The sequence below is a fragment of the uncultured Microbulbifer sp. genome (genome assembly GCF_947498635.1).
In the GTDB taxonomy this organism is placed as follows: domain Bacteria; phylum Pseudomonadota; class Gammaproteobacteria; order Pseudomonadales; family Cellvibrionaceae; genus Microbulbifer; species Microbulbifer echini.
Map to the genome: position 1 here is coordinate 1 of NZ_CANMKV010000032.1, position 48,470 is coordinate 48,470.

42 protein-coding genes and 1 pseudogene are annotated in these 48,470 nt (G+C 51.0%); 20 read left to right on the forward strand and 23 right to left on the reverse strand.

Features of this window, described 5'->3' with window-relative positions; all coding sequences use genetic code 11:
- Positions 1 to 110: 110 nt before the first annotated feature.
- The 3 genes from Q1A69_RS15135 to Q1A69_RS15145 all read right to left on the reverse strand — a co-directional run bounded on the left by Q1A69_RS15135 (position 111) and on the right by Q1A69_RS15145 (position 1,373).
- Positions 111 to 524, reverse strand: coding sequence for a DUF2007 domain-containing protein (locus tag Q1A69_RS15135; protein WP_299587071.1), 414 nt, complete (start codon positions 522 to 524; stop codon positions 111 to 113).
- Positions 525 to 567: 43 nt separating this feature from the next.
- On the reverse strand, positions 568 to 954 hold the full coding sequence (locus Q1A69_RS15140; protein WP_299587074.1) for a hypothetical protein: 387 nt from the start codon (positions 952 to 954) through the stop codon (positions 568 to 570).
- Positions 955 to 1,022: 68 nt separating this feature from the next.
- Complete coding sequence (locus Q1A69_RS15145) at positions 1,023 to 1,373, reverse strand: hypothetical protein (protein ID WP_299587076.1); 351 nt, start codon at positions 1,371 to 1,373, stop codon at positions 1,023 to 1,025.
- A gap of 618 nt (positions 1,374 to 1,991) precedes the next feature.
- Between Q1A69_RS15145 and Q1A69_RS15150 the strand changes: the two genes are divergently transcribed.
- Positions 1,992 to 2,543 (forward strand): hypothetical protein, encoded by a 552-nt coding sequence (locus Q1A69_RS15150; protein WP_299587079.1) that lies wholly within the window; start codon positions 1,992 to 1,994, stop codon positions 2,541 to 2,543.
- Positions 2,544 to 2,582: 39 nt separating this feature from the next.
- Here the strand turns inward: Q1A69_RS15150 and Q1A69_RS15155 are convergent, their stop codons facing one another.
- The 4 genes from Q1A69_RS15155 to Q1A69_RS15170 form a co-directional block, all read right to left on the reverse strand.
- The gene (locus Q1A69_RS15155) at positions 2,583 to 3,557 is read right to left on the reverse strand and encodes an SDR family oxidoreductase (RefSeq protein ID WP_299587081.1); all 975 of its coding nucleotides are present in this window, start codon (positions 3,555 to 3,557) and stop codon (positions 2,583 to 2,585) included.
- 1,381 nt (positions 3,558 to 4,938) lie between these two features.
- On the reverse strand, positions 4,939 to 8,622 hold the full coding sequence (locus tag Q1A69_RS15160) for an efflux RND transporter permease subunit (RefSeq protein WP_299587084.1): 3,684 nt from the start codon (positions 8,620 to 8,622) through the stop codon (positions 4,939 to 4,941).
- Positions 8,623 to 8,640: 18 nt separating this feature from the next.
- Positions 8,641 to 9,669, reverse strand: a complete 1,029-nt coding sequence (locus Q1A69_RS15165; RefSeq protein ID WP_299587086.1) for an efflux RND transporter periplasmic adaptor subunit — start codon at positions 9,667 to 9,669, stop codon at positions 8,641 to 8,643.
- Positions 9,670 to 9,749: 80 nt separating this feature from the next.
- A complete protein-coding gene (locus Q1A69_RS15170; RefSeq protein ID WP_299587089.1) occupies positions 9,750 to 11,072 on the reverse strand; it encodes a TolC family protein in 1,323 nt (440 codons plus the stop codon).
- 313 nt (positions 11,073 to 11,385) lie between these two features.
- On the opposite strand from Q1A69_RS15170, the gene Q1A69_RS15175 reads away from it, so the two are divergent.
- The 9 genes from Q1A69_RS15175 (at position 11,386) to Q1A69_RS15215 (ending at position 20,375) form a co-directional block, all read left to right on the forward strand.
- Positions 11,386 to 12,093, forward strand: a complete 708-nt coding sequence (locus tag Q1A69_RS15175) for a TVP38/TMEM64 family protein (RefSeq protein WP_299587092.1) — start codon at positions 11,386 to 11,388, stop codon at positions 12,091 to 12,093.
- On the forward strand, positions 12,093 to 14,336 hold the full coding sequence (locus tag Q1A69_RS15180) for a hypothetical protein (protein WP_299587094.1): 2,244 nt from the start codon (positions 12,093 to 12,095) through the stop codon (positions 14,334 to 14,336). The genes Q1A69_RS15175 and Q1A69_RS15180 overlap by 1 nt, the downstream gene beginning before the upstream one ends.
- Positions 14,333 to 15,607 (forward strand): glycosyltransferase, encoded by a 1,275-nt coding sequence (locus Q1A69_RS15185; protein WP_299587097.1) that lies wholly within the window; start codon positions 14,333 to 14,335, stop codon positions 15,605 to 15,607. The genes Q1A69_RS15180 and Q1A69_RS15185 overlap by 4 nt, the downstream gene beginning before the upstream one ends.
- 9 nt (positions 15,608 to 15,616) lie before the next feature.
- The gene (locus Q1A69_RS15190) at positions 15,617 to 18,055 is read left to right on the forward strand and encodes an endonuclease/exonuclease/phosphatase family protein (RefSeq protein ID WP_299587100.1); all 2,439 of its coding nucleotides are present in this window, start codon (positions 15,617 to 15,619) and stop codon (positions 18,053 to 18,055) included.
- A gap of 178 nt (positions 18,056 to 18,233) precedes the next feature.
- On the forward strand, positions 18,234 to 18,917 hold the full coding sequence (locus Q1A69_RS15195) for a Bax inhibitor-1/YccA family protein (RefSeq protein WP_299587102.1): 684 nt from the start codon (positions 18,234 to 18,236) through the stop codon (positions 18,915 to 18,917).
- A gap of 64 nt (positions 18,918 to 18,981) precedes the next feature.
- Positions 18,982 to 19,380 carry a sulfurtransferase complex subunit TusD gene (tusD, locus tag Q1A69_RS15200; protein ID WP_299587105.1) on the forward strand — a complete coding sequence of 133 codons (399 nt, stop codon included), beginning with the start codon at positions 18,982 to 18,984 and terminating at the stop codon, positions 19,378 to 19,380.
- Positions 19,377 to 19,739 (forward strand): sulfurtransferase complex subunit TusC, encoded by a 363-nt coding sequence (gene tusC, locus Q1A69_RS15205; RefSeq protein ID WP_299587107.1) that lies wholly within the window; start codon positions 19,377 to 19,379, stop codon positions 19,737 to 19,739. The genes tusD and tusC overlap by 4 nt, the downstream gene beginning before the upstream one ends.
- Position 19,740: 1 nt before the next feature.
- Complete coding sequence (gene tusB / locus Q1A69_RS15210) at positions 19,741 to 20,031, forward strand: sulfurtransferase complex subunit TusB (protein WP_299587109.1); 291 nt, start codon at positions 19,741 to 19,743, stop codon at positions 20,029 to 20,031.
- Between the two features lie 8 nt (positions 20,032 to 20,039).
- Positions 20,040 to 20,375 (forward strand): TusE/DsrC/DsvC family sulfur relay protein, encoded by a 336-nt coding sequence (locus Q1A69_RS15215; RefSeq protein ID WP_299587111.1) that lies wholly within the window; start codon positions 20,040 to 20,042, stop codon positions 20,373 to 20,375.
- A 15-nt stretch (positions 20,376 to 20,390) separates the two neighbouring features.
- Here the strand turns inward: Q1A69_RS15215 and Q1A69_RS15220 are convergent, their stop codons facing one another.
- On the reverse strand, positions 20,391 to 20,795 hold the full coding sequence (locus Q1A69_RS15220) for a secondary thiamine-phosphate synthase enzyme YjbQ (RefSeq protein WP_299587113.1): 405 nt from the start codon (positions 20,793 to 20,795) through the stop codon (positions 20,391 to 20,393).
- Between the two features lie 55 nt (positions 20,796 to 20,850).
- Here Q1A69_RS15220 and trmA point away from each other — a divergent pair, with 55 nt between their 5' ends.
- The 4 genes from trmA to Q1A69_RS15240 all read left to right on the forward strand — a co-directional run bounded on the left by trmA (position 20,851) and on the right by Q1A69_RS15240 (position 24,088).
- Positions 20,851 to 21,939, forward strand: a complete 1,089-nt coding sequence (trmA, locus tag Q1A69_RS15225; protein WP_299587115.1) for a tRNA (uridine(54)-C5)-methyltransferase TrmA — start codon at positions 20,851 to 20,853, stop codon at positions 21,937 to 21,939.
- A 373-nt stretch (positions 21,940 to 22,312) separates the two neighbouring features.
- Entirely contained in the window at positions 22,313 to 22,510 is a 198-nt protein-coding gene (locus tag Q1A69_RS15230) for a hypothetical protein (protein ID WP_299587117.1), read from the forward strand.
- 479 nt (positions 22,511 to 22,989) lie between these two features.
- The gene (locus Q1A69_RS15235; RefSeq protein WP_299587119.1) at positions 22,990 to 23,463 is read left to right on the forward strand and encodes a hypothetical protein; all 474 of its coding nucleotides are present in this window, start codon (positions 22,990 to 22,992) and stop codon (positions 23,461 to 23,463) included.
- Positions 23,464 to 23,533: 70 nt separating this feature from the next.
- Positions 23,534 to 24,088 (forward strand): BON domain-containing protein, encoded by a 555-nt coding sequence (locus tag Q1A69_RS15240; protein WP_299587121.1) that lies wholly within the window; start codon positions 23,534 to 23,536, stop codon positions 24,086 to 24,088.
- Positions 24,089 to 24,275: 187 nt separating this feature from the next.
- Here Q1A69_RS15240 and Q1A69_RS15245 read toward each other — a convergent pair whose 3' ends face one another.
- Positions 24,276 to 24,704 carry a hypothetical protein gene (locus Q1A69_RS15245; RefSeq protein ID WP_299587123.1) on the reverse strand — a complete coding sequence of 143 codons (429 nt, stop codon included), beginning with the start codon at positions 24,702 to 24,704 and terminating at the stop codon, positions 24,276 to 24,278.
- A 234-nt stretch (positions 24,705 to 24,938) separates the two neighbouring features.
- Positions 24,939 to 26,042, reverse strand: a complete 1,104-nt coding sequence (locus tag Q1A69_RS15250) for an endonuclease/exonuclease/phosphatase family protein (RefSeq protein WP_299587125.1) — start codon at positions 26,040 to 26,042, stop codon at positions 24,939 to 24,941.
- Between the two features lie 1,143 nt (positions 26,043 to 27,185).
- Between Q1A69_RS15250 and Q1A69_RS15255 the strand changes: the two genes are divergently transcribed.
- Positions 27,186 to 27,371: a hypothetical protein gene (locus tag Q1A69_RS15255; protein ID WP_299587127.1), complete on the forward strand. Its 186-nt coding sequence runs from the start codon at positions 27,186 to 27,188 to the stop codon at positions 27,369 to 27,371.
- 60 nt (positions 27,372 to 27,431) lie between these two features.
- On the opposite strand, the gene Q1A69_RS15260 is transcribed toward Q1A69_RS15255, so the two are convergent.
- The 4 genes and pseudogenes from Q1A69_RS15260 to rmuC all read right to left on the reverse strand — a co-directional run bounded on the left by Q1A69_RS15260 (position 27,432) and on the right by rmuC (position 31,240).
- Positions 27,432 to 27,896, reverse strand: a complete 465-nt coding sequence (locus Q1A69_RS15260; RefSeq protein ID WP_299587129.1) for a DUF2489 domain-containing protein — start codon at positions 27,894 to 27,896, stop codon at positions 27,432 to 27,434.
- A pseudogene (locus Q1A69_RS20425) lies at positions 27,893 to 28,762 on the reverse strand (AEC family transporter). Before Q1A69_RS20425 ends, Q1A69_RS15260 begins: the two are co-directional and overlap by 4 nt.
- A gap of 144 nt (positions 28,763 to 28,906) precedes the next feature.
- Positions 28,907 to 29,836 carry an AEC family transporter gene (locus Q1A69_RS15275; RefSeq protein ID WP_299587136.1) on the reverse strand — a complete coding sequence of 310 codons (930 nt, stop codon included), beginning with the start codon at positions 29,834 to 29,836 and terminating at the stop codon, positions 28,907 to 28,909.
- 6 nt (positions 29,837 to 29,842) lie between these two features.
- Positions 29,843 to 31,240 carry a DNA recombination protein RmuC gene (rmuC, locus tag Q1A69_RS15280; protein WP_299587139.1) on the reverse strand — a complete coding sequence of 466 codons (1,398 nt, stop codon included), beginning with the start codon at positions 31,238 to 31,240 and terminating at the stop codon, positions 29,843 to 29,845.
- Between the two features lie 32 nt (positions 31,241 to 31,272).
- Between rmuC and murI the strand changes: the two genes are divergently transcribed.
- The 3 genes from murI to Q1A69_RS15295 all read left to right on the forward strand — a co-directional run bounded on the left by murI (position 31,273) and on the right by Q1A69_RS15295 (position 38,532).
- Positions 31,273 to 32,316, forward strand: a complete 1,044-nt coding sequence (gene murI / locus Q1A69_RS15285; RefSeq protein ID WP_299587142.1) for a glutamate racemase — start codon at positions 31,273 to 31,275, stop codon at positions 32,314 to 32,316.
- 61 nt (positions 32,317 to 32,377) lie between these two features.
- A complete protein-coding gene (locus tag Q1A69_RS15290) occupies positions 32,378 to 35,077 on the forward strand; it encodes a PD-(D/E)XK nuclease family protein (RefSeq protein WP_299587144.1) in 2,700 nt (899 codons plus the stop codon).
- The gene (locus tag Q1A69_RS15295) at positions 35,074 to 38,532 is read left to right on the forward strand and encodes a UvrD-helicase domain-containing protein (protein WP_299587146.1); all 3,459 of its coding nucleotides are present in this window, start codon (positions 35,074 to 35,076) and stop codon (positions 38,530 to 38,532) included. The genes Q1A69_RS15290 and Q1A69_RS15295 overlap by 4 nt, the downstream gene beginning before the upstream one ends.
- Before the next feature lie 391 nt (positions 38,533 to 38,923).
- On the opposite strand, the gene Q1A69_RS15300 is transcribed toward Q1A69_RS15295, so the two are convergent.
- Positions 38,924 to 39,157, reverse strand: a complete 234-nt coding sequence (locus Q1A69_RS15300; RefSeq protein ID WP_299587148.1) for a hypothetical protein — start codon at positions 39,155 to 39,157, stop codon at positions 38,924 to 38,926.
- A gap of 2 nt (positions 39,158 to 39,159) precedes the next feature.
- Entirely contained in the window at positions 39,160 to 39,621 is a 462-nt protein-coding gene (locus tag Q1A69_RS15305; RefSeq protein WP_299587150.1) for a hypothetical protein, read from the reverse strand.
- A 718-nt stretch (positions 39,622 to 40,339) separates the two neighbouring features.
- Here Q1A69_RS15305 and csrA point away from each other — a divergent pair.
- On the forward strand, positions 40,340 to 40,519 hold the full coding sequence (gene csrA / locus Q1A69_RS15310; RefSeq protein ID WP_299587153.1) for a carbon storage regulator CsrA: 180 nt from the start codon (positions 40,340 to 40,342) through the stop codon (positions 40,517 to 40,519).
- A 175-nt stretch (positions 40,520 to 40,694) separates the two neighbouring features.
- Here the strand turns inward: csrA and Q1A69_RS15315 are convergent, their stop codons facing one another.
- The 6 genes from Q1A69_RS15315 to Q1A69_RS15340 all read right to left on the reverse strand — a co-directional run bounded on the left by Q1A69_RS15315 (position 40,695) and on the right by Q1A69_RS15340 (position 45,549).
- Positions 40,695 to 40,937, reverse strand: a complete 243-nt coding sequence (locus tag Q1A69_RS15315; RefSeq protein WP_299587156.1) for a hypothetical protein — start codon at positions 40,935 to 40,937, stop codon at positions 40,695 to 40,697.
- A 379-nt stretch (positions 40,938 to 41,316) separates the two neighbouring features.
- Positions 41,317 to 41,607 carry a hypothetical protein gene (locus tag Q1A69_RS15320; RefSeq protein ID WP_299587158.1) on the reverse strand — a complete coding sequence of 97 codons (291 nt, stop codon included), beginning with the start codon at positions 41,605 to 41,607 and terminating at the stop codon, positions 41,317 to 41,319.
- Positions 41,604 to 42,092 carry a hypothetical protein gene (locus tag Q1A69_RS15325; protein ID WP_299587160.1) on the reverse strand — a complete coding sequence of 163 codons (489 nt, stop codon included), beginning with the start codon at positions 42,090 to 42,092 and terminating at the stop codon, positions 41,604 to 41,606. The genes Q1A69_RS15320 and Q1A69_RS15325 overlap by 4 nt, the downstream gene beginning before the upstream one ends.
- Positions 42,093 to 43,164: 1,072 nt before the next feature.
- Positions 43,165 to 43,617: a hypothetical protein gene (locus tag Q1A69_RS15330; protein ID WP_299587162.1), complete on the reverse strand. Its 453-nt coding sequence runs from the start codon at positions 43,615 to 43,617 to the stop codon at positions 43,165 to 43,167.
- Positions 43,604 to 44,278, reverse strand: a complete 675-nt coding sequence (locus Q1A69_RS15335) for a response regulator transcription factor (RefSeq protein WP_299587165.1) — start codon at positions 44,276 to 44,278, stop codon at positions 43,604 to 43,606. Before Q1A69_RS15335 ends, Q1A69_RS15330 begins: the two co-directional genes overlap by 14 nt.
- The gene (locus Q1A69_RS15340) at positions 44,278 to 45,549 is read right to left on the reverse strand and encodes a sensor histidine kinase (protein WP_299587167.1); all 1,272 of its coding nucleotides are present in this window, start codon (positions 45,547 to 45,549) and stop codon (positions 44,278 to 44,280) included. The genes Q1A69_RS15335 and Q1A69_RS15340 overlap by 1 nt, the downstream gene beginning before the upstream one ends.
- A 189-nt stretch (positions 45,550 to 45,738) precedes the next feature.
- Here Q1A69_RS15340 and Q1A69_RS15345 point away from each other — a divergent pair, with 189 nt between their 5' ends.
- Positions 45,739 to 46,566 carry a DUF2306 domain-containing protein gene (locus Q1A69_RS15345; protein WP_299587169.1) on the forward strand — a complete coding sequence of 276 codons (828 nt, stop codon included), beginning with the start codon at positions 45,739 to 45,741 and terminating at the stop codon, positions 46,564 to 46,566.
- A gap of 986 nt (positions 46,567 to 47,552) precedes the next feature.
- Here the strand turns inward: Q1A69_RS15345 and Q1A69_RS15350 are convergent.
- Positions 47,553 to 48,404, reverse strand: a complete 852-nt coding sequence (locus tag Q1A69_RS15350; RefSeq protein WP_299587171.1) for a reverse transcriptase domain-containing protein — start codon at positions 48,402 to 48,404, stop codon at positions 47,553 to 47,555.
- Between the last annotated feature and the right edge of the window lie 66 nt (positions 48,405 to 48,470).

Consider the following 48,470-nt stretch of genomic DNA (forward strand, 5'->3'; position numbering starts at 1 on the left):
AGGAAGGTGTTAAATTACTTGAGCCCACTGGAATTTTTGGTGGGTAAACGTGTGTCACTTATGTTGGCAATCTAGGACCTACAGTTAACGTCCCGCGGAGGGCCGGAGCTTTACTGCCTGCGATTGTTAATTTTTTTGAAGTGGCCACAGTCCTTACACTTTACTCCGTGCTGATAAAAAAACAGCGGCATCCCCAAAAGCAGAAAGACCAGAAACGCGGGCTTTTTCCCCTTGGTAAAGGGCTCTAGATTTGTTGAGGAGCAGCGCTCGCATTTTCTTTTTTCCCTGCCGCCTAATGCTTGATCCACAAGTGCGGAACGATCCTGATTCAAGATATCTCTGGCTTCATCAACATCGGTTTCCGTAACCTGAAGCCTTACGCCACCCATAGCATCAGAATATAGCCATTGCATATTTATTGTATGTTCATCTGCAATGAAAGCCTCTATTCCCTCAGACTCAAGTCTCACCTTCGCAATCTGCGCTTCATATGGAAATGAGAATCTAGCGATGGTTACTAGCATGCTGACTCCTTGGAACTTAACGCCCGCCGAACAGGCGAGCAACTTATTGCGAGTCCAGCGCACTACTGGCACTGACATGAAACGGTTCCCCCATAACCTCAACCACCTCTGGAACAGGAAAGTTGTTGCCACAACAGTCTATTTCTATGTATTCAATCATCCCTGATTCTCCAGAGAAAATTAGGATTTCTAACGTTTTACCTTTTTCTACAAGATTAAAGTTTGCTTCAAAAAAAACACCATACTTACCTGGAGCGGCAATCCCTTTAGTAGAAGCCGGGACGAGAACCTTGAAGCTATTACATCCGCACTGACAGAACTCAGTAAACACAGCTTTATCGAGGTGATTCTTTAGCGCTTGTACATCAGGGAACTGACACCTCTCTAATATGAAGTTAATCCAATCCCGTGCCCTATGCTCGTTATTCATTGGCTCTCTAACCTTCGTAATTGCGACTGGTTTGGAGTGCAGCGGAAAACCTGCCCGCCAACCAGCGCTTATATGGTGTTTGGCACTGATCCAATTTTTTTACACTCAACGATTAGGCTCTTTACGAGTTTCTTTCCATCTTGATTTAGCAATTTGTTATGTTTTTCCGGTTGGAGCAAATAAGGGGACCCTATAACATCTATCGCCAAACACTTTAATCGTACCGCTTCCAAATCTGGATTCTCGATCTTACAGGATTCAAAATAGCCCCACGCCTCCCAATCAATTTTGTCGCCATGCCAACTCTCTAAAAATTCAATTACCTCATTGGCAGATCGACTGACAGGCTTATTGTTTTGACGTCTGAAAAGCACAATCAGAACCACAACTAAAACGCTGAGCAATAAGATGTACTTCATAGTATTTGACACCTAACATTGATATATAGTGGTCATAATGACTACTACTTACTTCGCCACTATTTCTGATCGAAATTTACGCCAACACACCATCTTCTTCCACTAAATCAAAACCTTACAGTCACTTGGCACTAGAGAACCAACTGGGAAAGCGATTATCATGGCCACTATCCACAACTTTCGCTATCCTCGCAGCCAGCTTATTTTAAAACATTTTTTGGTAAGTTTTGGCAAATCAGGGAAATAACAATCACCGTGAGCGAAAACCACTTGGTAAGCTGCCTACTTTAAGAATGGCGATACTACTAGATGGCTTGGCTATCCCAATACATCCCACTAATGCCCCCAACACCTGCCTCACCTCACCGGCCAAATTCGCACTGACATTCTCAGTAATCTCGAGCGGTGTTACCTCCGATTGATGCTGGTGACCCACTTTGCAATTGCCAAGTATGTCAAATATTGTTGTATTCCAGGAATTATATGTTCAATTTTCAGACTGCATTATTTTCTGAGCGCCCCGCCCAGATGCTTAAAAAAGCGGCTCAATTCCTGCACGAGCAGCCAAATATGAGATACTCCCCCTTTATAAAATCTCTATCGCAGCAGGAAAGGTATATGACCAAGCTCGCAATCGCCCTGATAGCTATCCTTGTAGCCGGATGTAGTGCGACGACAAGCCTTACGCAGAAAAGCGTCGCAGAAGTGCGGCAGGCCGTGACGATACAAAATGATGCAAAGAGCCCGGTTATTGAATATAGCGGACCTCCGATGCAGGCCACCACCGACGGTTCAGACCACAACCTGTACTACTACAATCTTCGAGCTGTTGAGAGCAGGGATGGTGGGAGTATTCAATACCGGTTGCATATCGATATCACTTACCGGGAAGACTGGCGTAACTATGAGTTGGCGTCATTTCGCGGCGGGCACCAGGTTGATGTAACTCAGGTCGATAAAAAAGTCCTCAACTGTGCTAGCTCAATCAACTGTATGCTTGAAGAAACAGTTGAGGTCTCCCTGCAAGAAGATCAGATAACCAGCGCGCTCGAGCGCCGCGAAAACCTCCGAGTAAAACTTAAGGCAAAATCCGGGCACCGCTCAGTGGTCGAAGTTTCCAGCTCTTATCTGATGGGCTTTTACGCTGCGATTGTAAACCGTCAAGGCTAAGGTACAGAGGGCCGGAGCGGCAGTCCCGTTTCGCGGCCTTTAACCATCCAGGCGGTTATTTTCGACCGCCACCGTTTGGTATTCTAACTGGGCTTCTGCGGTCTTTGCCAAGCCTTCTTCAACAGTTACCGCTGGCTTCCAGCCCAGCAATTCCTTGGTTTTCACGATATCCACCTGTAAAGAACCACATAACCGATCGGCCACCGCCTTCTTCCCAAACAAGGAAAGCATAAAAACCAAAACAGATTTTGGCACGGGCAATAGCCGAGCGCGGCATTGTAGGGCTGTGGACAGACAAGTTAACAGCTCAGTGATCGACATATCCCTATCATCAGAAACAAGGAAGATCTGGTTTTTGGCCTTGGGATGGTCAATACAAACCGTGATCAAGTCGATCAAATTATAAACAGAAACCAAGCTGCGTCGATTTTCAATAGAGCCTAGTGGCAATGGGATACCTTTCTGCAACCAAACCATCATGGATTGAAAGTTGGCTTTTACCCCAGGGCCATAAACCAAGGGTGGGCGGATTATCACCACTTCCAACCCCGTCTCTTCGGCAAGTGCCAGCAGCGCATCTTCAGCTTCCTTCTTGGAAACAGCATAGGGGTCTTCTGGGTGGCAATCGTCTAAAGCGGAAAACGAGCTTTGGCCCGCTGTGGACTCTCCATTCACCTTGATAGAGCTTAAGAAAATAAATCTTTTCACTCCAGACACGGCGGCCTGCTGAGCAAGCTGGAGTGTGCCATCCACGTTGACTTTGCGGAACTCAGCCAGGGGATCGGTTGCGCTTTCCTGCATGACATGGACACGCGCTGCCGTATGGATCACCACGCTAACCCCCTCCAGGGCAGCACTCCAGTCTGTCTGTGCATCTAATCCCTGTATCTGGAAGCCTCCCTCCACCGGCTGGCGATACACTGGTAGTACCCTATAGCCTTTATCTCTTAAGGCTGGTAATAGTGTACACCCCACAAACCCGCTGGCGCCGGTCAGTAACACACGCTCTTCCACAAAGATCACTCATTTCAAAAAATAGTAATTGGCCGATAGTCTACAGATGGACAGGTATCGAGTCACTGGTACTGACTGTTGCCAAACAGCGTAGGGGGTGAAGATCCACTTACTGAGCGACCAGGCTACGATTTAGACTGAGCAAGATATAGCGCAGTTTGTAGGCTTTTACTCTTCTCTCTTATTCTGCAGATCACAGTGCCGTCTTTGATTCCTCTCCGCATTTTTTAATCTAGCCCTGACATTTTCAAATGCCCGCTTATGAGGTGCAGCCGTTTCTGCATTGCCCCACTTAACCTCCCATTTCTCACGGGCTTCGAGGCAGTCCTTCGCTTGACGGTATTGCCACTGAGCCACGGCGCAAGGTGTTAACCTCTGCGGGGCTCGGCGATCGCAAATACGGTGGTATCTTTTGCGGGCCATAGTTGCCTTAAAATCATGCTCAGTCACGGCATCAAAGTGGCGAATAGGCAGCGGCTGCGCCCTTGGTGAGGTTGAGATATCCCAGGCAATTGTCCTAAATAATACGATCCCCAGAAGTTCGCCGGAAGCATACTGGTAAGGGGTTTTACCTACTGACCATATAAAGGTTTGAGAGACCAGCTCTCTGTTTATAGCCGGAAGCCCTCCGCTAGAGGCACTGCTACCACGAGAAGTGCTATTGCTATAAGTGCCACTAGAGGAACTATAGAAAAGGAGCCCCAAAATCGAGCCGTCGCTTCGGCGCCGATCCGGGCCCATAGCCGCATCAAGGCCTCCAACAGCCCTGGAGTGAACTTCAGCAGCCGTATGAAGAGAAGTCAAAACTACAAGCAGCATCAGGCTGAACAAGCCAAATAGCATCTCAAATCTACCGCTTCTCTGAGTAGCTCGCATAGATCGGCCCTGGTGCGTTGCAATGTCGACCTTCTCAGTCAAATGCTGATAAACCGGCACACTAGTGTAGTATGCCGTACTGTAGTCTCCCACAGAGTCTCAGGGGCAGTTAAAGGTGCTTTTGCAGCTCTTTTTGACTTAACACCGGAGCAATCCAGATTTCCGTCCCCAGAGCAGAGAAAAATTTTTATTAAAAGTCATTACATGATACTGACGCTTCTGCTTGAGAACAAAAATAGCGGCGCGCTTGCCATCCTCAAGGTAGAAACAGGAGGATTCCGGGTTAGCTGTGGTGATTAAATCATTAAATACCCTGGGCATCGATTTGTCGGTTATCGCATTGTTTTCACTCTTAACGGGCATCAACACCTTCATTAATAGCCGTGTCTGATTTCCTGTCTTTACTGATTAAGGTTGTCGGATACAAACAGAATCAGTACTCGGAAAACTGAACGAAGTGAAATCACTATTTTTCCTTTGAGAGTATATTCCCGTTAAAACTGGCTTAAGCCTTTATCAGGTTATTATCATCCTCCTGATCGGGTATTTTCTCTTGCCAATGAATCCACTTCAAGTCCACCACCATGATGGTGTAGAGCACAGGCACTAACATTAAGGTTCCACAGGTTGCCAAAATTAAACCGCCTATCTGCGCAAAACACAGCGGCTGCCAAAGGGGACCACCGTGGATAGCCAGGGGCACCAAGGCACAGGTAGTGGCAGCGATGGTAATCAGGATCGGGCGCAGGCGTAAAATTCCCGCATCTAATAGGGCTTCCCGGAACGGATCTCCAGCCGCATGTCGAACTTCAATGAAATCAAACAGAACAATAATATGGCTCACTATCACCCCCACCAAGCTAACAATCCCTAAAAAGGCCATAAAACCAAAAGGCTGCCCGGTAACAAAAAGAGCCGTCAATGCTCCGACCATTCCGAGTGGTACTGTGGCAAACACCACCAATGGTTTTAACAGGTTGCTGAACTGAAACACCAGGGCCAGAAAAATAGCGCCGGAAGAAACACCAAGAATCATTAACAGTTGCGAGAAACCGTGTTTTGAATTCGCTGCATCACCAGAGGCTTGTAACTGGTAGCCACTGGGTAAGGTCTTTTGCAGGGCCTCCAGTTCATTTTTTATATCCCCCATAATATCTGAGGAAATATATCCACTATAAGGATAGGCAAATACGGTAATGGTTCGAAATTTCTCCAACCGCCGTATTCTTTCTGTCCTAAAGTCTATCCTCGTAGTGGCCACCTGCTCTAATGGAACCCTTACTTCACTATCGGAGGCAAACACATACAGATTATTAATATCCTCCAATTGCCCTCGCTGATCCAGTCGCAAGCGGGCCACTATTGGTATTTCCTTATCGCCCTGGCGCAAGGTGGCTACCTCAGTACCGTTAATGCCTGTTGAAGAAGACAGCGCGATATCTGCATTAGTAACTCCAGACATGACTGCTCGATCCTCAAGAACATTCATGTATAGGGTTAAGCTTTCACCGCCCCAATTCTCACGTACAGTGCGCGCATACGGGGACGTCTGTACGATATGTTTTACCTTTTGCGCAATCTGGCGCAGGATGGCGATATCCTTCATTTCCTCTTCGGAACCGGTCGTGACACGCCCAGATACACGAATTTCAAAGGGGTAATCTACCGGTGTAGTCTGCAATTGACGCACATCCAGGTCGGCGCCAGGGATATTTTTACTGAGGGCCTGCTGAATAATTGGCACCAATTCCGGTGTCAGATTCTTGTTACTAAGCCGAATAATAATCTGGCCATAGTTGGCCTGCTGGGGGCGGGGATTCACGGTATACCAAAATCGTGGAGCTCCCCCACCCACCGTAGTACTGAGTGCTTGCAGGATTGACTCTCCCGAGTTATCGCCATTTTCTTTTTGATATTTTTCAATCGCCTGCCGAATCACCTGCTCTGCCAGCTTGGTAACACTATCAGTGGCATCAATACTCGCATCATTTTGCAACCACACATCCACATAGGAAAGATACTGTATATCATCAGGGAAGAAGGCATTCTTTAGCAGAGCTTTTAGTGTAAATCCGCCTGCTATCACAACCACAAAAGCTAAAAGTACAAATTTTCGATGATCTATCGCCCAGCTCGCTGTCCGATAGTAATACCCAGTAAGACCATGTTTCCGCCTTTCCTCCAAACTTGCTTCGCTGCGTTTTGGGGGACGTAAAATGAGATTACCGATGAAAGGGAGAAAGGTCATGGATACGATACGTGAAGCAATCAGCGCGCAGGCCATAACCACCGGCAAGCTGTGCAGGAAGTCACCTTGATTACCGGTTAATAGCAAGAACGGTAGATAGGCCACTACATTGGTGAGCGTTGCGAAGAAAATAGCCTTGGCGAGCAAGGTTGGTCCGAGCCAGGCGGCAATAAACGAGGGTTTGCCCGCAGCCATCTGCCGCTTAATTGCATCCCCTGCCACAACCGGGTCATCCACCAAAAGCCCCAGAGCAATAATGAGTGCGGCGATAGAAACCTGCTGAATATCCACACCCAAGAACTGAATAAAACCAAAGGTCATCGCCAGGGTTATCGGGATAGAGATCATTAACAGAACGGCAGAGCGCCAATCTGAAAACCCTATAAAGGCAACAATTACTACAAGAATAATGGCTTCAATCAGCGCCTCAATAAAAAGTCCGACACTTTCCCTTACTTGCCGGGGCTGATCTGAAACCCGCTCAATAATTAAATCTGGTGGTAAGTCAGCATGGACCTGCTCCAGTAGTTGAGTGAGTACTTTGCCCAGCTTACCGATCTGCTCCCCATCGCGCATTTGTACTGATAAATTAATACTGCGATGGCGATGCCATGTGCCATCCTTGGATCGGTTGACATAATAATTCAGCAGCTCTGGCGGCGACTCATAACCCATCGATACATCCAACACCCCACGCAAATAAACTGGTGTGCCCTCTTTACTAAGATTGATAGGCACATCACCGATTTCCTCATAGTTGCTAAAGTCCCCACTGGGAAATATTGCAACATCCATATCCTCCACCGTCAGGGTACCGCCGGGGATTGTTGTATTACGCGCGTTTAATATTGGGGCGATCATATCCGGGCGTAGGCCATATGAGGCGAGCCGCTCCTGGGAGTAGATCAAATCGACTTGCTGCTGTAAAACCCCGGAGCGCAGTACCCGTTTAACCTGGGGAAGTGTGCGAATATTTGCAGCGATCAAATCGGTAAAATCATCCAACTGCCGATAACTATATTTTGCTCCTGCTACTGCCGCCAATCGCTCGCGAGTTTCAGTAATATCCCGCACGATAAATGGCTTCCAGGCATCGGGAAAGAACTTCTGTGCGCTGAGTCGGTCATTGAGAAAGCGCCTTTCTGCGAACATCAGCTCTTCATCCGTTTTATCCGAGGTAAAATCCACGCCAATGTAGCCGGGACCGGTCAGCACTTTAGGCGCGATGCCATAACCCTCCTCCTCAATCCAGTGGGAAAACACACGAAAAGCCGCCATCGCATTTGCACCATGCACTGCCAGTGGCAGCGCCACCATAATGCTCACACGCTGCTCCAGCCCCTGGCGTTTATATTCGGCACGCACCTCGGTTATTGCCTCACGAATATTCTCCGCTCTGAGACTTATTTCGGTAGCGTCTGCCCGTGGGCTGGCCACCGCTAAAAGTACGGCGGCCGTATCGCCAAACTCAGTATTAAATTGTGTGGGTTCTGTACCTGTTGGTAACTGGCCCTGGGCATCAATCAACTTTAAATTGATGTCATTGAATGCCTTGGTAACATCTGTGTGGGGTGCTAGCTGGGTTTGTACAATGGATACACCATCGAGCGTGAGGGACTTTATAGCGAAAGAGCGGGCATCTGGCTGGTATAGGTATTCGCTCTGGGCAATTGCATCCTCTATCTGGCGTGTTACCAGTTCCTCTACCTTAATAGCGCTCTGTCCAGGCCATTTGGTGGTCGCCGTTGCTATACGTACGGGAATATTCGGATCTTTACTCTTGGGCATCGCAAGGTAGGAGATAAGTCCCCAAAACATGACGCCCACCAGTAATGCCCAAGAAATAGAGGGATTATCGACAAAAAAACGGGCGGTATTGAAGCGGTGTTCACTCTCCGCCTCCAAAATTTCCTCTCTGGTTTTTTCATCCTTATCCACCATCGATATTCCCTTGGGACATTAGGGCACTATCCTCACCGCTTGACCGTCCTGCAACTGTGCCGCGCCATTGGATACTATCCGCTCTCCCACCGTAAGCCCTTGTAAAACCACAATACGATTACCAATTACCGGGCCAGGAATCACTCTCCGTACTTTTGCCCGTAAGACTTTTTGGTCGACTTGCAAAACAAAAACTGCAAAGCCCTCCCCTCCATTGGAGTGCGTCACCAAGCAGGACAAAGGGATAACTATACGATTGCGGATTGCTTTGCCCCGCTCCAGTAGGAGACTCATAACCATGCCCGTTTTCAGCAGAGCATCAGGGTTGGGGACAGTCACAGTAATAGCGAAAACTCTGGTGCGCTCTTCAGCCTCGGGCGAAATCTCGGTGACCTGACCGGTAAATACCTTTCCCGGCATAGATTCAGTACGCATAGACAGTACACTGCCCAGCTTGATATAGCTCAACACCACATCGGGCACGGTGAACACCACCTTAACGCGGGCCGTATCGGCAACCACAAATCCCACAGTGTCTTTATGCACCAGGGTGCCGACTTCAATTTTTCGTTGCAGAATTACGCCGGTAAGAGGGGAGCGAAGCACCGTATCATTCAGGTTCTCTTTCGCATGATCCAGGCGCGCTTTGGAGCCAACAACCGCTGCCTGGGATATCTCATACTCCTCCCTGGCGGCATCGTAATCCGGTGCGGTGATACTTGCGGTGGCGAACAGGGCCGAGGCCCGCTTGTAATCCAGGTCCGCCTTGCGCCGGGCAGCCTCGGTCTTGCTCACATTTGCGGCGGCCTCCACCACTTTATCCCGATACTGTTCATCATTGACTATTGCCAGTGGCTCGCCCCGAATCACAATGTCCCCGCCCTGGAGTATTCGTACCTCATCCAGGGCCTTACGAGTGGGTATTTCATCGATATAGCCCTCTGTGCGAAAGGCCACATTCACTTGGGTATAGGGATTCACCACAGCTGAATACGGATAGCCCTCCACACCAGATTCGATGCGCGCTATCGCCGCCTGTACTGGCACAGGGTTTCTACCAGGAGGTTCACTTTGGCAAGCGCTAAGCATGAACGAAAACAACAGCGGGAGCAGTAAGCGGAGCACCACTACACCTCCCCAACCGCTTTTTCATATTCAGCGAGAGCCCCCCAAACAGAAAGCACCGCTTTGTTGTAATCGCTATTGGCGCGGTCAAGCTGAGTTTCCGTCTCAAGTACATTCGTAAGAAGTGTCGTCTGCTCCCGATAGCGGTTGATCATCACACGCAACTTTTCCCGGTATGCAGCTTGTAGCTCTCTAGCCACCCCCACCGATTCCTGTGCGGTGCGCAACTTGCGCAGGCTGTCTCGCACCTCGATTTCAATTTGATTGCGCACCTCGCCCATTTTGACTTCGGCCCCGGCAATCTTACTTGCCCGACTGGACAGCTCGTCGCGCTTGCGCCCCCAGTCAAAAAACTCCCAGCGCATGTCCAAAGCAACAAAAATTTCTGCGTCGGGAATAAGGCTTACGTCATACAGTTTGAGGTAGCTGAAGTGAAGATCCACATCGGGTATGTACTCCGACTTTTTCACGTCGTAGCTGTATTCGGCCTTCTCGATAGCCAATTGCGACTCAATAAAGTCGGCGCGCTGCTCAAAAGCCAGTAAGAGGGATTCATTGGTGTCATAGACCAACTGATGGGGAACGGGAAGGTGCTCGATGCTAAACGGTGTCTCCACATCACGCCCGAGCAACGCGTTGAGCCGCTCCTTAGCCGTGATCATCTCGTCAACACGCCGCTGACGCTCCAATCTGCGCTGCGCCAGCCTGGCGCGTACATCCAGTAATTCGTACTCCAGAGCCACCTGTTGATCAACGTAATTACCCACCAGGTCACTAAGGGCACTCAAAAACAGGATGGACTCATCGATCGCCTGTAAATCGCCGATAATCCGACCTACCTGGAAGTACTGCAATTTCACCAGATAAGCTACGTCTTGCTGGGTCCAGCGCACTTTTTGCACCGCCATCTCAGTGGTGACATAGCCTTCACAAATTTCCAGGGCAATGGTGTAAAGGCGGGTCAAAGGCTGACGCGCACTGACAGAGACAATCTTTGTCGTCCCCTCCTCTGTGGTGATCTCCACATTGTCTGGCGGTATTGGTCCTATTTCAGAATCGGGAACAAGGCTACCCTCAGGAAAGGTGTAACTCTGGGTGGTGAGATTATGATTGATGGCGGCATCCAGCTCGAGCCGGGGATAGCGGCGGGTCTTCAGTGCTTCGACCATATCTCCTGCCTCATCCACTTCCAGTGCCGCGCCCTGCACCCGCAGATTGGTCCTGATTGCCGTTTGTACCGCCTCACTGAGGGGCAGCACCGGCTCGGGGACAGAGCTCCAGGCAGCACCCATTAATATCCATATTGCGAACCCGCCTTTGAACAACGATCACCCCTAGCTGGCAACAGCACACACCCGCTCAATGTATAAATATTTAAGATCAGATAAGTATATGTGCTTCGCGCCCCTGGCTATGCCGGGGAGCCTATCCCAACGCCAACGGATAATTTCCTTCCTTTATTTCTATTTCTGATAACCCTTCTAACCCTTGCCCTACCCACCAGTGATCTTAGAGCACCCCTCCCCCAGCAAAACGCGGCAAAGGCGCCAGCGTGAAGTTTCACCTGCCCATTTCCATTAGCTAGGCTAATAACTGGCGGCGATCAAAACCGTTTGTTGTTGGTTCCTGAGCAGTTCTATGGCGGTGAAGTTCCTCCCGGTAATTGTGATTCTAATTTGCTTGATCGCCCTGGCTGGGGCGCTCAGTCTGCTGCTCTATTTCGATCTGGATGAACGGTTGATCGAACTGTTCCAGTGGCTCAATGATCGGGGCTGGCAGACCAGCCTGCTGTTTGTATTGATTGTGGCGGCGGCAATCGTGCTCTTGCTGCCGGGCGTTATTTTCACCATGGGGGCCGGGTTCGTCTTCGGAGTGGTTAAAGGCACCCTATTGGTACTGGGGGGAACCGTTCTCGGCGCTACCCTAGCCTTCTTGATCGCCCGCTATTTACTCGGAGAAAGGCCATCGCGCTGGATTATGTCTCATATCAAACCCGCTACCGTGGGTGAAGTGATCCGGCGCGAGGGCTGGCAGATGATCATGCTCACCCGCCTGGTACCGCTGTTTCCCTTCAAACTCTCCAATTATTTCTTTGGCTTGACACCGGTGCGCCTGCGCGACTTTGTTCTGGGAAATGCGCTGGGGGTAATTCCCATTACGCTGAACAATGTGTACGTGGGCTCTATCGCCGCAGACCTGACCTCCCTGGGCGAAGTGGAAGAGCGCACTACCGTACAGTGGGCTCTGTACATCATGGGTTTCGTACTCGCGGTACTTGCCCTCATCGGCCTAACACGTATGGCGCGACGCGCTCTTAAGAAAATCGTGAAAGAAGAGGACCTCTGATGCCCTGGATGAAATGGCTACCGTGGCGCTTCTTCGTACGCCGATTCGCCACGGCCCACGGTTTCCTCGACCCCTTGACACTCATGGCGCGCCTGCAACGCTTTGCCGAGCCCTCCGAGGTCAGTGAACCCATCGAGCTTCTGCGCGCCGGAGCGGTGTTTCACGCCCGCGCGCTGATCAACAGCAAGGTAATCCAGCACAACCTGGACTGGGTCTGGCCCTACTGGATTCAACGCCAGTTTGATCCACTCGATAAGTCGTTTATCCCCCGTGCTTTCTCCATTACCCATTGCAACCTCAGCCATCGTAACTGGACCGCCGTAGGTCTGCCGGACTGCGAGGCTCTGCCGGTGATTGATCCCCGCGGGATGGTCACGCCTCACTACGATGGCTGGTCTATCGATGCCTGGGTGATCGGTAATGCCGGCGAGGAGCTGACTCCCGCCTCCCTCGCCTACTGCGAGCAGCACCAGGAACTGGGCAACAACCTGGCCGTAGTCACAGAGTCGGCCCACAGGGGACTGAAACTGCGCAACCAAGTGCAGGTAGAGGCATCGCGGGGCACGCCCCACTGCCATATCCACCTCACCGCCAGCTGTAGGGACAGTGGCTGGCTGCTGGTGGTACTGCGCCCCTGTAATCCCGAGGGGGTCAGCTTTGTGCATAAAGTGCGCTTGGGTGACGATGGGAAATCCTGGCTGATCGAGGATCAACCGGCGGTGACATTTAGCCAACCCATTGATAAGCACCTGGCATCGGATTATCGCGGTGGGGATATCTATCTACATCTGAAAGACGAAACCGGCAGCATGCAAGGCGAATGCGATGTGGGTATGGCCACGGCGGCCGCCATGTTTCGACTGGAGCGACACAAACCCCTGAAGTTGGATGTTTCTATCCCCTTGAGTTCCGAGACCGACAAAGACACCGTGGTCAAAAGTTGGAAAGAGAGCCTGTCTGGGCACTGTGCGCTCAAGGTGCCGGACCGGGATTTTCAATTCCTCTACGACTCGGCCATTCACACCCTGATACTCCACTCGCCCAAAGATGTGTACCCCGGCCCCTATACCTATAAGCGATTTTGGTTCCGCGATGCCGCATTTATGATCCAGTCGCTTCTCTACGCCGGGCTGATAGACCGGGCGGAGCGGGCCCTGGACCAGTTCCCCCATCGACAGAAGCGCGACGGTTTCTTTCACTCCCAGGACGGTGAGTGGGACTCCAACGGCGAGGCCCTGTGGATCTTCAACCTGTTCTGTCAGCTGGCCAACAAACCCCTCAAACAGCTCTGGTGCGAGCCAATACTGAAGGGTGCCCGCTGGATCATCAACAAACGTCTGCCCGAAGACGGCAGCCGCTGTGCAGGCCTGCTACCGGCGGGCTTCAGTGCCGAACATTTAGGCCCCAACGACTGCTATTACTGGGATGATTTTTGGGGGGTGGCCGGGTTGCACGCCGCGGCCGACATCTGTATCAGGGAAGGTATCGACGATAACGCGCACCGATTCAACACCGCCGCCAATGATTTCCAGCGCACCATCGACGAGAGCCTCAGTACAGCCCAGACAAAGACCGGCCGCGCGGCCATGCCGGCCTCACCCAACCGGCGCCTGGATGCAGGGGCCATTGGATCCGTAGTCGCTGGCTACCCACTGCAACTCTACCCGCCGGATGACCCCCGCCTCACCGACCTCGCCGACTACCTGATCGACAACTGTTTTGTCGGCGGCGGATTTTTTCAAGACATGATTCACTCCGGCATCAACGCCTATCTCACCCTGCACATCGCCCAGGTGCTGCTGCGCGCCGGCGATAGACGCTGCCTGGAATTGATGCGTAATGTTGCCAAGCTAGCCTCCCCCACGGGACAGTGGCCCGAGGCTATCCACCCCCACTCCCTGGGCGGTTGCATGGGTGATGGACAACATGCCTGGGCAGCTGCGGAGTGGATTGCGATGCAGCGCAACTGCTTTGTGCGGGAGGAACAGGACGCACTGGTTCTTGTCTCAGGATTACCGCCAGAGTGGCTTAAAGATTCATCCGCCAAGGAGCCAATTCGTTTTGGCCCGGCGCCAACCCGCTTTGGGGTGATTTCACTGGAAATTACACCCGGAACCCACCCCAAAGTATCCTGGACGGCAGACTGGTATGGAAAGCCACCGGCCATTGCGATTAACCCCATCGGCTTTCCACCCACCCTGGTTGGCGAGGGGCTACAGTCTGTGGAGTTAAGATCTCAGTGAATATTGTCATGCTGACCAACACCTATCTGCCCCACGTCGGCGGCGTGGCGCACTCGGTCGCTGCATTCAGTGAGGAATACCGCAAGCGCGGTCACAAAGTGTTGATCGTCGCCCCGGAGTTTCCGGAAAAAATTGCTGGCGAAAGCCATGTTGTACGCATCCACGCCATCCAGAACTTTAATGGCAGCGACTTCTCCGTGGCCTTGCCTTTCTCCCCAGATTTGAGCGATCGCCTGGACCAGTTCAAGCCGGATATCGTCCATGCCCACCACCCCTTTCTTCTCGGCATGACCGCTTTGCGGGTGGCGCGACAGCGGGAACTGCCCCTGGTATTTACCCACCACACACTCTATGAACACTACACCCACTATGTACCCGCCGACTCACAAGTACTGAAACGCTTTGTGGTTGAGCTCGCCACCCGTTATGCCAACTTAGCCAACCTGGTATTGGCGCCCAGTCTCAGTATTGTCAAACTGCTGCGTGAGCGAGGGGTTAAGACCCCCATCGCCGAAGTACCTACCGGTGTTCAGCTGGAAGATTACAGCAATGGTGACGGTAACAGGGTGCGCCGCCGCCTGGGTATCCCCCGATCGGCCTTTGTAGTGGGCCACCTCGGGCGTTTCGGGCAGGAGAAAAATCTGCGTTTTCTCTGCAATGCGGTCGCCCGATTTATGCGGGATAACGAAAACACCCATTTCCTCTTTGCCGGTAGCGGCCCACTCGAAGATGAGCTACAGGCCATCTTTGCCAGTCGCGGCTTGTCCCAGCGGCTGCATATGCCCGGGGCGGTGCTCGGCGAAGCCCGCCGAGATATGTACAGTGCCATGGATACGTTTGTCTTCGCCTCCACCAGCGAAACCCAGGGACTGGTACTCTCCGAAGCCATGGCTGGCGGCGTGCCGGTTATTGCCCTGGATGCCAACGGTTCGCGAGAAATGGTGCGCGACGGTAAAAATGGCCGGCTAGTGGGAACGGTAAACCTGGATGACTTTATTGAGGCTATCCGCTGGCTCTACCAGCTGCCCACGGAGCGGCGCCGAGCCCTCAACCGCGAGGCCCTTAGCACAGCACAGGATTTTTCCTTGTACAGCTGTGCCCAACGGGCGCTCGACCTCTATCAACCTCTGCTGAAATATGGCTGGGCGATGGATGACTCGCTCTTCGCCCAGTGGTTGCGTATGCGCAACCTGGTCGGCGCCCAGTGGGAAATTCTCGAAGGGCTGACAGGGGCTGCCGGCGCGGCATTCAGCCAAGCGTCGGAGCAGTAAGAACAAACTATGTTAAGCCGAGTCGGACTCTCCATCAGGCGCTGGCGCCGCCGTTTCAGCCGCAGCGAGTGGATCGCCAACCTGCTGGGGCTCTCCAGCAGTGGCCGACAACCTCACGCTCCAGGGCTGATCCTGCTTCAGATCGACGGCCTGGCCTACCCGGAATTATTAAAGGCTTTGGCCAACGGCAGGATGCCATTTTTAAAACGCCTGATTCGCAAGGAACACTACCGCCTGGAACATATGTTTTCAGGGGTCCCCTCTACCACCCCCGCCGTACAGGCAGAGCTTTTCTATGGGGTGCGCCAGGCGGTACCGGCCTTTGGCTTCCTGGTGCATGAAACCCAGAAGCTCGGCCGTATGTACGACCCGGAAGTGGCCGCATTGGTGGAAAACCGAGCCATCTTCCACCAGCGCGACCCCCTGCTACGCGGTGGCAGCTGTTACCTGAGCCTGTTTCGCGCCGGTACCAAGACCGGTGAAGCCCACTTTTGCCCCGCCGATCAAGGCTGGGGCCCCGCCCTGCGCAGCGCCGGCCCTTTGACCATCTGCATTCTGCTCCTCACCAATTTATGGAGCCTGATCCGCACAGGCGCACTGATTGTGGTTGAGCTACTGCTGTCACTCGTCGACTGCGTGCGAGGGGTAATGCAAGGGCAAGACTTTCTGAAGGAATTGATGTTCATACCCACGCGGGTCGGCGTCACTATCCTCTCACGGGAGTTTTGTACCATGGGCGCCAAGGTGGATATCAGCCGAGGCCTGCCTATCATCTACGTCAACCTGCTCGGCTATGACGAGCAATCCCACCGCCGAGGTCCGCGCTCCGCGTTCGCCCATTGGGTCTTAAAAGGCATCGACGATGCGGTAGCGCGTATCTGGCGCGCCGCGCACGCTTCAGACCGACGCCACTACGACGTTTGGATTTTTTCCGACCACGGCCAGGAACAAACCAAGCCCTACGAAGAAATCTATGGGCGCAGCCTCGGCGATGCCCTGTCTGAAACGCTTTCCGAACTTCCCCAACCACCGGAGATAGAGCCCGGCCAGAGCCGTCGCGGAGTTCAGCTAGAGCGGGCTCGCCTGTTTGGCAGCGAGTGGATGGATAAAAAAGAAGTAGAGCAACCCACTGAGGGCAACAGCACCAAAACACCACTGGCACTTACCGCCCTCGGCCCCCTCGCCATGCTCTACAACTTGGAGCTGGGCGGTGTCGAGCGCGCGGAAGTCGCGCGCAAAATCGTCGAGCAGGCCCATGTGCCCCTTGTGCTCTATCGGGTAGATCCCACCGCCGCCAGTTCCGCAGTTCACGGCTGGTGGAAACACGGCCCCGTGCGCCTTCCGGAGGACGGCCGCAAGCTGATGGGAGACGAACACCCCTACCCAGAGCAGACCATCGCCGACATGATCAGCTTGTGCAGTCACCCCGATGCCGGTGATTTTATGATGTACGGCTGGTGTGCCACCGAGGAGCAACCGCTGACCTTTGCCATGGAAAATGGCAGTCACGGTGCCGCCGGCCCCAGGGAAACCCACGCTTTTGCACTGATGCCGGAGGATATACAACCGCCGGACCCGCAAATAGGCTACTGGCGTCCGCAGGACCTTCGTAACGCGGCCAGGTCCTACCTGCGCGGTGCGCGCCCCATGAAACTGGATGAGCATCGAGCACCGCAGAAAACACTGCGAGTCATGACCTATAACGTGCACAGCTGTCAGGGTATCGACGGCACGCTATCCCCCCAGCGTATCGCCAGGGTAATCGCCCGTTATCGCCCCGATGTGGTCGCCCTGCAGGAACTGGATGTGAAACGAAAACGCAGCGGGGGGCTCGACCAAGCCGAGCGGCTGGCGCGGCTTCTCTCTATGGATGTGCACTTCCAGCCCGCAATTCACCTGAATGAAGAGCGTTATGGCGACGCCATTCTCACCCACTTACCTGCCAAGTTGATCAAGAAAGGCATTTTACCCGGCCCTCCTAAAGGAAAAGGGCGCCTATTCAACCCGGCTGCCGATGAATCCCGCGGTGCTATCTGGGTGGAAATTGAACACAATGGCTGTAAGATTCAGGTCATCAATACGCACCTGGGACTCTCCCGCGCGGAGCGCCTGCGCCAAGTAGATGCACTGCTCGGACCGGAATGGTTGAGTAACCCGCGTTGCAAAGGTGAGCGAATTTTACTGGGTGACTTTAACGCGCTACCCACCTCGGCCGAATGCAAACGTCTCTGTGGTTACCTGCGCGACGCCCAGGAGCAAGCCCCCAGGCACACTCCCAAAGGCACTTTTCTCAAAGTGCGGATCGATCACATTTTTCTCAGCGCCGGCATCGCGGTAAAAAAAGTGCGGGTACCACGCACTGTACTTACACGCCGAGCCTCGGATCACCTGCCGCTCATTGTCGATATAGAAGTGCCTTTTCGATCGGGATCGTCTCAACCCCCTTGAAAAACCTGGCCTGATCCCTATTAATAGCAGGAGAAGATTCGACTAAAACCCTGTAAAAACTACGGTTTTTCGAATTCCACTCAATTTATAGCCCGCGTATAAAAGGGATTTCCCGACTTGATGGTCCCCACCGCGAGCTATATGATTCCGGTATCGATTAAATAGCAGGAGTCGCTAAATGCAACCGCAAGCTTATACAAATACCCGCGCACTGGACCGCTCGGAATCGGCCAAGGTGTTGCGCAATACCTACGCCCTGTTGGCCATGACGGTCCTCTTCAGTGCCGTCACCGCCGGTATCTCTATGGCCGTCGGCATGGGCCGCGGCATGAGCCTGATCTGCTCCCTTGGAGCCCTGGCCCTGATCTGGTTCGTACTGCCACGTACCGCCAACTCCAGCGCCGGTGTGGGCGTTGTTTTCGCTTTTACCGGCCTACTGGGCGCCTCTATCGGCCCACTGCTTAACCATTATGTAGGCCTCGCTGGCGGCGGTCAGATTGTAATGCAGGCGCTCGGCACTACAGCGGTAATCTTCTTTGCCCTGTCTGCCTACGTGCTGACTACCCGTAAAGACTTCAGCTTTATGGGCGGCTTCCTCGCCGTAGGCCTGATCGCCGTACTGGTCTGTTTCCTGGCAGTGATCATCGCCGGCTTCTTCGGCATTCATATGCCTTTGGTCAGCGTTGCCCTGAGTGGTGTTGTTGCCCTGCTGATGTCTGGCTTCATCCTGTATGACACCAGCCGCATCATCAATGGCGGTGAGACCAACTACCTGATGGCTACCGCCTCCCTGTACCTGAATATCTTTAACCTGTTCACCAGCCTGCTGCACATCTTTGGATTCGCATCCTCTGACGATTAAGCATCAGCTTGCTGAATAAGTTTCAATGCCCCGCCAAGCGGGGCATTTTACTATTTGAAACCCTATGAAGTTTTCCCTGGCTGTTTACGCTGCACCCCATTCCTCCCAATCCGCCGCCAGCGCATTGCGCTTCGCCAGAGCATTACTGGCCGAAGGACACGAGATCTACCGGATTTTTTTCTACTGCGATGGCGTACAAAACGCCAACAGCATCGCCGCGCCTCCCCAGGATGAAACCGATCTAACCGGGCAGTGGCAGGCTTTACAACGCGAGCACAGCCTAGATCTTGTCGTATGTATCGCCGCCGCACAGAGACGCGGGGTATTGAATCAGCGTGAGGCAGAGCGTTTGGAGAAACCCTCCGCCAATCTCGCCGAAGGCTTTGAGCTAGCAGGCCTCGGCCAGCTCACCGATGCCGTCGCCAACTCCGAACGCCTGGTGACCTTTGGAGGTACGCAATGAAGCAGCGAACTCTGGCCCTGTGCCGGGCCGCGCCCTATGGCAGTGCCCTGGCCCGCGAAGGCCTCGAAGCGGTTCTCGCCTCCGCCGCTATGGAGCAAGAAATCGATCTATTGTTTCTCGGCGATGGCGTTTTTCAATTGCTGGATCATCAATCCCCAATGGCAATTGGACAAAAAAGCCTACGCCGCAACCTGATGGCATTACCCATGTTTGGCATCGAACAGCTGTATGTTGCCCGAGGCAGCCTGGCGCAGAGGGGACTCACCCCGGAAGAAATACAAATTCCCGGTGCGGAAATCACCTTGGTCGACCAACCTGGGAACCTGATCGCCGCTTATCAATGTGTGTTGAGCTTTTAATATGACGCTACATATTGTCAGTAAGTCCCCATTCAGTACCCAGGCTCTGAGCGACTGTCTAGAGAGCTTTGCCGATGGCGATGCCCTGCTGCTAATCGAGGACGGTGTGTACGCTCTGCAGCACAAGGCCTTACAAGACCTGCAAAACACAGAGATCTTCTGTCTGGCCGCCGACAGCGAAGCGCGCGGGCTCCTGCCCTCTGCCATATCCTGTTCCGTGGAGGCAATCGACGACGCTCGCTGGGTGCACCTGTGCACCGAACACAACCCCATCGTCAGCTGGTTCCGGTGACCAAAAGAATGAGCAACCTGAAAGTGAACGCCCAGGAAATCCCCCTCGATAAAGAGGGCTACTTGCGTGACCTCAATGACTGGAGCCGGGATGTCGCAGAACAATTGGCAGCAGCTGAGGGCATAGAGCTGACCGATGCCCATTGGGAAATCATCGGACTGCTACAGGACTTTTATCGCCAGTTCGAGCTCTCTCCTGCCATGCGCCCTCTGGTGAAATTTATCGGCCAGAATCTGGGGGCAGACAAAGGCCGCAGTATCTATTTAATGCAACTTTTTCCACCCAGCCCGGCCAAGGTCGCCAGTAAAATCGCCGGCCTGCCAAAACCTACCAATTGCCTGTAAAACGCCACCGAGCGGCTAGATATGCAATATCACACGCCGCTCTCCATGGTGGTGGCGGTGCTCCCACAAAAAGATTCCCTGCCAAGTACCCAGCATCAAGTGACCTTTTTTAAAAGGAATAGAGAGACTGGTGGCTGTTAGGGCGGCCTTGATATGGGCAGGCATATCATCTGGGCCTTCAAGAGTATGGGTATAGAGCCGATCCCCCTCAGGTACTAGACGATTTAACCACTGCTCAAGGTCCTTACGTGCACTGGGGTCCGCATTTTCCTGAATCAACAAGCTCGCGGACGTGTGCTGGATAAATAACGTGCAGAGACCCTCCTCCACATTCTGCCTGGAGACCCAGCCAGCGACCTGGTCAGTAAACTCGTGCAACCCCTGCCCTGCCACTGTTATTGCAATCTCACCTATTGCCATACGGATTCCTATATAATTCGCGCCCGCTCTACCAATGAGACTACCGTATTCTAATATGGCACTGCACCGCGTTAACACAGACGACTATCAAGACCAGCTCCGCAAGAAGGCTGAACGCCTGACTGAAGCATACCGGGAATTCACTAACCTGGAGCCTGAGCTGTTCCCCTCCCCACCGATTCACTATCGACTGCGCGCCGAGTTCAAAGTTTGGCATGAAGACGGCATGGCCCACTATGCCATGTACCGCCAGGGTGAATATAAGAAACCTTTTATCATTGATGCGTTCACGGTGGGCTCTGAGCTGATGAACCAGCTGATGCCTAGAGTCTTACAGGCCGTAAATCACAGCGAGATGCTGCGCAAGCGCCTATTCTCAGCCGAATTCCTCACCACGTTGAGTGGCGATGCACTTATTACTCTGATTTACCACAAAAAGCTGGATGAAAGCTGGGAACAGGAAGCCAGGGCTCTGCAGGAACAACTGGGCTTCCCTATTCTGGGTCGCTCTCGAAAGCAGAAAGTGGTGCTAGAGCGGGATTTCGTTACCGAAAAGCTCGACATTGACGGTAAAACCTATCAATACAAGCAAGTGGAAGGCAGTTTTACCCAACCCAATGGGGAGATCTGCCGCTCCATGATCCATTGGGCAAAGAATGCCTGCGGCAAGAATACAAGCGACCTGCTCGAGCTTTACTGCGGTAATGGCAATCTGACCATCCCCCTGAGTGAGCACTTTGAGAAAGTGCTGGCCACAGAAATCTCCAAAGTCTCAGTAAATTCTGCCCAGGAAAATATCCAGGCCAACGGAGTCACCAACCTCGATATCGTGCGTCTGTCCAGTGAAGAGTTTACCCAAGCCATCGATAAGATCCGACCATTTCGCCGCTTGGCAGAGATAGATCTGGATAGCTACAATTTCGACACGGTTCTGGTAGACCCGCCCCGCGCAGGCCTGGACAGTGAAACCTGTGCAATGGTGGCCCGCTTTCGGCGCATTTTATATATTTCATGCAATCCAGAAACCCAGCTAGAAAATCTCAAGCAACTGAGCCTGACGCACCGCATCGAACGCTTTGCTCTATTCGACCAGTTCCCATACACCGACCACACCGAAACTGGCCTGATGCTGGTTCGCAAGTAATTCCTTAGTATCAAAAGTATCTAACGGCTGGGGTGTGCTACCTGGTAGTAACCCCAGCCTAGCCGGATTAAGCTTCAACGGCTAACTTTAAAGTCTCAGTGACGCCTTTATTGTTCAGAGTTAATCATCAGGCACAACCGTTGCCTGGGAACTGGTTGCGATTGTAGTCCCTACATACAGCAGTGAAATATTTTCACTCCTCAGATCACCATAAAGCCCAAAACCAGCGTTAATCCCTCGAAAAGCCCATAAAACATAAGCTGGCACGGCTCTTGCTTTGTAACAGTTAACCGGCGAACTTTTAGAATACTCTTTCCCCTGGGAATTTTGTAAAGCGCCCACAAATCAAAAATCGACTACAAAGGAAGGTACAATGAAAATGCCAAGCAATAAACTCAGTATGATTTTACTGGCTACCGTGTTTAGTTTTTCTATCACCGCATGTGAAGATAAGCCAGCAGAGACGCTTGGAGAGCGCGTTGACGAAAAAGCAGAACAGCTAGGCAACACAATTGAAGACGCCTGTGAAGAGGTTAAAGAAGGAGTAGATGCAAAGGACTCCGATTGCTAGCCCTTAAGGCAGGGTGCAAAAGCGCCCTGCCCTGCCGATTTTTTCACCAAGGAAAAGTACTTTACTGTAAAACTCACCATCTCCCCGCCCTAAAGCAAAATACCTTTTATTGCCGCCCAACTAGTGGTAAAGGTATTTATATCCACAACAAACGGCCAAAGTAAAAATTAGAATACGCCGCTCAACGACAAAAATATACTCCTGCCGCTGACCTCATCAAAACGACCCAGCCTAAAGACTCCAACGGATTTCTTTGATTGGATTATTTCAATACTTTGTTGACGACCATCTTTATTTTCTAACAACTGACAGATACAACTCGTGGGTTACTAGGGTTTTCTTTTCTATACACTGGTTTTCAACCTACAAAAGGCGCGGACTCGGTGAATAATATTTCCAGACAAGGACTAAATATCGCAAATAACAACATTGGCACGAAAATTGACTATATTGCTTTATCGTAAACAAATGAGAGTCCAATGAGTTATCAGGCCGTAGAATTATCAGCATCCGCAGAAATTTCCCAACACAATATAAAGACGGAGATAAGCACCGTCCGCTATCTGAGTGCCCACGCAGAACTTTTTTATAAAACTGGTACAAAAAATGTTCGCGATCATCAATTGAAGGAAGTTTTTGGGGTTTTGAAAAATTTACACGGCGATGTAAAAAATTTACTCAAGGATTCTCCCTTTAACTCTTCACCAACGGTACCCGATATGGAGATTAAGCATCGTCCAGTCGCACTGATTTCAGAATCGCCCCCCAGCAGTTTGATCAATACTCTTATAGAGTGTGAAAAATCCCAAAAGAACCAGCAGTTACAGATTATTCAGTCCCTATGCGGCTTTCGTCTTGGTCTGGCGCTCTCTGCACAAACAGCAAAGCTGCAAATTGCTATCGATCAACTGAAGAATATCGCCACCACTCAAACCGCGTACATGCGCCAATAAATCACGACACCGAAAACTTGGCATGAAAGCTGCTTAATATATTTTACCACTAGCAAAGAAGGAGTAAGTTATGAATCTTATGAAAAAAACCCTGAGTGCCGCAGTCATTGCAGTTTCCGTATCAGCTGGCGCCATCGCCGGAGAAAAGTCTGAACAGAAGAGCTTCACCATGAGTGATGCCTGGTTGGACGGAAAAGCCGAGACAGTACTTCTCCTTAATGAGAACTTAAATAACTTTGCTATTGATACCGATGTCCATAACGGTGTTGTGATTTTGAGCGGTGAAGTTGAAAGCAACATTGACAAACGCCTTGCGGAAGAGTTAATCATTGGTATTGACGGTGTCAAGAAAGTGAAAAATAAGCTTACCGTTGCCAACAATGAGAGCCTTGGCGAAACCCTTTCAAAAGAATACACAGATACGAAAATAGCGGCGGTTGTAAAAACCCGCCTACTGTTAGACCGAGAAGTCTCCGGCACTAAGATTGATGTTTCAGCTCAGGAGGGCACCATTACCCTTAAGGGTTCGGTGAAATCTGGAGCACAGAAAGACTTGGCTGAAGCCATTGCAGAGAACACGGATGACGTGGAAAAAGTAGTGAACAAGCTCAAGGTAACCGGATGATAAATATCGAGGGGCTGCGCAGCAGCCCCTGCTCTTTTCGATTCCGGTCACTCAGCATTGAATTCCCAAGCCAAACTTCATCATGCTTCTGTATTTTTACATACCAACAAGCGTAAAGAAATTACCAGGCTGTGATTCATGCTGAGCAATAGACTTAAGTTAAACACCACCCTAGAAAACAGCTGTTTTATTTGTTGTCCCCAGTCCCAAACTCACCCACATAGACTTCCATCGGTGAAGTTCCGTTATCCGATCTATCATGAGGATTACATAACTGAGCAATAACCCCCATTAATACTTTATATATTTTCTCCAGCTGTTTCTTCTGAGCATCGGAAATCAACCCATTACAGGTTAACATCGCGCCATCTCTCAACGCCCAGATATAAACATAATGAGCACACCCATTAAGCTGGTATATCACATCCTTATCTATTACCTGATCATTAGCCGTTGACTGATAAATCTCTTCGGCCGCACAAATAATCTGATAAAAATCACTCATGGACACTTCAGAAAAGGGACGAAGCTTATCTAAAAACGTCGACGTATCATCACCACAATCTAAATCAAACCTACCAATGCACTGCTTTCTTAACGTATCAATTGCGGCCAATTTATAAACCTCTTATTACCGGTGTACCAACCCAACATCCGAGCTCTTTCCCTCTCAGTTAGGTTCTCTAACTTGTAGAAAATCAACTCGACTAGGACATTCAACCTCCCTCGCGGGGTCGACAACGCCCTTTGGCTGAGAGTTACGCCTAGAGTGCAAAATTTAGTAAAACAGCCATACTATCCACCTGTCAAACTAAAAAGACGACAAATTAACAATAGTCTTGCCTAGCTTCTATTTCGAATTGTTGAAAGAAGCTACATCACTCACCTCAACATTTTGTTGATCAATTTTTTCTTGCGCAATAGCTTCATCTCCCTCCTCCAATGACACTGTGTTTTGAACCGGCTTAGCTTCAGCTTCAAGCTGTAACTGTGTCAACAGGGCAAAATGATCAGACCCAAAGCCCGGTAAACGTTCTATCTTAAGGAGCCTAAAATGATGACTGTGAAACAAGTGATCCAATGGCCAGCGCATGAACCAATAGCTGGCATGGTAAGTGTTGTACATACCTCGCCCAACCCGTGGATCAAGTAACCCACTTATTTTTCGAAATAGCCTTGTACTGTACGACCAAGCAACATCATTTAAATCTCCTGCGACGATGGTGGGCACATCAGTTTTAGAAACTTTTTTTGCAACCACGAGCAGCTCAGCATCTCGCTCTTCGGAGGTTTCATTTTCAGTCGGGCTTGGTGGGGCGGGATGTAAAAAGTGGGCATTGATCGTATGACCACTCGGGGTGTGAATCAGCGTGTGCATTGAAGGCACATCATCTTCGACTAAGAACTGTATTTGACTCTTCGATAAGGGGAACCTGGCATAAACATGCATTCCGTATAGATTATCGAGTGGACATTTCATGGTATGGGGGTAGTCTAACTCTAAAACATCCAGCTGAGACTGCCACCAATTATCCGACTCTAATGTAACAAATATATCTGGTTGATGCCGTTTTATTAGATCAACAAGCCCTTTAGCATTTTTATTTGGCGTCAATACATTTGCCGTTAGAATACTAACCGTATCATAAGGCTTTGTAAGCCCCCCGGACCGTTTAGCACGCTGAACCTCAACCGGAAAAAGTGGTGTATACGGAGCTATCCACCATAGTTGATAGCCTAAACAACTGAGCGCAACTAAAATCAGCCCCCATGCAATAGGACTGCTCAAGTCCAAAAAGATACATTGAGCAACCAAAAGAAGACTAATGAGCAATGAAAACTGTACCCGCGGAAAATCGAAACCACGTATATACCAAGCCTCAACTTTACAAATTGGAGTCAAGGTAAATATGGCCATTACAGCCGTAAAGATTGAAATCAATATCAATGTCACAAAAAACTCAACTTGTCTTGTAAACGCTAACCTTTATCAGGATTTTGCAGCTGAAAATCTATAAAGCAAACCCTAAACATTCTCTAAGTCGACAGCTTGGGTTTATCACGAATATCTGCCACACGCACTTTATTTTTCCCCTACGTAGCTTGTATCGACTTCAAGGTTCATAGAGTTTTTCCTTACCGGCGACCAATCCACCTAACATATCTATCCGTCGCTCTACAACAGATAATCTCACACTTTGATAACCGACACATGATTATTTTAAAAACTGATAGCGCCCCTATACAGATTGCTTCAAGCTTGACCCGCATTAGCAAGTAACCTATCAAGAACAGCCTCACTTATCACAAAGAAGGTTAACTACGATCATAAAGCACACACAATAGACTGTCCAAAGGAAATACCAGCAACTCAAAACCATGAGTAAAGGCCCAATAAAATTGATACGCTTAATCTTTCCTGAATTTATATTTATTTTATATTGATACTGAAATAACCCATTGCGACTGGAAAATCTATAAATATCTTAATATGAAGGTGGGAGCCGCGAAAGCTGAGAAACACTACCTGAAACACAAAACCTATACCCAGGTGGGCTAGGAGGATATTCCAGTAAACATTAAAAGCCTATTCGAACTCACAATTAAGCTCCATTTGAGAACTTGCCGATTCCCTTAAGGAAGGAATTATAAGGCTTAATTGATGCCTCACGCAGGGAGTCAAAGATCCTTCCAGCAGGAAATTGAACAGCCCGTCGCCGTTAAGCCCTACTGCGTCTTTCTTTACACCAAGAGCAATAGGAAACCGCTGCGAGCCCAAAAAGAAGCATTAAAATATACAACAATGCTGCCCGCTAAGGCGAGGACAAACTGTACAAACCCCCAGATTACCAGGCATTTTGTTTTCCGGATAAATCCCTACAGAACATGTTCCCCCATGAATATCGACCCACACCACGATTAAAATTTCGATATCGTATTTTTATGGAAACCTATCGGGTTAATTACACAGAAGCTTACCCACATCGCCCTACTTGAGATCGTTAGCCACTACCCTATTTAACGTAAGGGATCAAACCACTATTCCCTTCCCCATTGGCAGCTTATCTTTACATGGATACTTAGAGGCGTATTTTGAATGTTGATTTATTTAACACAAAAAATCGCGGGAAAAATACAGCTTTATCCAGACAAATTAGCAAGCCTCACTGAAAAAACCTACGCTATCATTCAAACGGGAAGTTGCTCTTTACCAGCTGGGATAAATGAGACTGAGCAATTCAGTGGCCCGAAAATGAAAAATGGCTCTGCGCGCAAGCTGTAGAAGGGATCGGTTCAAAAATCAGCAGACAAACTGATGATTTCTGAACCATGCACTACGCCCTCAGAACGAACGACCTAGAATGCGTTTGGCCGCATCCATTGCAAAATCTTTATAGTCTACTTCTACTTTCGCCATCTCCAGCTCAAACTGAAATTGCTCTTTGCGCGGTAGTGCTTTCCAGCCCTTCAGGATTGGGATATGGCTGGTTTTTTCTGCGATGGTATAGAAAGCGACAAATTCTTCACGCACACTATCTTCCACTTGAAGTGAATCCAGGAGCACGCGAATACGAATGGAAGCTTCAGTAAGCCCTACCCCATCATCCAGTAGGGAACGCGCAATAATCTGAATGCTATCGTTCACTCTTTGACGCTGTTCTTGTGCGGCCTGCTCCAATTCAGCCAGTTGCTCAGCCTGTTTTTTTTGAGCGACTGCAAGCTTGCGCAAGTAGTAACCGGCAAGAGTGGCGAGGAAGAAAATTATTAATGCTGCAATAACTAACACAAAAACTGGAAAAACAGTCATTCAAATAACACCTTAAAGATCGTCAATACAAAACTAGCAGTAATGATAGAAAGCAATGTACTTAGTCCAATTATATTTGCTGCCATACGGCTGTTTCCACCCATACCTTCTGCTGTCACAAAGCAAACTGAAGAGCTGGGAACTGCTGCCATCAATACCAACACACCCAATTTTTGTTGCTCAAGACGAAACAGCCAACCTAGTATTAGCATCGCCATAGGCACCAGTAATAACTTGATCGCAGTTGCTCCAAATGTTGCTAATGAGCTATCACGAAGCAATTTAAAATCAAAACTAGCGCCAATACACAGCAAAGCCAGTGGTAACGTAATTGATCCCACCTCAGTTCCCGCTTGCAAGAGGCCTTGAGGAAGTTGCACATTTAATTCTCGCAACAAAAGTGCTAACAAAACTGAAAAAATCAGGGGGTTTTTCCCAACCTCTTTGAGTAACACTTTTCAGCTGAAATTTCTATCTTCACTAAAATAAGCAAGTAGAACTACTGCAACTGCATTGTAAACAATACTGACAAAAGCAACTAAGAGTTCTCCTTGCGCTAAGCCACTCAAGCCATAAGCACTTTCCACCCATGCCAATCCAACAATTGCCATATTACCTCGAAAGGCGGTATGAATAAACGTGCTTCGATCATTCTGCCTTACATGAAATGCAAGAAGATAGGCCATTGGGATTGTCATAAAAGTACCGAGAACCCCTGCAGTTAAAAATAAAAACTCTTCCTTCAGGCCAGCATCTGACATGTAAATATTAAAAAATAATAGGGCTGGCAATGTTATGTTAAAGACAAACCTGGATAATTTATCAACAAATTGTTTTTCTAGCGCTCTGAAACGAGCAAAAAATATCCCGCAGCCATGGTAAGGAAAATTGGACTAATTACTGAAAACGAAAATTCCAGCTCCTCCATATTAGTCCTCTCTATTCACAAACCACCCCTCACAACACCCCTTATCTTAAACTTTGATATATTTAGACTGAGTCCTTCGCACTCACAAATATACCTTAAGCAATGCCAGTCCGATGCTGGCAGTAACAACAGAGAGTAATGTGCTGAGCCCAACGATATTCGCAGTAAGCTGGCTGTTTCCACCCATGGCGTGGGCCATAACGAAAGCCGAAATAGCACAGGGGGAACCCGCCATCAGCATCAGGTAACCCAAATATTCGGGACTCATACCCAATACCAAACCAATCAGTAAACAGACCATCGGGGCCACTACCAACTTAAGTAACGAAGCGACCAGCGCTGTTGGGGAGCTGCGCATGAGTGTTCGCATCTTCATGCTGGCACCGACACAGATAAGACCCAAAGGCAGGCTCACGGAGGCCAAATACTGAATTGTATCGTGGAGTACTTCCGGTAGCCTGATCGCCAACATGCGGCACACAATAGCTGCGAATACACCGAGGATAAGAGGATTCTTGACCAGCTCCCAAAACAATATCCGCCAGCCAAATTTCGTCTCTTTATTGTAAAGCACGAAAAGAACGACGGCGATCACGTTGAACTGAATCGTAAGCGCAGCCACTAACGCAGCCGAGTTAGAGACACCGGCATCGCCATAGGCTTTTTGAATCCACGCGAGGCCGACAATAGCCACATTCCCACGAAAAGCGCCCTGTATAAAGGCGCTGCGATCCATAGGCATAATCGGTCGAGCCAACAGCCAGGCAAGCGGGAGCATCAAGAAAGTGCCAAGAACTCCCGCGGTAAGCAGAGGTATCTCTTTAGAGGGGCTGGCATCTGAGGAATAAATATTGATGAAAAGCAGTGCCGGCAAGGTGATATGAAAAACCAACTTGGAGGCATCATCGATAAAGCTGGTTCGCACAATCCCCTTTAGCTTCAGCAGGTACCCACCAATAATCATCAGGAAGATGGGCCCGGTGACCGAGAGTGCAAATGCAAGGTTTTCCATGGGCGATTAATCTTCCGTAGTTGCCACCTCGGTCTGTGGCAAAGTGTTCACTTCCGGGGTGTTGGCCCGCTCCCTAAGATCGGAGGCAATCTGCTTGCGGGTTTTTGCACCAAGCTTCCGCAGGCTGTCAATGCGCTTCACCGCGTTGCCGCGACCAGTGGCCAAACGTTTGTAGGTCTGCTGGTAGGCTTCCTCAGCCTGGCGCAAGCGCCCGCCTAAATCGTCCAGCGACTCCAGCACCATAGCAAACTGGTCGTGCAGCTTACCGGCTTCGTCGGCGATTTTTTCCGCATTCTTGTTCTGCTTCTCATAGCGCCAGATATTCTCGACCGTGCGTAGAGTGGCCATCAGGCTGGTGGGACTTACCAATACGATTTGTTTTTCATAAGCGAAGCGGAACAGATCTGGGTCGGCCTGCATGGCAAGCATATACGCAGCCTCGATCGGCACAAAAATAAAGACAAAGTCGAGAGTACGCACACCCTCAAGCTGCTCGTAGGCCTTTTTATTGAGGCCAGTAATATGAGCACGCAAGGAGTTTACATGTTGTTTCAGGGCCTGGGCACGTGCTTCATCGGTTTCCGCCGAGCTATAGCGCTCGTAATCCACCAGAGAGACCTTGGAGTCGATAATCAGGTCTTTATTTTCCGGCAGGCGCACAATCACATCCGGCTGGCGCCTGCGGCCGTCACTGGTGAGGGTTACCTGGGTTTCGTATTCACGGCCCTTCTGTAAACCGGATTCTTCCAGCAAACGCTCCAGCACCACTTCGCCCCAGTTACCCTGGATCTTGCGGTCTCCCTTCAGGGCCGAAGTCAGGTTTAGGGCCTCATCGCTGATACGTTGGGTCTGCTCGCGCAGGGCCTTAATCTGCCCAAGCAAGCTGTTGCGCTCGGCGTTTTCGCGGTCATAAACATGCTCCACCCGCTTGCGGAAGTCTCCCAGCTGGCGCTCCAGCGGGTCGAGACTCTTGCGTAAACTATCTTCACTGCGGCGCGCGAAGACTTGCTGCTTCTCTTCGAAAATGCGGTTGGCCAGGTTCTCAAACTGCTCGCCCATGGCGGCGCGCATCTGCTCCACTAACTGGCGTTGCTCCGCCAGTGCCTGCTCTCCCTTCTCCACCAGCACCTGGCTGCGGGTGAGCTGTTGCAGCTTGCCGGTCAGCTCGCCGCGCAAAGCTTCGACCTCGCCATTTAGTTGCACTTCCCGTTCACGGCTGTTGTCCAGGCGTGCCTGGGTCACCTGTTGAGCCGCAATCGCATCCTGATGGGCCGCTTGCACTTGAAGTAATGCCCGGCGACCACCGGAACGACCCAGCCAAAAGGCAAAGCCCAGTAAAACGAATAAGGCGATAGCCGCCAACACCGCATGATCGGTATTGAGTTGCAGCGGGAACGCTGGCATAGAAGGTACTCCCAGACCCGGAATAGAGGTATATGAAGCAGGATTTCTCCTGGGAACATGTGTCCGCAATCGACATGCCCGAAGTTCCCCCCAGGCGAGGCGGCCATTCTAACAGCTTGACCGGGGAATGTACTGTCGTCCCCGGCCCACCCAGTCGTAGGACCCGGCGCAAGCGTAACTTATCGCGAAATTTGAGGTATTCTTGCAGAATTACTCTCGATGTTGGTATCTCCGAACTTATGCATGCAGACAGCGCCTCTCCCGATTACACGCCCGCAAGCGCCTTGATCTTTGATTCCGGCGTGGGCGCAATCAGTATTGCGCGGGAAATTCGCCGTATGCTGCCGGGCCTCACTCTGCACTTCGGGGTGGATAATGGCTATTACCCCTACGGCAATAAAACGGAGGCGCAGCTGCGCCCACGGATCGTGGCGCAGGCCCAAAGTATGCTGGCCCAGTGCGGAGCAGATATTCTCGTTGTGGGCTGCAATACCGCCAGCACCCTGGCCCTGCCCCAACTGCGAAAGAATCTGACAAATCCTGTGGTGGGTGTGGTGCCCGCCGTCAAGCCTGCCGCCGCCGCCAGTCGGTCCCGCACTATTGCCTTGATCGCCACCGAGGGCACCGTAAATCGTCGCTATACCCGCGAGTTGATAGAGCAGTTTGCCAATGGTAACCGGGTAATCAATGTACCCGCCCCAGAGCTGGTGCATCTGGCTGAGGCCAAACTGCGCGGCAACCTAATTAACTCCAGCGACCTGGAGCCTGTATTACACCGCATCTTCCACACAGCCGGGGGCGACCAAGTGGATATTGCCGTGCTGGCCTGCACGCATTTTCCTTTACTGCGTGAAGAATTACAGCAATTCTCACCCCGCCCAATACAGTGGCTGGATTCTGGCGAGGCTATCGCCCGCCGTGTAGCTTGGTGGCTCGACGAACTCGGCCTGCCCCTATCCAGCCAGCCGAACTGTAGCCAACTGATAACCAGTGCCAGCGATCATTGTGGCAATATTGCCGCGGCTTTTCGCGAGTTCATCCCCAGAAACGCCTCCGCAAAAATGTCGTCAAGTTGACAGCAGCACGACAAACCGCGACCGTTCCCCGAATATCAAGCCCTAACCGGTACCCGAATTCATGCTGAAGCCGGCATTTCCCGCTCTCGAAATATTTGCACAGCTGCCCCCTGGCGGACTGCTGCTCACCCCCAACAACCGTCTGCGCAACCGCTGCCAACAAGTGTTTGCCGCGCAGCAGTCGCCCGGTGCCTGCTGGATGCCGCCGCCGGTGGAATCCCTGCGCAGCTGGCTGGACAAGCTCTGGTTCCAACTGCAACAGCGCAACTGGCAGCCCGCCTTGCAGCAGGTATTGAATCGCGAGCAACGGCAATTGCTCTGGCAGCGCGCCTTGGATGAATCCCTGGACCGGCAACTGCTCAACAGCCAGCAACTGTGCCGGGATGCCGATAGCGCCCTGGCGCAGCTACTCCAATGGCAGCTGATTTCCGACCTCTCGCAAATAGATGAAGCGCTAACTCCCCTACTGGAACAGTTCGCACTCTCTATGCGCAGCGACGAACTGCCGCTGTGCGTCATGATCAAGGCCTTTGCCTCTGAGCTTCAGGCCCACAGCGCCATCACGCCAGACCAGCGCGATCAATTGATCCTGCGCGCATTCCAGGAAGGCATTCTGAAACCCCTGCCGCAAATTGATACCGCCGGCTTTGCCCAGATTTCGCCCCTCGCCGATGCCCTGATTCACGCAGGTGCAACAGCCGTTAATGAAAGGCCGGGACTTACCCAGCAAAGTGAATTATCCGTAGTCGCCTGCGCCGATTTGGATGAAGAGCTCTACCAGGCAGCCCTTTGGGCCGGGCAAAAGCTCGCCGAAAACCCCGGCCACAGCGTAGGCATAGTGGTAAACAATCTGGGCCAGTGCCGCGCCCAGGTGGAAGCGGTATTTTCCCGTGTGCTCGAACCCCAATATCTAGACCCGCAGCAACTGCGCTATACACTGCCGTTTAACTTCTCTGCCGGTACGCCCCTGGCGCAGACACCGGTCGGCAGCGCCGCCCTGCAATTGCTATCGCTACTGCAAGACGAATGGGATTATCCCCAATTGCAAAATATCCTGTTCAGCCCTTTCTGGGGTGACGACAGTGAAACCTGGCTGCGCAGCGCCTTGTTCCGCCGTTTACAAAAACTGGAACTTCGTCGTATCCACGGCGCAACCCTGCGCTACTGGGCCGAGCGCACCGCAGAAGTGCTCCACCTGGAATCGCCGCAACTGCCCCGCCAGCTGGAACAAATGGCCGAACGCGCCCGGCGCTGGCAGCGAGCCCCCGCAGAAATTTGGGCCGCGCGTTTTTCCGAAACACTTAGCGCATTAAATTGGCCCGGTAGCCGCAATCCGGACAGCCAGGAATACCAGCAGCTGATGCAGTGGGAATCCATCCTGGAAGAGTTCGCCGCACTCAGCGCCTGCGGTGGCAACCTTACTCTCACCCAGGCCCTGCAATTGCTGCGTCAGATTGCCAGCCGCACCCCCTTCCAAGCAGAGACCCGCGATGGCCCCCTGCAAATTCTCGGGGTACTGGAAGCCGGCGGCCTCGCCTTCGATCACCTGCGCCTGGTCGGCTTCGGCCAACAGCAATGGCCGCCGGCACCGGCACCCAATCCGCTGTTGCCGATTCAATGGCAAAAACACTGGAAGATGCCCCGCGCCAGCGCTGAGCGGGAATTGGAACTGGCCCGAGAACTCACCGCCGACCTGCAGAATGCCAGCGGCGATATCGTCGTGAGTTACACCTGCGAAGAAGACGGTGTGCAGCAAGGACTGAGCAGCTTGTTTGAAAGCCCGCAACAAGCCCAGCACTTTGCCGAAGGCGCCCTGCACCATCACTACAGCCAACTGGCACAAGCCTGTCAGCTGGAAAAAACCGAAGACAAAAAGCTACCGCCACTCACCCCCGCCGAATGCGAACGGGTGCGCGGCGGTGCCTCGGTGCTCAAGGCCCAGGCCCTATCCCCGTTAAATGCGCAGTTGCGCTTCCGCCTCGGCGCCAGCAATTTTACCCAACCGGATATCGGCCTCGGCCCCGCCGAGCGCGGCAATGTGGTGCACCAGGTTCTGGCGGAATTCTGGCAACAGTGCGGCACCCTCGCACAACTGCACGCTATGGACGACGAGCAACGCCAAGCGCAAATCGAACGCGCGGTAGAACGCTCCCTCGGCAGTGTGCGCAAAAAATACAATCACCTGCCGATCGGATTTTGGGCCATGGAAAAGCAGCGCCTGGAGCGCCTGCTGCAACAATGGCTGTCCGTCGAACTGGACAGGCCCAATTTCTCCGTAGAGAAAGTCGAATGGGAACAAGCCGTGGAAATCGGCGGGCTGCACTTTAACCTGCGCCTGGACCGGCTGGATCAACTCGCCAGCGGCGAACAACTGGTAATCGATTACAAAACCGGCGTCCCCAGTATTCGCGACTGGCTTACCCAGCGCATCCGCGAACCCCAGCTGCCGCTCTACGCCCTGTTCCAACCGGACGCCCACGCCATCGCCTTCGGCCAGGTGCGCAACGGCGACTGCAAGTGGAATGGCTGCGGAGACCTGGAGCACCCCATCACCGGCATTAAAGCCGTGGGCGATACCGAAAAGGAATCCCCCTATGGCACCTGGAGCAATCTGGTGGAGCACTGGCGCTACAGCCTGGAATCCCTCGCCACCGAATATCGCAGTGGTGTAGCCACCCTCGCCTTTGATCGCCCCACCGATAACAACAGTGAACTCTGGCCCCTAAACCGCTGGCCGGAAAGGGAGCAAATAACCGAATGAACGAAGTCGTGACCACTCCCGCCCTGCGCCGCCCCATCGATGCCGACGCCCGCAGCCAAGCCCTGGATATCAGCCGTAGCTTTGCCGTGTCTGCCCCGGCGGGCTCCGGTAAAACCGGCCTGCTCACCCAGCGCGTATTAAAGTTGCTCGCCGCCTGCCAGCAACCGGAAGAAGTGCTGGCCATTACCTTCACCCGCAAGGCTGCCGGTGAAATGCGCGAGCGCCTGATCGACGCCTTGCACAGCGCCCGCGACCAAGCCAGGCCGGACAACCCCCACGATGCCATCACCTGGGATTTGGCCCGTGCCCTGCTGGAACGGGATCACGAACTGGAATGGGAACTGCTGCAAACACCCCAGCGCCTGCGCATTCAAACCATCGACGGCCTCTGCCGCAGCCTCGCCAGCCAACTGCCGATCGAAAGCGGCCTGGGCGCACCGGGTGAACCCCTGGAGCGCACCCAAATCGCCTTTGAGCTAGCGGTGGTGAACCTGCTCAAGCACCTCGATGGCGAAACCCCAGACGCAGACCTACAACAGCTATTGCTCCACCTGGACAACGACCTGGGCCAGCTCAATAAACTGCTACGAATTTTGTTGGACAAGCGCGAGCAATGGCTCGGCCCGCTTTTGAGTGTCAACTTCGACGGCGCCCAGGACTATTTCCATTTTGTCATCGACGAACTGGTGGCAGAAAAACTGCAAGACCTCACCACAGCCCTCGGCAGTTACGCCGGGGAACTGCTGGAGCTGGCCAGTTATGCCGGCAGCAATCTACAAAAGGAAAACCCCAGCCACGGCCTGTGCCTCTTCGCCGAATTGGACGATTTCCCCAGCACAGACAGCAGCGGCCTGCCCGCCTGGCTCGCCCTCGGCAGCCTACTCCTCACCACTACCGGTGAATTGCGCAAAGGCGGCGGCATCAATAAAAAACTCGGTTTTGGCCTGCCGGATAAAAAAGATCCCGAACGCCCCATCGCCGAAGAATACAAACAGCGCATGAAAGACCTGCTGACAGAACTGGCCGGCAACGAACCGCTACTCTCCGCACTGCGAGAAGTGGGCAAGCTCCCCAGCGGGCTGCAACAGAGCCAGTGGCAACTGCTGCAAGGGCTCGCCCAGGTACTGCCCAAGTTAGTCGCAGAATTAAAGTTGGTCTTCCAGCAGCTGGGCGCCACCGACTATACCGAAGTGGCCCAAGCCGCATTGATCGCCCTGGGCGATAGCGATAACCCCACAGACCTGGCCCTGAAACTGGACTTGCAAACCCAACATATTCTGGTGGACGAGTTCCAGGACACCTCCCACACCCAGCTACAACTGCTGGAAAAACTCACTGCCGGCTGGCAGCAGGGAGACGGCCGCACCCTATTTATTGTCGGCGACGGCATGCAATCCTGTTACGGCTTCCGCAATGCCAACGTGGGTATCTTCCTGGATGCGCGCAAACGCGGTATCGGTGAAGTCCCCCTGGAAGCCCTCGATCTCCAGGTAAATTTCCGCTCCGAAAGCGCAGTGGTGAACTGGGTCAACGAGACTTTCCAAAGGGCCTTTCCGCAAGCGGATAATATCGGGCGCGGTGCCGTGCGCTATCTGCAATCCGAAGCGTTTAAAGGCAGCAAATGGCCCGAGCCCTCGGTCAATTTTTACGGCTGCATTGATGACGAAGACCGCAACCGCGAAGCCACCCAAGCGGTTGAACTGGTGCAGCAATTACAAGCGCAAGATCCAGAAAGCCGCATCGCCATTCTGGTGCGCAAGAAAAAACACCTACAAAAAATTCTGCCGGCCCTAAGTACTGCCAATATCGCCTTCCAGGCCCCAGAGCTGGCGCCACTCGCCAGTAAAATGGTGGTGTTGGATTTACTCAGCCTCACCCGCGCCCTACTCGACCCCAGCGACCGAATCAGCTGGCTGGCCGTACTCCGCGCCCCCTGGTGCGGATTGCAACTGCCAGACCTTTACACCCTGGCCAACTGGGGTAATGGGGATATCACCGTAACCGACACCAGCGCGCGCCCACTATTAATGGCCTTGCAGGAAGTGGACGATATCGCCCTACTCAGCGACGAAGGGCGCACACGCTTGGCCCAAGTGGCCCCCAAACTACTGCACGCCTGGCAACAGCGCGGCCGCAAACCCCTGCGCACCTGGATTGAAGGCCTCTGGCTGGAACTGGGCGGCCCCGCCACCGTAGCGCAAAAATCTGACCTGAATAATGTGCAGGATTTTCTGCAATTATTAGAAGCCTTCGATACCGGCGGAGCCATTACCGACTGGCAACAGTTCACCTTGGCCCTGGAACAGCTCTACGCCCGCCCCGCCCAGGATGCCAAAGTGCAGGTGATGACCATTCACAAATCAAAAGGGCTGGAGTTCGAACACGTACTGATCCCAGGCCTGGACCAAGGCGGAAAACCCGGCAGCGACCAACTGCTGCGCTGGAGCGAATGGCTTAGCCGCGAAGGCGAAAGCCGCTTCCTGCTCGCTCCTAAAAATGCGCGCGGCGGCCGCGACCCGGTTTTTGAATACCTGAAGCACGACAACAGCGAACGCGAGCGCCTGGAAGGCACCCGCCTATTGTATGTAGGCTGCACCCGCGCCATCCGCTCACTGCATCTTTTAGCCTGCAGCAACCGGGATGAAAAAAAGGGCCACCTAAAAGCCCCCGGCAGCGCCGCCCTACTCGCCGGCATCTGGCCCAGTGTTTTGCACCACCAGGAAAGCGACTGGTGCCACTGGCTGGAAGCGGAAGACCCCCTACTCAACCAGGACGAAGCCAGCAGAGATCACGACTACCTCCTGCGCCTGCCCAACCAATGGCAACCCCAGGCCGTGCCCCGGCAGGAATGGCTGGCCCAATACCGCATGCCAGACTACCAACCCAAAACCGAGGAAGAAGACAATATTCCCGAACTGGGCCAGGTAGCCCTGCGCTGGTTAAAACACGCCGGCACCGTAGCACACGAAACCCTCGCCACCATTGCCGAGACCAATATCAACGACTGGACACCCAGCAAACTGGAAGCCCAACGCCCCCTATGGCAACTGCGCCTAAAGCAATTGGGGCTATCCGCCACCAGCCTGGACCGCGCCGCCGAGAAAGTGGAGATCGCCGTACGCAACAGCCTCAACTGCCCCACCGGCCGTTGGCTATTGGATGGCTCACTAAGGGAATCCGCCTGCGAACTGGAACTCCACAGCGGCGGCCGACAGTTGCGGCGCTCCATTGTGGACCGCACCTTTATCGATAACGAAGGCACCCGCTGGATTGTCGATTACAAAACCGCAGAGCCCAGTGGTGAGGAAAGCCAGGAAGAGTTTATTGCAGTTCAGCTGGAGCAGTATCGGAATCAGTTGGAGAATTACCGCAAGCTCTTTTATGCGCGGGGGGAGCGGAATATTCGGTGTGCGCTGTATTTTCCGTTGATGCAGAGGTTGGTGGAGTTGGATTAGAGTACGCCAGGCATGGTGCAGGGCTGGCACCTGCACTTTTTATATAGTGGTAAGAAATAGGCCATCTCCAAAACTACGCTTATTGGTTTTGCGTGAGAGAGACCTAAAGTTCGAGACACACTTAATGCCCGCAGCAGGTGAATCATATTGCATCTGCAAGTTTTATCAATCCTCCTCACTTCTACTAGAGAAATACTGATAAAGCTTTAGAACAAAAAGCAGGGAGTCAAATTGATGACCACAAATTCCCTAAGGATGGAGACTATACTCGAGCCTCCATCCATCTAGTGCCTGATTCTAATCAGGCAAGGTAACATCGATTTTTACGTTAAGACTTTAAACATGGGAAAAACACAGAGAAGCGGCTAATTTTCGACCACACCTCAACTCATTAACTTTTCCCAATTAATTCTATGTAGTCGTCATACTTTGGATAAACAGAATAGTCCGGCTTTTTATCTTCATACATTTCTTTAAGTTTTTTCGCCAAATTTTCAGTCTGAATTACAATTTCACCAGCATTATTTCGTGTTTCTTCGTCTTCAGACTCTAATTCTTTATATATTTTTTGTAACTCGAGCTCGTTCAATCGTACCAAGTTTAAAATATCGGCTATATCAAGCATGTTCATACCTTCTGTAAACATTCTGCTAGGTTGTCTAGTAACATACAAAATTTGGTTACAGGCATATCCCAATTTGGTCGAATCGTGTAATGAAAACACTTAAATCTCTTATGCCAATCATCCTTTGTAATCACTAAACCCTTAGGGATTTTGGCATTATCAAATGAAAGCAAGAAGTACTCCCAAGACTTAACTGGACACCCCTTAGCATCAAACAGTGATATCCCACCAGATTTACAGTCAACCCATAACTCTCCACCCTTTCTATAGGTCTTGATGTCTTCATTTCGAACACGGCCATTAGATAGAAGAAATGACTTCAAAATTGGATACAGGATTGGATCACTATTGTTAGGATTTCTTCCTCTAAATAGATTCACATTCAGATCAAAGCTAGAGTCAAATAGCTCCCCTAGCTCTCGTTTATCAACAAAAAATTGATCTTCCTTCTCATCTTCTTTCATTGATTAAAACTCTCCTTGTGTTCTTAAGCTTTCGCTTTACTTCGCCCTCTCCGCTTTGCGCTAGTAGTAAAGTGCAATACATGGAGGACAGAGCGCAAAGACGACCCTGCGCATTCAGCAAATTAAAGTATAAATCTTCGAGAGATTTGACTAAAGAAGAAAGTCACAAAACACCGGCCACACAATAGAAATTTGATAGTTCTTAAACGAACACATAGAAAAATATAGGCGCCAAAATTATCTTATTGAAATTTATTAGGTTTTTCTAAGCATCAATTCTGCGTAGAATTAACTGATTACTGTCAGAATTTATGACTATGGGTAGGCAAATTCTGTAAGCCCCCCCCTAAAAAAAACTCAAGAATTTTCTAAAAAGAACCACCTCTTTTCAACAGGAGAACGGTAGCGTGAAGTAAGAATAGAGAAAAGGCGCTGACCCAAGGTGCTGCAACACCAGGGGCCAGCTAACCAAATTGATAATCAGACTATCAAGATGGCTGTATGCATACTACGCTAGAAACCCGCTCGTCTTCAATAAAGTGGAGATCAATCAGCAGCTTGGAGCGACTACCCAAGCTCTGGGAGCCTAGCGCCCGCCTTTTCCTATTCTGCGCCCACCGCCCCCGCGCCCCACCCCACTCTTCCACCAAGTATCACTTACCAAGCTTCCCCACCAAGGAATGCCCACCCACAACTTGAGTATCGCTAGGAAACAAACATGTTGATCCTAAAGCGCCGAACAGGCGAGAACCTAAGAATTGGAACGAATGTCTCGATCACAGTGTTGGAAGTGAAGGGAAATCAAGTAAAGATAGGCATCCGCGCCCCGAAATCCCTTCCCGTTCATCGAGAAGAGATCTATGTGCGCATTAAAAAAGAACACAAAGTAGGCAATTGAAAGTGTTGAGGGAAGGCTCACCAAGGAGGGAGGCTCCAGACGATCCTCCTTCCTTTAGTTAACAAATCTAGCTCTTTGCTGAGCCGTAACCTAATAGTTAGGGCCTGAGTTTTGCTAATGCTTGCTCGGACAAGCAACATTGAGGGCAATACATCAGCACAATAACTTGTTAGAGCTAAAGTGGTTCCCTACTGAAATTGGTAATTTGTTGACCAAAAACTTCTATTGCTTGATTTTCTAAACGTTCCTTGAGGCCAATAACTTCTAGATAGTCATTCCCAGCATCTGCCACTTCATCCTCATCTTCAGATGTTTCACAAATAGACTTTAAACGCTCAGCTTCATGAGTTATTGCTTCAAGTATTATCCGGGTTTCCCAATCACATAGTGATGAGTTCATTTCTTTTATATGTGTCATAACTCAATCTGCTTTTTGAATACCTTCTGACATTTCAAAGCCAGTTTTGAAAGTAGCCCTTTGAATTCATCGAGGGGCATATTTGCTGTTGGAGAGATACTATTATGCCTATCAAAAGAGAACAAAAAGTAGGCGCTGAAAGCGCGGTGGGAGCAGATTCACAATGGAGGCAGCCCCACCCAAACCTCCTACCCTTTTTCATCGTCATAGTGGTATCTCTGAGGGCACACTATCTCAAAGATAGACAATGTCGCTGTCCTACAGTTACCTTCACATGTATCAAAAAGCAGCCCCCACCCTCTATAACTGAAAAATCAACACTGATTAGGAGGATCAGCTGAGTTCAAGACATAGTTAGCATTGCTGCAATCTTTTTACACTAATTTTTATCAGTTACCTCTTCCCATTCATCTTCATAACCGGCTGAACGAAAATAGGCCATCAACGTAATGATGATTTTCTCAAGGATATATTCACTGCTCTCACCTTGTTTTTCATCTTGCTTGTTAGACTCGCTAACAGTTCTCCAGAAAAACTCAGCGAAGTGAATGGCCTCTTCTTTATTAGCCAAAGATCCCGAATTAATAATCTCAAGGCTTTTTTTATCATTGAGTAACTCTGCATAATGCAAAAGAAACTCTTTCTCCTCGGGCAATTTATAATTAATCATCCTATCACCTTCGTACCATCTCTTATTACACTCATACGATCAGCAACCATCTGGAGCTTTTGGACTAGTTGAGAAACCGTCATTCTCCTTGTAATGGTTAGAAAGTAGTGTCTATTATCTTTCTGATCTTGCACAAATTGCAGATCAGGCGGCAAATCTGACTTCTCCAAAACCCAAAATACGTCGACATTTTTTCCAGGGTTTTTAGATGCTTTCAGCTTATATATTGACTTTAGGTGCTGCCAGTTCGCGGAAAAACTGAGCCCCATCTGATTATGAGGAATCACCCATGCCTTACATGGACTAAAGCAATAATCACAAACTTGTATACCTTGTATTAGCTCTCTTCCCTTTGGAACATCTTGCTGCCGATAAAATACAGGGCTCGCACCTTCAGGTATAGGGCGCCCAAAAACTGTTCCTTCATTCTCCGCGAGCTTCTTAATATAGTCTCTCAAATCCGTGAGTATCTTAAATTGTTCCATTATCTACTTGAACACTCCTTTGAATTTAACATCACTAGTAGGTGTAACCCTGTACGCCCACTAATTTAAAAGTATAAACCGCCAAGGGTATTGGCTGAAGAGGAAAGTCAAACAAAATATCTTGGGGGCAGCTATTTATAGGAACTTAGCGCCACATATTCCTATTCTACCCCCACCGTTGCCGCGCTCTCCATTCTTATACAGACATCACTTACCAATCTTCACCACTAAGGAATGCCCACCCATAGCTTGAGTATCAATAGGAAACAAACATGTTAACCCTATAGTACCGAACCAGCGAAAACTTAAGAATTGGTACGAATGTATCCCCCCATAGTGCCGAAAGAGACAAGCAATCAGATAAAGATATGCATTCACACCCCTAAATCCCTCCCTGTCCATCATGTAGAGATCTATGTGTGTAGGATCAGACCAGGATTTCAGAGCTTGAAGAAGCCTTTTCACAATTAAAGCTTGCCGCAAAAACATTAGGCGTATTGAAAATCAAAAGTGTAATCAGTGTAAAGAAGTAATTTTTCACTAAACATCCTTTTCGCACGTAACAGTTAATTCAAAAGCAGCATCTACATATCACGCCTCTCTATAATTCCAAAGCGCGTCAGCACGGCAATACTAAAAGCATGTAGAGGATCAAGAGTTTACCTTTAATTGATATACATATTCAAAGAAAGATTTCGATAGCACCCTGAACAAGGATACACCGGTCTTAACGTTAAGAATCACGCATCCAGATTTGTTCTGAAAAGTTTGTATGGGAAGCTCTCGAATGAGCCGAGACGAAAAAACAACAAGTTTACTGCGGAAATTCAGTTCCAGTCATTTTGTGATGCCCTTAACGTACAGCTGCTTCATATTAGAAGTTTTGATGGTAAGAAAAATGATTTAGACGAGTGGAATAATTTTGCGAAGAAAATAACTTGGCCATGACTTCATAGATACACAGAGAAATCTTTTATTGACCCTCAGAAAGACAAAAACCAGCAAATTAAAAACAACCTTGAAGTTTATGATGTCAGGTAGCTAGTACTAGTACAGTCCCCGAGCGCATACATTACTGCATGTCCTTCTCAAACGGCGCTTCTGCTACCGCAGGCCAGACCAGTCCCGCCTTCGTTCCTACAAGCAATAGTACAAAAGATATCTCCAGTGCGAGGAAAACGCCAATAGGGTGATTGGGTACGCCGCGTATCATCAGGTAAAGCAAGTAGCCCATAGTAAGCAGATTACCCGCAAGCGTAACGTTGAGAGCGTAGCCACGTTCTTGCCAAAGCGGTTTGCAAAGCAGGAAGTTCAACACCGCTGTGCCGGCGAGCATCACTCCGGGCAGCATCAACAACAAGCGACGGGATAAACCCATTCCGTCACTGGCTACCAGTGGCCAAACGGCAGTAAAGTGACCTTGAGCTCCGAGGGTGAGGAACAGCCCCAAAATTACTGCGCCGATGGCGGCAAGCCGATACAGTGCATTCCGCTGCAAAACACGTGTTGATCTAGAAGCCGACATTGCGCTCCCCTACTGTGGCCAGGCCACATTCGTAAGCGAACACCACCGCCTGTGCACGATCGCGCAACCCCAGTTTGGAGAGCAGGCTTGAAACGTGGGTTTTCACGGTGGCGGGGCCAATAAACAGGGCCTCGGCAATCTCGGCATTGCTCTTGCCGGCGGCGATGGCCTCCAGCACTTCGCGCTCCCGAGTAGTGAGGCGCTCCAGGCGTTCTGACAAGTTGCGGCCGGCTTCCATTTTCTGGGCGAACTGGCTGATCAGGCGTTGAGTGATGCCCGGTGCAAGCATGGCACCGCCCTCTGCTACGGTGCGTACTGCCTCAACCAGCGACTCGGGGGGAATGTCCTTGAGCACAAAACCACTGGCGCCTGCCCGCAGCGCACGAAACACGTATTCATCGGGATCGAACGTGGTCAAAATAATGACACGGCAAGTTGCATCACTAGCTTCCAGAATGCGTGCTGTGGCTTCCAGTCCGTCCATCTCCGGCATGCGGATATCCATCAGGATAATGTCTGGCTGATGCGCACATGCAGCTTTAATTGCCTCGATGCCAGTAGCAGCCTCGGCAGCCACTTCAATATCGGGCTCATTGTCCAGGATTAGAGCAAAACCACGCCGCACCAAAGCCTGATCGTCTACCACCATCACTCGCAACATTATGTTTTCCCCATTCCTGTGGGTAGTTGTGCATACACCTCAAAACCACTACCATCGACCACAGCCGCAGACAGAGAGCCGCCGAGCAGTTCCGCGCGCTCGCGCATACCTGCGATGCCGTGCCCACCGCCGGGTTGCGCGTCAATAGTTGTTTCCACCATGGGCCGCTCGCCAACAATATTTCCATCATCGCGCACTCGAATCGTAAGAGTGTCATCGTCTGCGCGTACACTCACTTGCACCCGCGCTGCCGCTCCAACATGCTTGATGACGTTGGTGAGGGATTCCTGAACGATGCGATAGGCGGCGAGCGCGACGCTGGTCGGCACTTTCTCCAGTGCACCGTGGGTTTCGCAGTCGACCTCGCTTAATACCTGCCGGACCTTTTCAATCAGAGCTGGTAAATCATTGAAATCCGGTTGCGGGGTGAGCGTAGTGTCGTCATTGGTGGGCCGCAGTACGCCGAGTAAATGACGCATTTCAGTCATGGCCTGACGACCAGCAGCCTCCACTGAAGCCATGGCCTCACTGGCGGCTTCCGGGTTATTGCGACTGATAGCCCTGGCAGCACCGGCCTGCACGGTCATAAGACTCACCTGGTGCGCCACCACATCATGCATCTCACGGGCGATTCGAGTGCGCTCGGCTGCGACCGCGCGCTCGGATTCGGCATTGCGTTCGCGCTCCAAGTACTCGGCTCTCTCTTCCAGCAAACGCAGATATTCGCCGCGAAAACGCAGCCGGCGGCCGATATACCACAGCGCCCATACCAGCATTACCGTTACTGTGCCCGCAGCCGTTGGCTGAACTGGAATACCCTTGTCAAACGCCACAAAAACCAGCGTTGCGATAACCCCGATAAAGCTGTCCCGGGTATTGGCCTCGTAGCGGCCAAGGCTATATAGCGAAACCGCCATGGCCACGATGCCATCTGCCGGTAAACCCAGCTCCAACACTATTGTTGCGCCGAGAATAACGGCCTGTACCTGCCAAGGGTGTGTGCGGCGCCACAGCAAAGCGAAGGAGCTGAGGAATGCACACTGGAAAGCAATGACATCCCACAGGTTTTGCAGGGATAGCACTTCGCGTGCACCGTTGCGGGACCACATCAACAGCGTCAGCAAGAACATAAGCAACGCGATAAGCAGATCGGTTAGGTGTGGCCAACGCTCAAACGGCCCCCGTAAGGGCTGCCACATAGGAAGCTTGGGTAGTTCCGAGCTGGCATTGAGCGGATTCGGCGCAGGCGTATTGAGGGACGACGATTTCATTTCCGCATGCTAAACCAGGCGCAAACAACTGTCATGGGACTTTCAGGGGAGACGGAAGCATGAACATCTCCACCTTTTGGGGGAGATGTGATTACTGCCTGTGGCCGATGTGCGTAGGTCTGAAAAAGCTGAACATGTTCGGCAAGCTCACTCAGACACAACACGGACCATAATCGCCTGGAGAAAACCATGAACGACGCTGTACTCAGCCAAACACTACCGCGACCATTCGATACCCGGCGGGCCATTAACCTGTCGGTAAAAACCTGGTTCTGCATCGCAGCCATCGGCCATGCGATCTTCTTTGCCTATATCCTGGCCGTTTTCTACCCACCCATTGCCGAGTCAGGAGTGTATGGTTTGAAAAGGCTGCACCTACCGGCAGGCTTCCGCGAGGGAGATACATTGGGCAACCTGGCTTCGGTGAGCCACGTGCTGTTGGCCGCGATTGTCATTGGCGGCGGGCCCCTGCAGCTGGTCCCTTCGGTGCGACGTCATGCCCCTAACTTCCATCGCTGGCTGGGGCGCAGTTACCTGCTGACGGCTGTCATAGCGAGTATTGCAGGGCTCTACATGACCTGGACTCGGCATACCTTTGGTAATCTGGTGTCGCAGATCAGCATCACTATGGACGGCATACTGATTCTGGCATTTGCCTTTCTGGCAGTGCGCACCGCAATGGCTAGGCGCATTGCTGAGCACCGTCGCTGGGCCTTGCGTCTGTTTATGGCTGCCAGTGCAGTGTGGTTCTTTCGCGTAGCCCTAATGGGCTGGGCAATGCTCACCGGCGGCTGGGGGATAGATTGGAAATCCTTTACCGGACCTTTCCTATATGTGCTGGGCTTCGGCCAATACCTGCTCCCACTGGCCATGCTGGAATGGTATTTTCACTGTCAAAAGCGTGCGGCCGGACAAGGTGCCCAAATTGCTTTTGTCAGTGCGCTGATACCACTAACCTTGTTTATGGCGATTGGTATTTTTGCCGCTACGATGGGCTTGTGGTTGCCACGGATCTAAGGTTGCTCGGCCAGATTAACGGGAAATTCTTATACTGATTTGGCTGTAGAGATCCACGATTCGTGGATCCGACTGCTGCAGTAACTCGGGAAACTCTCCAAATAGAAATGTAAATCTCCAAGATTATTGACTGAAGAAAAAAGTTAAAAAAACACTAGGAGCCAGCTAATTAAATGGATATAAACACTATCAAACTGTGAAGCACATTTATCAAAATTACATAATCTCTATGTTGAATTCCGCTAATTTACGCATCGGGCATTTTTGGCAACACATGGTATAGAGTAATAAGTGTGACAATTAATGCCTAAATATTAAATCGCAATATTTGTTGATACTGGCCTTTAACTAAACTTACTAGCGTTAATGAAAGTGCACAAATTAAATTGATAAGACTACCTATAGCTATCGGAAAATATAACTTAAACCATAAAGACCACAAGTCTTGTGAACCAGAAAGTTGAGCAACATTAGAGCCGCTATTGAAAACGAAGACAAAGCCGAACACTACAATGGCAAGAATTGGTATTATCAGTAGAAGCACTCGATATTGGACAATGGGCCTATGTTTATACCCATAAAAGCACGCAAATATTGCGAGACCAGCCCAAAATATGAATATTGACCAATATAGAATTATCATGTCATCTAACGTCGCCGCTGTATTTTATACATATCTTTCAAGCTCACTCATAGCCTCAGCCAGCTCAACACAGTGAAATTACTTTGCGTGCACCAAAAAACTGTTAGAATTTTAGCCCGCAGCGCCATTTAGGAATGTGATAACTGTCTAAATCTGTTAACAATCGAGTAATTCTCCCCATGAATGGAGGCTTCTCGATGAGGTAACATTCAATATCACATGCCGCTCTGATTCCGGGTTCGCTTTAATGCAGGATCATAGGGAATCAGTGCTCATGCGTAGAGATTATTGGCCAATTAATATACGCAAGAATAGTTGTGTATAATCGGGATAGGGAGGCTCCTCACGATGCCCCTCCTCCCACACCACCAGGCATACGGGTCACGTACCATGGCGGTTCAATTCTTTTCCTACTTCTATCTGCCAATTCCGGCAGCCCCAAGTTCCTAAAGTATCTATTTGGTAATGCTCTGTAAAGGGCTGGACTTTTACTTAGCCTCCATGGTCCATGCGCTGATTTGGCCGTATTCCACGCTAAAAAGCGATCAACTCTTAGCCCCCTTAATCTGCGGTACCCACTACGTCCCCACTGCTTCCATAGATAACATCGCAACTTCCGCCTTATCCACTTGTCTAGATCTTTCAGAGGGCTCAGTACTTCGCTGATGTCAAAGTACGCTTTCCAACCAAGCAGGGATTTCTTTAACTCTTCTACGATCTGAGTAAACTTGCGGCCTCGTGTTCGGCGGGTGATCATTCTGACCTTTGCCTTCAATTTATTCATCGATGATTCCGATACCTTTATCCGGGCACCTTTCTTCAACAATCTAAACCCTAGGAAGCTCCGCTTCCAGAAGTGATCCTCTGCACTCTTCTCAGTATTTACTGTGAGCTTCAGCTTACATTCGATGAAGTGGGTTAAGTTTGCTTTTATCCGCTCAGCAGAACGACGGCTTCCCACCAGTATTTGAAAGTCGTCGGCGTATCGTACAAAGCTGAGCTGGCGCCTATGCAGCTCCCAATCCAGTTTATTAAGTACAATATTAGCTAGAAGCGGAGATAGCGGCCCACCTTGCGGTACTCCTTTTGTAGTAGCTATTAACTTGCCATCAGCTGCTGTCGGCGCTTTTAAGTATCGGTTTATCAAACCCAGCACGTCAGTCGGTATCCCACTTTTCTTCAGTCTTGCATTCAACTCTGAAGTGCATCACCCTTTAGGTTGCTGCCTCAGCCGTATATTCTCCCAATATCTGACTAGGAC

Excerpts from the sequence above, each read along its gene's own strand:
- Q1A69_RS15135 (WP_299587071.1), bottom strand. The coding sequence starts at position 524 with ATGCTAGTAACCATCGCTAGATTCTCATTTCCATATGAAGCGCAGATT.
- Q1A69_RS15140 (WP_299587074.1), bottom strand. The coding sequence starts at position 954 with ATGAATAACGAGCATAGGGCACGGGATTGGATTAACTTCATATTAGAG.
- Q1A69_RS15145 (WP_299587076.1), bottom strand. The coding sequence starts at position 1,373 with ATGAAGTACATCTTATTGCTCAGCGTTTTAGTTGTGGTTCTGATTGTG.
- Q1A69_RS15150 (WP_299587079.1), top strand. The coding sequence starts at position 1,992 with ATGACCAAGCTCGCAATCGCCCTGATAGCTATCCTTGTAGCCGGATGT.
- Q1A69_RS15160 (WP_299587084.1), bottom strand. The coding sequence starts at position 8,622 with ATGGTGGATAAGGATGAAAAAACCAGAGAGGAAATTTTGGAGGCGGAG.
- Q1A69_RS15175 (WP_299587092.1), top strand. The coding sequence starts at position 11,386 with ATGGCGGTGAAGTTCCTCCCGGTAATTGTGATTCTAATTTGCTTGATC.
- Q1A69_RS15180 (WP_299587094.1), top strand. The coding sequence starts at position 12,093 with ATGCCCTGGATGAAATGGCTACCGTGGCGCTTCTTCGTACGCCGATTC.
- Q1A69_RS15190 (WP_299587100.1), top strand. The coding sequence starts at position 15,617 with ATGTTAAGCCGAGTCGGACTCTCCATCAGGCGCTGGCGCCGCCGTTTC.
- Q1A69_RS15195 (WP_299587102.1), top strand. The coding sequence starts at position 18,234 with ATGCAACCGCAAGCTTATACAAATACCCGCGCACTGGACCGCTCGGAA.
- tusD (WP_299587105.1), top strand. The coding sequence starts at position 18,982 with ATGAAGTTTTCCCTGGCTGTTTACGCTGCACCCCATTCCTCCCAATCC.
- tusC (WP_299587107.1), top strand. The coding sequence starts at position 19,377 with ATGAAGCAGCGAACTCTGGCCCTGTGCCGGGCCGCGCCCTATGGCAGT.
- tusB (WP_299587109.1), top strand. The coding sequence starts at position 19,741 with ATGACGCTACATATTGTCAGTAAGTCCCCATTCAGTACCCAGGCTCTG.
- Q1A69_RS15215 (WP_299587111.1), top strand. The coding sequence starts at position 20,040 with ATGAGCAACCTGAAAGTGAACGCCCAGGAAATCCCCCTCGATAAAGAG.
- Q1A69_RS15220 (WP_299587113.1), bottom strand. The coding sequence starts at position 20,795 with ATGGCAATAGGTGAGATTGCAATAACAGTGGCAGGGCAGGGGTTGCAC.
- trmA (WP_299587115.1), top strand. The coding sequence starts at position 20,851 with ATGGCACTGCACCGCGTTAACACAGACGACTATCAAGACCAGCTCCGC.
- Q1A69_RS15230 (WP_299587117.1), top strand. The coding sequence starts at position 22,313 with ATGAAAATGCCAAGCAATAAACTCAGTATGATTTTACTGGCTACCGTG.
- Q1A69_RS15235 (WP_299587119.1), top strand. The coding sequence starts at position 22,990 with ATGAGTTATCAGGCCGTAGAATTATCAGCATCCGCAGAAATTTCCCAA.
- Q1A69_RS15240 (WP_299587121.1), top strand. The coding sequence starts at position 23,534 with ATGAATCTTATGAAAAAAACCCTGAGTGCCGCAGTCATTGCAGTTTCC.
- Q1A69_RS15255 (WP_299587127.1), top strand. The coding sequence starts at position 27,186 with ATGTTGATTTATTTAACACAAAAAATCGCGGGAAAAATACAGCTTTAT.
- Q1A69_RS15260 (WP_299587129.1), bottom strand. The coding sequence starts at position 27,896 with ATGACTGTTTTTCCAGTTTTTGTGTTAGTTATTGCAGCATTAATAATT.
- Q1A69_RS15275 (WP_299587136.1), bottom strand. The coding sequence starts at position 29,836 with ATGGAAAACCTTGCATTTGCACTCTCGGTCACCGGGCCCATCTTCCTG.
- rmuC (WP_299587139.1), bottom strand. The coding sequence starts at position 31,240 with ATGCCAGCGTTCCCGCTGCAACTCAATACCGATCATGCGGTGTTGGCG.
- murI (WP_299587142.1), top strand. The coding sequence starts at position 31,273 with ATGAAGCAGGATTTCTCCTGGGAACATGTGTCCGCAATCGACATGCCC.
- Q1A69_RS15290 (WP_299587144.1), top strand. The coding sequence starts at position 32,378 with ATGCTGAAGCCGGCATTTCCCGCTCTCGAAATATTTGCACAGCTGCCC.
- Q1A69_RS15295 (WP_299587146.1), top strand. The coding sequence starts at position 35,074 with ATGAACGAAGTCGTGACCACTCCCGCCCTGCGCCGCCCCATCGATGCC.
- Q1A69_RS15300 (WP_299587148.1), bottom strand. The coding sequence starts at position 39,157 with ATGCTTGATATAGCCGATATTTTAAACTTGGTACGATTGAACGAGCTC.
- Q1A69_RS15305 (WP_299587150.1), bottom strand. The coding sequence starts at position 39,621 with ATGAAAGAAGATGAGAAGGAAGATCAATTTTTTGTTGATAAACGAGAG.
- csrA (WP_299587153.1), top strand. The coding sequence starts at position 40,340 with ATGTTGATCCTAAAGCGCCGAACAGGCGAGAACCTAAGAATTGGAACG.
- Q1A69_RS15315 (WP_299587156.1), bottom strand. The coding sequence starts at position 40,937 with ATGACACATATAAAAGAAATGAACTCATCACTATGTGATTGGGAAACC.
- Q1A69_RS15320 (WP_299587158.1), bottom strand. The coding sequence starts at position 41,607 with ATGATTAATTATAAATTGCCCGAGGAGAAAGAGTTTCTTTTGCATTAT.
- Q1A69_RS15325 (WP_299587160.1), bottom strand. The coding sequence starts at position 42,092 with ATGGAACAATTTAAGATACTCACGGATTTGAGAGACTATATTAAGAAG.
- Q1A69_RS15330 (WP_299587162.1), bottom strand. The coding sequence starts at position 43,617 with ATGTCGGCTTCTAGATCAACACGTGTTTTGCAGCGGAATGCACTGTAT.
- Q1A69_RS15335 (WP_299587165.1), bottom strand. The coding sequence starts at position 44,278 with ATGTTGCGAGTGATGGTGGTAGACGATCAGGCTTTGGTGCGGCGTGGT.
- Q1A69_RS15340 (WP_299587167.1), bottom strand. The coding sequence starts at position 45,549 with ATGAAATCGTCGTCCCTCAATACGCCTGCGCCGAATCCGCTCAATGCC.
- Q1A69_RS15345 (WP_299587169.1), top strand. The coding sequence starts at position 45,739 with ATGAACGACGCTGTACTCAGCCAAACACTACCGCGACCATTCGATACC.